Raw genomic sequence first — 49,620 nt, forward strand, 5'->3', positions numbered from 1 at the left:
TCAAAAGGGCGTGGACCTGCTCCTGGAGAAGCTGCCGACGTTCATCGAATCCGGTGGCGCCGTGGTGGTGCTCGGTTCCGGGGACCCCGGCTACGAGTACGCGCTGGGCGAGCTGGCGGCGCGCTATCCGCAATCGGTGGGCTTGCACATCGGCTACGACGAGCCAATGAGCCACCGGTTATATGCCGGCGCGGATTTGGTGCTGGTGCCCTCGCGATTCGAGCCTTGCGGGCTGACCCAGCTCATCGGGCTGCGCTACGGCGCCATCCCCCTGGTGGCCGCCACCGGCGGTCTGCGCGACACCGTGGTGGACGCTACGCCGGAGCATCTGGCGGACGGATCTGCCACGGGCTTCACCTTCAGCGACATTGACGCGGGCGGCTTGGGATTTGCCCTCGGCCGCTCGGTCGACCTGTATGCGGATCGCGAAGCGTGGGAGCGGCTGCGCGCCCAGGCCCTGAATACCCCGGTGGACTGGGGCACGTCGGCGGCCATCTATGCCCAGCTGTTCACGGAGCTCATCTGATGGCCGGAGCCCCGGCGGGGGTGACTTCCGCCGGCCGTCCCTGGCCGCTGGGTGTCACCGTGGATTCTGCCGGGGTGAACGTTGCCGTCTATGCTCCCGCGGCCAGCGCCCTGTACTTTTGCCTGTTCCCGGAAGGGGACCAGCAATCCGAACAGCGCCTAGCCATCCCCTACCGCCAGGACGGCATTTGGCACGCCCATTTTGCCGGCCTGGGCGCTGGGGCCCGCTACGGGCTGCGCGCCGATGGCGAGTTCCGCCCGGCCGATGGCCTGTGCTTCAACGTCAACAAGCTGCTCATCGACCCCTACGCCCGGTCCCTGGACCGCCCGGTGCGCTATCACGAGCTGATGAACGGCACCCAGCGCGCAGACAACGAAGACCCCGGCTCCCAGTTGGATCCGCGCGACAGTGCAGCGGTGGTGCCCAAGGGCATTGTTGCCGGACCGCCGGCAGGGCCGGACCCAGCCAGCAACCGCCCCGGCCACGACCTGCCCGATCTGGTGATCTACGAAACCCACCTGAAAGGGATCTCGGCGGCGCATCCCGAGGTCCCGGCCCAGCTGCGCGGAACCTATGCCGGCATGGGCCATCCGGCGGTCATCGAGCACCTCCGCCGCCTCGGGGTCACCGCGGTAGAGCTTCTGCCGGTACAGGCCTTCTTCGACGACGAGCATATTGTGGAGAAGGATCTGCACAACTACTGGGGCTATCAGCCGGTGGCCTGGTTCGCCCCGGAGCCCCGCTACGCCCAGCACGATGCCGTGGCCGAGCTTCGCCAACTGGTTCATGCCCTCCATGAAGCCGGCATCGAGGTCATCCTCGACGTGGTCTACAACCATAGCGGCGAAGGCGGGGCCGACGGGCCGACCCTGAACCTGCGCGGCCTGGACAACACCGGGTATTACCGCCTGCTCGAGGACAAAGGCCACTATGCCAACGACAGCGGCACGGGCAATACCCTGGCAGTCCATTCCCCCATGGTGCTGCGCCTGGTGCTGGACAGCCTTCGCTATTGGGCACAGACTTTCGGCGTGGATGGCTTCCGCTTTGATTTGGCCACAGCGGTCGCACGCGGCCCGCAGGGCTTCGACGCGCAAGGCGCCTTCCTGCAGGCCATCGCCCAGGATCCGGTGCTCGCCACACTCAAGCTGATCGCCGAACCCTGGGACCTGGGCCCGGGCGGCTACCAGCTGGGGAATTTCCCTGCCCCCTTTGCCCAGTGGAACGACCAGTTCCGCGACGGGGTGCGCCGGGCCTGGCGCGGCGACGTGCTGGGACAAGCCAATTTCGGCGCGTTGCTGCTCGGATCCGCGAACCTCTTCGACCACTCCGGGCGCAGCACCGCAGCAGGGATCAACTTCATCAGCGCCCACGACGGGTTCACCCTGCACGACACGGTCTCCTATTCGCACAAGCACAACGAGGCCAACGGCGAGGACAACCGGGACGGCCACGACGAGAACCACTCCGATAATTTCGGGGTGGAAGGCCCCGCCAACGACCCAGCCATCGCTGAGGCCCGCGGCCTGCGCGTCCGCGGCATGCTCGCCACGCTGCTCCTTGCGCAGGGTGTGCCCATGCTTTTGGCCGGCGATGAACTGGGCAACAGCCAGCGCGGCAACAACAACGCCTATGCCCAGGACAATGAATTGGGCTGGCTCGACTGGTCGGCCCCGGACCGGGAGCTGATGGAGTATGTGCGGCGGCTCGTTGATGTGCGCCGCCGCCTCCCGCTGCTGCGCCAGCGCGGCTTCCTGCATGGACAAGTGCGCGCCAACGGACTGCCCGATGTGCGTTGGCTGTGCCCGGATGGGTCCACCCCCACTGCCGAGCATTGGCAAGACCCGGACTCCCGAGCCCTGGCGCTCCAGCTGCGCGGCGGCGCCCGCGACCCGCGCGGTGAAGCCCTCGACGGTAGCGTCCTGATCATTTTCAACCTCGGCGGGGACTGCGAATTCCAATTGCCCGGCACTGGCGGCGCGGCCCCATGGCAGCTCGAATTGGATAGCGCCGCGCCCGGACAGCCAGCAGGCACCGTATCAGAACGATATGCCGCCAAGGCCCAATCTGTTGTGGTGCTCAGCTGCGGCGGGTAGCGCACAGGATTTGAACTGGATCCGTGTGGGGCATCCCCCTGGCGCAACGCTCCCGGTCATCCCCGCCTGGCCCGGATACGCGTCGCTCAAGACGTGCCCAGATCCGTGAAGCTGCTTGCCATGCCATCCCTGTCCAGCTTGCGGAAACTGGCCAGTTGCGCCGGCCCGGCCGCAAAAGGGCGGGATCGAACGCAAAATGTGCGGGACATCACCATTGACTGGCCCTTGCGTGGGCGTAGTATTTCAATTCGTACTACGCATCCCGCGGTTTCGCGAGACGCTGCTTCTACCATTGCGACGTAAATGCCCTTCACCAAACTTCGGCCCCTGGCTCCGCTGGGCCACAACGCCTCGGCCAAGCCTGCGCGCTTGGTCGCATTCATGTTTGCTGCCGCAATTCTCGTCGGCGGCCTGCTGCTTTCCTCGCCGCTGTCCAGCACCAACGGCGAATTCACCCCGCTGATCGACGGCATCTTCACCGCCACCTCGGCAGTCTGCGTGACCGGGCTGACCGTGCTTGACACCGCTACCGACTTCACGCCCTTTGGCCAGAGCGTCATTCTGCTGCTGATTCAGGTCGGCGGGCTCGGCTTGATGCTGATTGCCTCCTTGCTCAGCATGCTGGTCATGGGGCGCATCGGGTACCTGACCAGGCTCTCAACCCAGCGTGAAAGCAACGCGGTCAGCGGCTCAGACGTCCGTTCCGCCGCCATGGTCATCATCAAGGTATCCCTGATCATCGAGTCGATCGTGGCGGTGCTCCTCGGGGTGAGGTTCTGGGCCGGATACGGCTATGACCCGCTCAAGGCCTTATGGCACGGCGCCTTCCATGCGGTTTCCTCTTTCAACAACGCCGGTTTCGCGCTGTATTCAAATAACCTGATGGATTTTGTTGCGGACCCCTGGCTATGCCTGCCGATCAGCCTGGCCATCATCCTCGGCGGGCTGGGATTCCCGGTGCTCGTCCAGCTCAGGCGCCATTGGAACAACTCCTTGAAGTGGAGCATGAACACCAGGCTGGTGCTGCTGATGACCGTCCTGCTGCTGGTCCTGGGCACCGTGTTCATCACGGCCATGGAATGGAACAACCAGGACACCCTCGGACGGCTCGACCCGCAGGAGCGCATCCTGGCTGGCTTCTTCCAATCCGTGCAGACCCGTACGGCCGGATTCAACTCCATCGACATCGGCGCCATGCACCCTGCCTCATGGCTGGGCATGGATGTCCTGATGTTCATCGGAGGCGGTCCGGCCGGCACCGCCGGCGGCATCAAGATCACCACCGCGGCCGTTCTGCTGTTCATCATCATCACCGAGCTGCGCGGCGAGACAGCCGTGAATGTGCTGGGCAAGAGGCTCTCGCGTTCGGTGCACCGCCAGGCGATCACCGTGGCCCTGATGGGCGTGGCAGCGGTCTTCGCCGGAACCATGGGGCTGCTGCTGCTCACCGGGTACACGCTGGATCGGTGCCTCTTCGAGGCGACCTCCGCTTTCGCCACGGTGGGACTGTCCACCGGAATCACCCCAGACCTGCCCGATGCCGCCAAGGGGATTCTTATCGCCCTGATGTACCTGGGCCGCGTCGGGGTCCTATCGCTCGGGTCGGCCCTGGCCCTGCGCGACCGCAAGGCCCTATTCGAACTACCCAAGGAAAGGCCAGCCATTGGCTAAGCTACTGAATTTTCGCAATGACACCAGAGGACTGGCCAACGCCGATTCCGTGGCGGTGATCGGCTTGGGCCGCTTCGGCGAGTCCCTGGCCTTGGAACTGATGAAATCCGGCACGAACGTGCTGGGCATCGATACGCTGGAACAGAATGTCCAGGCCCTGAACGGGGAGCTGACCCAGGTGGTGCGTGCCGACGCATCCAATCGCGAAACACTGGAGCAGCTGTCCATCCAGGAATTCGACCGCGTGGTGGTAGCCGTGGGCAGCCACCTGCAATCATCCATCCTGTGCTGCTCGCTCTTGGTGAGCATGGGCATTCCGCAGATCTGGGCGAAGGCGCAGGATGACCGGCACGGGTTGATCCTGGAGCAGCTGGGCATCCACCACATCGTGTATCCGGAAAAGGACATGGGCAAGCGGGTGGCCCACCTGGTCCGCGGCTCGCTGATGGATTATCTGGAGGTTGATCCGGGGTACGCCATGGTGAAGATGACCGCGCCCGCGCAGCTGCACGGCGTCAAGCTCAGCGATGCCGGGGTGCGCAACAAGTTCCGGGTGACCATCGCGGCTACCACCAACGCCGCCGGGGAATGGGTCAATACCGACGGCAACACGGTGCTGCATACCGGAGACCGGATCCTGGTGCTCGGTTCCATTGCCGATACCGAGAAGTTCGGCCGCCTTCCCTGAGCCGGGATATGGCAATGGGCGCCTTCCACATCAAGTGGAAGGCGCCCATTGGCCGTTGCTGCTGAAGACCGCGAATCAGCCTTCGGCGCTGAATCTCAGGACCAGGGCCAGGCCGATAATCACGGCGCCCCAGATAAGACCGAGAATAATGGTGATGCGATTCAGGTTGCGCTCGGCAACACCTGAAGAGCCCATTGAGCTGGTCATACCGCCGCCGAACATGTCCGACATACCGCCACCACGACCCTTATGAAGCAGGATCAGGAGGGTGAGCAAGACACTGGTAATGCCCAGCAGTACCTGCAAAATGATCTTGATGATATCCAAGTCGACGGTTCCTTAGCTAGATTCAGTCGGTCACGAGGTGATGCTCGAACCTGACAATATTAGCAAACTCCTCGGCGTCGAGGCTGGCTCCGCCAACCAACACGCCGTCAACGTCACGCTCGCGCATGATCGCTGCCGCGTTTGCTGCCTTAACACTACCGCCATAAAGCAGCTGGGTCTTCTCGGCAATTGCCTCGCCGAAGCGTTCAGCCAATGCACCGCGAATCGCCGAGCACATTTCCTGCGCGTCGGCCGGACCAGCAACTTCACCGGTACCGATAGCCCACACTGGCTCGTAGGCGATGACCAGGTTTTCTGCCTGCTCAGCGCTCACGCCTTCCAGCGATTCAGCCAACTGGTTCAAGGTGAAAGCAACATGCTCGCCAGCCTTGCGAACCTCCAGACCTTCGCCAACGCAAAGCATTGGAGTCAGCTCGTGTCGGTATGCGGCTGCCAGCTTGGCGGCAATCACATCGTTGGTTTCGTTGTGGTACTCGCGGCGTTCCGAGTGGCCGACCAGCACGTAGGAGCAACCCAGCTTGTTCAGGAACTGGCCGGAGATTTCTCCGGTGTAGGCACCCGAATCCTGTGCCGACAAATCCTGGGCGCCGTAAACGACCTCCAGCTTGTCGCCCAGGACCAGGGTCTGAACACCGCGGATGTCCGTGAATGGCGGGAATACTGCCACTTCAGCACGATCGTAGTTGTGCTCGTGGTCCTTGAGGGTCCACGCCAGCTTCTGGACGAGGGTGATGCCCTGGACATGGTCCATGTTCATCTTCCAGTTGCCAGCGATCAGCGGCTGGCGCACGTAGGCGCCGTTCTGCGAAATGGTCATTTTCTAGCCTTCCAATGCGGCAACGCCCGGCAGGGTCTTGCCTTCGAGGTACTCCAATGAAGCGCCGCCACCGGTGGAGATGTGACCGAAGTCCTCCTCCGAGAAGCCCAATGCGCGGACGGCCGCGGCGGAATCGCCACCGCCGACAACGCTGAATGCTTCAGAGTTTGCCAGTGCCTGTGCAACGGTGCGGGTACCTTCGGCGAACGCCGGGATCTCGAAGACGCCCATGGGGCCATTCCAGAACACGGTGTTGGCGCTGGTGATGTAGCTTGCGAACTGCTCGGCCGATTTTGGCCCGATGTCCAGACCCAATCCGGTGGAGCCGAAGCTTGCCTCTTCGATCTTGTCAGCATGCAGGATTTCGTGTGCCGCGTCGGCGCCGAACTTCTCGGCGACAACAACGTCAACAGGAACGATGATCTCGCAGCCCAGCTGCTCGGCGCGCTTGAGGTATTCCTGGCACACGGCAATCTGGTCTTCTTCGAGCAGCGAGCCGCCAATGGCGTAGCCCTGTGCCTTCAGGAAGGTGAATGCCATGCCGCCGCCGATCAGCAGCTGATCGGCCTTGCCCAGCAGGTTGTCGATCACTGCAAGCTTGTCCGATACCTTCGAACCGCCAAGCACCACCACGTACGGGCGCTTTGGAGCTTCGGTCAGGGTCTTGAGGACCTTGACCTCGGTAGCCACCAGGTCACCCTGGTAGCTGGGAAGCAGGCGGGCAATGTCGTAAACGGATGCATGCTTGCGGTGCACAGCGCCAAAGGCGTCGTTCACGTAAGCGCCGTTCCCGCCGGTCAGAGCTGCAAGCTCCTTGGCGAACTCTTCACGCTCTGCGTCGACCTTGGAGGTCTCGCGAGCGTCAAAGCGGACGTTTTCAAGGACAAGAACGGAGCCTTCTGCAATTTCTGCCGCGGCCTTGCGAGCGGATGCGCCCACAACATCCTCGGCGACCGTTACGTCGAAGTCAGCCAGTTCGTTCAGGCGCTGTGCTGCAGGTGCGATCGAGTACTTCGCATCAACCTGCCCCTTGGGGCGGCCCAGGTGCGCCATCACGATGACCTTGGCACCTGCTTCAACCAGCTTGGTAATGACCGGCAAAGATGCGCGTACGCGGCCGTCATCGGTCACAGTTGCACCGTCGAGCGGCACGTTCAGGTCGCTTCGGACCAGAACGTGCCGTCCGCGGACACCGTTGTCAGCGATCAATTCGTCAATAGTGTGAGAAGACATATCTCTAGGTTATCGACTAGAGGCTTGATCCCACGAATCCAACGAGGTCAACAAGTCGCGAGGAGTAGCCCCACTCGTTGTCGTACCACGAAACAACCTTCACGCTGTTGCCCATGACGGTGGTCAGGCCGGAGTCGAAGATCGACGAGTTCGGGTTGGTGACGATGTCCGAGGAAACCAGTGGATCGGTCGAGTACTCCAGAACGTCCTTCAATGGGCCTTCGGAAGCGGCCTTCTCGAATGCAGCGTTGATTTCCTCAGCGGTTGCGGTGCGAGCCAGGTTGACGGTCAGGTCGGTTGCCGAACCGGTTGGAACTGGAACGCGCATGGCGTAGCCGTGCAGCTTGCCCTTGAGCTCTGGCAGTACAACGCCGATTGCCTTGGCGGCACCGGTCGAGGTAGGGATCAGGTTCAGTGCGGCGGCACGAGCACGACGTGGGTCGCTGTGTGGTGCATCCTGCAGGCGCTGGTCAGCGGTGTATGCGTGGATGGTGGTCATCAGGCCGTCAACAATGCCGAATTCGTCGTTCAGCACCTTGGCCAGTGGGGCCAAGCAGTTGGTGGTGCACGAAGCGTTCGAGATGATGTTGTGGTTTGCAGGATCGTACTTGTCCTGGTTCACGCCCATCACGATGGTGATGTCCTCATCGGTGGCCGGAGCCGAGATGATGACCTTCTTTGCACCGGCGGCGATGTGCTTCTTGGCATCTGCTGCCTTGGTGAAGAAGCCGGTCGACTCGATGACGACGTCGACGTTCAATTCTCCCCATGGGAGGTTTGCTGGATCGCGCTCGGAAAGGACCTTGATGCGGCGCTCTCCGACGACGATGGTGTCGCCTTCTACGGAAACTGCCTCGCCGACTGGGCCGAGTACAGAGTCAAACTTCACAAGGTGAGCAAGCGAATCGATTGAACCAAGGTCGTTGACGGCGACAATTTCGATGTCTGCCTTATGGGCCAATACTGCACGCAGGAAGTTGCGTCCGATACGACCGAAACCATTGATTCCAACACGGGTTGTCACGTGACTATCTCCTCTAAACGGGATGATTGCGCCACGTCCGCACGTAGACGGAAGTGGCCTTCTTTGTGAGGACACTCCGTTGTGCCGTGCTTTGCGGATCCCAGTGGATCACTGGGACCCGCAACACACTTGAAACATTCTACGCTATTTTTGCGCTGAATGTGAGCTAACTTACCAGATTAATTATTTGCCTGGAACGATCAGCGATGCTGCGCCGTTGCGGGCAGCTTCAAAACGAGCCTGGACGTCTGCCCAGTTCACGATGTTCCAGAAGGCCTTGACGTAGTCGGCCTTCACATTGACGTAATCCAGGTAGAAAGCGTGCTCCCACATGTCCAGCATCAGCAGCGGGGTGGTTGCCACTGGAATGTTGCCCTGCTGATCGTAGAGCTGCTCGATAACCAGCTGGCCACCGAGTGCGTCGTATGCCAGGACAGCCCAGCCCGAACCCTGCAGGCTCATGGCTGCTGCGGTGAAGTGGCCGCGGAAAGCATCGAAGGAACCGAAGAAATCGTCGATGGCTGCAGCCAGCTCGCCCTCTGGCTTGTCGCCGCCCTCTGGGGACAGGTTGTTCCAGAAGATCGAGTGGTTGGTGTGGCCACCGAGGTGGAATGCCAGGTCCTTGGACAGCTTTGGAATGTTGCCGAACTCGCCCTTTTCGCGAGCGTCAGCCAACTGATCCAGTGCCGAGTTTGCGCCTGCAACGTAGGCTGCGTGGTGCTTGGAGTGGTGCAATTCCATGATGCGAGCCGAGATGCTTGGCTCAAGTGCGGCGTAGTCGTACTGCAGTTCTGGCAGTGAATAAACAGCCATGATTCTCCTCAATCTTCTCAATTGGTTGAATCTCCGCGGGAGGTCTCCCACGGGGACATTTTTAGTGTTCCAGTTCGTCTAATGGAACGCTGGACTCCGTACCTGGTATTCCCAGATCACTGGCTTTTTTGTCCGCCATGGCCAAGAGGCGGCGGATTCGGCCAGCGATGGCGTCCTTGGTCATCGGAGGTTCGGCCATGCGGCCAAGCTCATCCAACGAGGCCTGCTTGTGCTCCAGGCGCAGCAGCCCGGCATAACGCAAATGCTCGGGAACTTCATCACCCAGAATGGAAAGCGCACGCTCAACGCGGGCGCCGGCAGCCACCGCTGCCTGCGCGCTGCGGCGCAAGTTGGCATCATCAAAGTTCGCCAACCGATTGGCCGTAGCGCGTACCTCTTTTCGCATGCGGCGTTCTTCCCAGACCATCAAAGCGTCGTGGGCACCCATGCGGGTCAATAGTTGCGCGATTGCGTCGCCGTCGCGAATGACTACGCGGTCAACACCGCGCACCTCGCGAGCCTTGACAGTCAGGCCCAATCGACGCGCTGCGCCCACCAGAGCCAATGCTGCTTCTGGACCGGGGCAGGTAATTTCAAGCGCTGAGCTGCGGCCAGGCTCGGTCAATGAACCGTGAGACAAGAATGCGCCACGCCAGACGGCTTCGGCATCAGCTGTTGAGCCATTGACAATGACCGAGGGCAGTCCGCGCACCGGCCGCCCGCGCTGGTCGAGAAGTCCCGTCTGCCGAGCTAGAACTTCACCGTCTTTGGCCACGCGGACAATGTATCGGCTGCCCTTGCGGATGCCAGAGCCGGAGACCATGACGATCTCTGCTTCGTGGCCATACAACTCGCCAATGGCAAGCTTCAGGCGGCGGGCCGTCGCAGCCAGATCCACCTCAGCTTCAATGACAATTCGCCCGGAGACAATATGCAGTCCCCCGCTGAAGCGGAGCATCGTCGAAACCTCGGCCTTGCGGACCGATGGCTTGCGAATCTCAACCCGCGACAGCTCGTCTTTGACGGAAGCCGTCAATGCCATGAATCAAACTCCCTTACTTGGATCTTCTTAAGATCCGATCGCGGTAAACACCTCATGATAGGCCGCCGCTAGTCGCAACGGGTCGTGCACTGCACGACCGTCAGATACTCCTACTGTACTAAAAAAGACCCGTGCGCCGAGTTTTTGCGCTGCCAGCTCAAATCTCTGGCGATTGTGAATCTTGGACTCATCGGCAATGATCGCGTCAAAAGTCACATCCGGTGCGTACCGGCCGAGCACCTCCAAGTGAGCGGCCGCATCCATGCCGGTGGTTTCTTCCGTTTCCATCGACAGGTTCATGGTCAGCAGTTTCTTCGCTGTTGTCGATGCAATGGCCTGCCGCATGTCGGGCAAGAGCAAATGGGGCAGTACCGAGGTGTACCAAGAGCCCGGGCCAAGGATGACCCAATCGGCAAGCTCGATGGACTCCAAGGCTTCAGAACAGGCAGGGGCATCCGACGGCTCCAGATGAACATTCGTGACCAGTCCCCCGGAGCCAGCGCGCGCCAATTTTGCCTGGCCGTCGATCCGCCGGCGTACCAGCGAATCGCTTTCGTCGGACTCGAGCACTTCACCATGAATGGACAGCGGGACAGTGCTCATCGGCAGGACCTGGCCGCGAGCACCAAGCAGCGCGCCGGCCCACCGCAGGCCTGCCACCGGGTTGTCCAGCAACTCCCATAAGGCCAGGATCAGCAGGTTGCCCACGGCGTGCCCGTTCAGCGGCTCGTCCTGGTTCGCGTCGGATTCGAAACGATGCTGCATGACGTCGCGCCATGTACGGCCCCAATCGTTGTCATCGCACAACGCGGCTAATGCCATGCGCAAATCCCCTGGGGGCAAGACGTCGAAGGACCCGCGCAAGCGGCCCGAGCTGCCGCCATCATCAGCGACCGTGACCACAGCGGTCAGATCGGTGGTCAACCTTCGCAGCGCGGACAACGAGGCATAGAGGCCATGTCCTCCACCGAGCGCCACCACCGAGGGGTTGCGCTGGTCATTGCCCCGGGATAGTCCCTGTATTGAAATTGGACCTGTCGCAAAGGCCATGGCAGCTACTCGCGTCCCAGGTCGCGATGGCTGATGCTCACGCGAACATTCGGGAACTGCGCAAGGCGCCGTCCCAGTTCGATGGTTGTTGCGACTGAACGGTGCTTGCCACCGGTGCAGCCCACCGCGATGGTGGCGTAGTGCTTGTTTTCCCGGCGGTAGCCTTCGAAGACAGGCTCCAAGGCCTTGAGATAGTTCTCGATGAAGTCCCGGGTGCCTTCCTGGCTGAGCACATACTCCGAAACTTCTTTGTCCTTGCCGGTTTGAGGACGCAGCTCGGGAACCCAGTGCGGGTTGGGGATGAACCTGACGTCAGCCACGTAATTGGCGTCGGTCGGCAGGCCGTATTTGAAGCCGAAGCTCATGACGTTGATGCGAAGAATGATTGGGCCGGATTCGCTGAACAATTCGTTGATCGAGCGCGCCAGGTCGTGAACCGACATCGAGGAGGTGTCCAAGATGATCTCGGCGGCTTCGCGAAGCTGTTCGGTGATGCCGCGTTCGCGGGTAATCCCGTCAACGATGCGCCCGTCACCCTGCAGCGGATGCGGGCGGCGCCCCTGCTCGAAGCGGCGGATCAATACGTCGTCGCTGGCATTGAGGTAGACCAGCCTGAATTTCACGCCGCTGGAGGTCAGGTGCGCCAGGGCATCTCGGATCTCCGGGAACATTTCCTTCGAGCGAACGTCCATGACAACGGCCATCTTTGGAATGGAGCCCTGGGAACGGCTCATCATTTCGGTTAATGGTCCCAGCATGGCCGGTGGCAGATTCTCCACCACATACCAGCCCTGGTCTTCCAGAGCATGGGCGACCGTGGTACGACCGGCACCTGACATGCCAGTTACGATCACTAGTTCAGACTCAGGCGGTTTTACAGCTTCATACTCAGCGCTCATGTTCCAAGGCTAGTCGACAATTTCGCCTGTCGTCATATTCACGCTTGGACGTGAAGCATCCTCAAGGCTTTCTTTGATGACGGTGGCAAGCTTCTCACCGATGCCAGGAACTTGAGTCAGCTCGTCGACGTTCGCAGCACGAATCTTTTTCATTGATCCGAAGTGCTTGCGCAATGCCGCCTGCTTGGCTTTCCCGAGTCCAGGCACCGCGTCCAGCTCGGAGGAAATCATTGACTTCGCCCGCTTCTCGCGATGGAACGTGATGGCAAACCGGTGCGCCTCATCGCGAAGCCGCTGCACAAGGTACAGGGATGCCGAAGCACGTGGAAGGATGACCGGGAAGGGATCATCGGGAAGCCAGAGCTCTTCCAAGCGCTTGGCGAGTCCGACCACTGGAATGTCGTCAATTCCGAGATCGTCCATGGCTTTTTGGGCCGCGGCGACCTGTGGCGGCCCGCCGTCCACGATGACCAATGAGGGCGGATATGAGAACTTCTTCTTTTCGACCTCGCCGATCGACCCATCTTCGACGGCCCCGGTTACGAAGGCCGTTGGATCGACTTTTTCTTTCAAGTACCGACTGAAGCGTCGATATATTACGTCGTACATGCTCGCGGTATCATCGCGTGCCGCATCGCCGGTGATGGAAAACTTCCGATACTCGCTCTTTTTAGGGAGCCCGTCTTCGAATACCACCATGGACGCCACAACGTTCGTGCCTTGCGTATGCGACGCGTCGTAGCATTCAATGCGCAGCAAGGCCTGTTCGGCACCTAGTGCTTCTTGCAGTTCCTGCATGGCCAATGAACGGGTAGTGATGTCCCCAGCCCGCTTGGACTTGTGCAATCGCAATGCCTGTTCGGCGTTTTCCTTCACGGTTCCGGCCAGCGCCGCCTTGTCGCCGCGTTGCGCTACGCGCAGCGAGACCTTGGAGCCGCGCAGGTCCGAAAGCCAGGTGGCCACTTCGTTGATGTCCTCGGGCAGTGTCGGAACCAGGATCTCGCGAGGGATCCGATCGGCGTGATCCGCGTAAATCTGGGTCAGCAGCTGCTCGACGAATTCAGCATCGGAAGCGTCGGATACCTTTTCAACTACCCAGCCTCGTTGCGAGCGAATTCGGCCGTCCCGCACATGGAAAACCTGCACCGCAGCTTCCAATTCGTCCCCATGGACCCCGAAGATATCGGCTTCAGTGCGATCGTCCAAGACAACGGCATTACGTTCGAAAACGCGGTTCAGCGCAGAAATGTCGTCGCGATAGCGAGCGGCTTGTTCGTATTCGAGTTCGGCGACGGCTTCCTGCATTTTTACCGTGAGCGCCTTGGTGAACTTGGTTGCCTCACCACTCATGAAGGTGCACAGGTCGTCAGCCAGTTGACGGTGGTCTTCTTCGCTTATGCGCCCGACGCAGGGTGCCGAGCACTTGTCGATGTAGCCGAGCAAGCATGGGCGCCCGGACGCTTCGGCACGCTTGAAAACGCCGGGGGCGCAGCTGCGGACCGGGAATACGCGTAAAAGGGTGTCCAGGGTTTCTCGAATGGCTTTGGCCGGATAGAAAGGGCCAAAGTACTTGACGCCCTTGCGCTTGTCGCCTCGCATGACAAGAGCACGGGGGTACTTTTCATTCAAGGTCACCGCAAGATACGGATACGTTTTGTCATCGCGGAAAACGATGTTGAATCTCGGGTTGTATTCCTTGATCCATACGAATTCGAGCTGCAGGGCTTCCAACTCGGATCCAACAACGGTCCACTCGACACTGCCCGCGGTGAAGACCATGGCTCGCGTTTTGGGCGTCAGGCGGTCGGGGTTGGCGAAGTACGACGTGAGTCGATTGCGCAAAACCTTGGCTTTGCCAACATAGATCACACGGCCATGCTCGTCGCGGAACCGGTACACGCCGGGCTTCGTTGGAATATCCGAGGTCTTCGGACGGTAACTTGCTGGATCAGCCATAGGTTATTTCGCGTCTGGAGGTAACTGATTATATGAGTCCACGCGCTGCTGGCCAGAAAGCTCAGCAATTGCATCAACGATGCGGTCGGTCGCTTGGCGACGTTGCGGCAGCGGATGCTTTCGGCCCAGCTGGTCAAAGTGCAGTGGTTCACCATAGTGGATATGGAATTTTGCCGGCCTGAAGCCCTTGGAGCCTGCTGGCTGCAGCTTTTCAGTCCCGATGAGGCCAACAGGGACTACAGGTACGCCAGTGGTCAGTGCCAGCCAGCCTACGCCAGTGCGTCCCCGGTAGAGCTTTCCGTCGCGGGAACGGGTTCCTTCGGGATAGATTCCGATTCCGCCGCCCTCCTCAATGATGCCGACCAAGGAATCCAGGGCAGCCACAGAAGCAGCCTGCTCGCCGCGCTGCACTGGAATTGATCCAACGGACTCGAAGAAGGTTTTCATGAGCTTGCCCTTGACACCTGGTGTGGTGAAGTACTCTGCCTTTGCGAAGAAGGCAACGTCACGAGGGGTCAGGGCCTGGATAATCAAGGAGTCGAAGAAGGAGAGGTGATTGGAAGCGACAATGAATCCGCCCACTTTGGGCACATTTTCAAGGCCGGTAACTTCGGCGCGGCATATTCCATTAATTACGCCGCGAATCGAGGCTCGCGTCATGGTGTAGATGCTCATCTATTTCGCACCTTCCTGCATGACGCTTGCTTCAATTTCGAAGGAACGGGCTATCTGCTCCCCCAGGATCGCCTTTGCTAATTCACTGACGTTTTCGACTTGGAGGTCGGCGCTGGCCAGTTCGTCGCCTTGCGCGAATCCCCAAGCCACACCGATAGATGCAACAGAATTTTCACGCGCCGCATCCAGATCGTAGTACCGATCCCCCACGACAACGCTCGAACTCGCCTCAAGATCCCCGTGGGACAACGCTTCAGCAACGATATGCGTCTTGCTCGAACCGGTACTGCCGTGCTCGTCAGCGTTTCCATGGATCGCGTCGAGGTGCTCAGTCAGGCCTTTGCGTTCCAGAAGCAGGCGTGCGATGTTCACCGGTTTTGCGGTGGTCACAGCGACGTAGATGTTCTCGTGGCGCAGCGCCTCAAGAAGCGAGACGATCCCCGGATAAACCAGCGAATCGTCCATGCCCACCTCTTCGTACCGGGCACGGTACGTCGCGATGATGGAGTCGATATTTTCGTCGGTCACCCCGTCAAGGGTGCGCAGCCCAACTTGCAGTGGCGGACCCACCAGCGCTTCAACACGTGCCTCGCCTGGATCCGGGAGACCGTGGGCCACGAGGGCATGACGAATACCCGAGGTAATAGCACCTGCGGGGTCAACGAGGGTCCCGTCAAGATCAAAGAGCACACTTGTTACCGACATATTCACTTAGCTATCTTCCCATGAAGCGGGCGCGGGTCAGGAATCCATGACTGAAATGGCATATTTCCCCGATCCGCTCCACCACTTCTACAGGATTTCGGCCAAGAACCTCCCGGTGTGCGATTCGCCGACCTTGGCGACCTTTTCAGGCGTTCCAGTCGCCAGAATGGTGCCACCGCCGGAACCGCCTTCAGGACCAAGATCAATGACCCAGTCGGCCGACTTAATCACGTCGAGGTTGTGCTCAATGGTCAAGACGGTGTTGCCCTTGTCCACCAGGCCTTGCAAGACCTTCAGAAGCTTGCGGATGTCCTCAAAATGAAGACCTGTCGTTGGCTCATCCAGGACGTAGATGGAACGGCCATTCGAACGCTTCTGCAATTCAGCGGCAAGTTTAACGCGCTGGGCTTCGCCACCAGATAGCGTCGTCGCCGGCTGGCCCAAGCGGACATAGCCCAATCCGACATCGACCAAGGTCCGCAGGTGGCGTGCGATCGGCGTGAAGGCGCTGAAGAATTCAGCTCCCTCGGCAATTGGCATGTTCAAGACATCTGCGATGTTCTTGCCCTTGTAAAGCACCTGCAATGTTTCGCGGTTGTAGCGTGCACCATGGCAAACCTCGCACGGCACGTAGACATCAGGCAGGAAGTTCATCTCGATCTTGAGCGTTCCATCGCCAGAGCACGCCTCGCAACGTCCGCCCTTGACATTGAACGAGAATCGACCCGGCTGGTAGCCGCGCAGCTTGGCTTCGTTGGTCTCGGCAAAGAGCTTGCGAATGTGGTCGAAAACTCCGGTGTACGTGGCAGGATTGGACCGCGGAGTGCGGCCAATCGGCGACTGGTCCACATGTACAACTTTGTCCAGGTGCTCAAGGCCGAGCACTCGGGTATGCCGTCCCGGTACTTGCTTGGCGCCATTGAGCTTGTTGGCCAGCACCTTGTACAGGATGTCGTTGACCAAAGTCGATTTGCCCGAACCCGACACGCCAGTCACTGCGGTAAGCAAGCCCAGCGGGAATTCCACGGAAACATCCTGCAGGTTATTTTCGCTGGCGCCCACTACCTTGAGCTTGCGGTCCTTATCAACCTTGCGGCGCTTCGCTGGGACATCAATCTTCTTGCGGCCCGAGAGGTAGTCTCCGGTCAGCGACTTGGTGTTGGCCTTCAATCCCTCGACTGAGCCCGAGTGCACTACTTCGCCGCCGTGCTCACCGGCGCCTGGCCCAATATCCACGATCCAGTCGGCTTCGGCGATGGTGTCTTCGTCGTGTTCAACAACGATGAGCGTATTGCCCAAGGAGCGCAGATGCAGCAAGGTGTCGATCAAGCGGCGGTTGTCGCGCTGATGCAACCCGATAGATGGTTCGTCAAGGACATACAGGACACCAACCAGACCGGAACCGATCTGAGTTGCCAAGCGAATGCGCTGAGCCTCGCCACCGGACAGGGTGCCGGCAGCGCGCTCCAGGGTGAGGTATTCCAGGCCCACATCCAAGAGGAACTTCATGCGGGCGTCAATTTCCTTCAGCACCTGGGCTGCGATCTTCGCCTCGCGGGACGAGAGCTCAATGGTCGACAGGAAGTTGGCGGCACTGCGCAAATCCATAGCCGACACTTCAGCGATGGAACGCCCGCCGATCAGGACCGACAGCGACGCAGGATTCAGGCGCGCTCCGCCACACGTCGGGCAAGGAATCTGTCGCATGTACTGTTCGTAGCGATCACGGGCATGATCGGACTCTGTTTCTTCATGCTTGCGGTGAACGTAGGAGATGACCCCTTCGAAACCGGTGGAGTACTTGCGCTCACGGCCAAAGCGGTTCTTGTACTGGACCACAACCTTGTGGTCTTTGCCGTTAAGGATCGCTTCGCGGGCCTTGGCAGACAGGTCCTTCCACTGGGTCTCCATGGTGAAGCCGAGCTCGTGGCCCAGGCCTTCGATCAGGCGATTCCAGTATTCAGTGGTTGCCTTGCCCAACGACCATGGGGCGATTGCGCCGTCTGCAAGGGCCACTTCTGGATCGGGCACGATCAGGTGCTCGTCAACTTCCAGCTTGGTGCCGATGCCCGAGCATGCCGAGCATGCGCCGAAAGGATTGTTGAAGGAGAATGTGCGTGGCTCGATTTCATCGATGGCCAGTGGATGCTCATTAGGGCAAGCCAGGTTTTCCGAGAATGCCCGAACTCGTTTCGGGTCATCCTCGGCAAGGTCGACAAAGTCGGCCAGCACACGGCCGTCGGCGATCCCCAGCGCGGTTTCAATCGAATCGGTCAGGCGCTGGCGTGCATCTTCCTTGATGGCCAGGCGGTCAACGACGACCTCAATGGTGTGCTTCACCTGCTTGGCCAATTTCGGCGGATCATTCAACTGAATGATGGTGCCATCAACCCGGGCGCGCGCGAATCCCTTCGAGGACAGCTCGGCGAAGAGGTCGACGAACTCGCCCTTTCGTGCGCGAACCACGGGGGCGAGAATCTGGAAGCGAGTCTTTTCGGGCAGCTCCATGAGCTGGTCCACGATTTGCTGTGGAGTCTGCTTGGAGATCGGCTCATGGCAAATGGGGCAATGCGGGCGTCCGACACGAGCCCACAACAGACGCATGTAGTCGTAGACCTCGGTGATCGTGCCTACTGTTGACCGGGGATTCCGGCTGGTGGACTTTTGGTCAATCGACACCGCCGGAGACAAACCCTCAATGAAGTCAACATCTGGCTTGTCTACCTGCCCGAGGAACATGCGGGCGTACGCAGAAAGCGACTCAACGTAACGCCGCTGGCCTTCAGCGAAGATCGTGTCGAATGCCAGGGAGGACTTGCCGGATCCGGAAAGTCCGGTGAAGACGATCATCGCGTCGCGGGGCAGATCGATGTCCACATTTTTCAGGTTGTGCTCACGCGCTCCCTTAACGACCAGGCGAGTGAGATCTGTTTTCTTGCTCTCTGCAGTAATAGCCACGAAGCCATACTAATCGAAAACTGCTTCGAATAAGTGTACGAATGGACCTATCTCACAGAAATTTTTCTCGAGGCGTATCCGCAGTCCCGGCGAGCGCCAATCCGGGACTAGTCTCCGCTGGCATCGGTCAAGCGATATGCCACCATTCCTCCTAGCTGGCTCAGAACCACGACTTCGTCATCTATGTATCCAGCTCTCCGGAATTCAGCAACTTTGGGGATGGCTTCCATAGGTTTCCATGACCCACGTTTGCAGACGGCCTGGGCATCTGTGAAACGAGTGTCCCCGGAGGCTTTGGTGTCCCACGTGGCTTGGGTACCCAAAGTCACCGAATATATGTAATAGGAATCACGATCAACGGTGCATAGAACGGTGCCTCCTACGACTTCTTCCAGCGGTACAACCGTCCCATCTTCGCTATTGACCGCTTGGTCTCCCCCTTCAAGTGGAAGTATGGACATTGGTTCTTCAGTGACCGGAATACCAGCGCCTTCGAGTCTGTCAAAGTACTTGTATATATCGGTCAGTTTATGACTCCACTTTTTAGTACCAGTTTTCGTATCAATGGCGGCAGCGCTCCATGTAGCTCCCTTTGAATGAGCACTGTAGCGGCCTTCCCCTTCATCGGTTAATATCTGTTTGCCGGAGTTGTAGTAGCACACTACGATCGTGTCGTCCTTAGCCGCGCTTCCTTGCGGTGATACCACTCCGCACAACCTCGAGATACCTGGTTGGCGCCATAGAACCTCTCCGCTGTTCGCGTCGATTGCGACAATTTTGGACAGGCCCACTAATTGATACTGTGCCTTTTTCTTATCTGTTTCGAAGAAGTCATCTTGTGCATGCTTACCGTAGCCCAGCAGGATTTCTTTGTCGTCCCCCACTGTCACCCATGCCCAGCCCGCGCTTGATTCGTACCCTTTACCGAATATTTTTTCGTAGGGACGTTTCCAAAGAGTCTTCGAACCTTTCGAGTAGCTCAACATTTCCAGATCGCCATTCCAGTACGAAATTACTCCGTCGGTCAAGCGCCGCCCTCCTTGCTGGAGACCAAACTCGAGCTCACCTTTTGGCACTTCATTCCAGCGCTTGCGGGTCCAATCAAATTTGAAATGATGATGCCCAAGAAGCTGCCCGTCGCGTACCTTCGCCCCTTCAGCGCAGAAGGTTTTGCCACAAACAAACGGTCGAAAGCCCCAGAAGTCAAAATTGTTTTCAATTCTGACCGGCTTACCGGTAGCAACATCCGCGATCTTCAGGCGTCCGTAGGCCCCTGTTTTGGTTCCGGTGTAGGCGACGTAATTTCTGCCCTTGTACTTGGCTATTTCAATCGTCGGATCAATACCCCGGCTATCTGCCGCCCCAAGCGCTTCATCTTTCCAAAGTTGCTTGCCGTTGTTCAGGTTTCTGGCAATGACTTCCATCTGCGGTCCCTGGCGCCGATAGGCAATGGCTACCTCGCCGAGAACTTTTACGTCAGATACGAGAACTTCTTCGCTTTCCCAGGCAACAGTCGCGGACACGGGCACCTGCTCTTGTGGCGTCTTTGGGCTTGATTCCGCCTTGTTCGCAGTACAGCCTGGCAACCCAAGAACGAGAATTACCGCTCCTGCAGCGATCACCGCGAAACTCGCGTAGTGCGTGCGACCATTCCTATTCGAGTTCACGGTGGTTTCCTGCCTCCGGGAACGTTAATTAGTTCCAGAGTCTAAACCGGGATCTCGATCTTCCAGGAGAGTTATCCACAAATCTTTCAATCACTAATTCGTGGGCTCAAATGCCTAGTCGTCTAGCGAGGCAAGGAGCTGAAGGCAGCGCGCAGGTACTTTACGGCAGTGGCTTCATCGACTGACCACAGCTGCGCAATCCGGGCCAAATCTGCTGCCGCATCGCTAACTTCTTGTTCGGCTCGGTTCTCTGCAGCCTGTACTACTGTTCCGTGGCGCCCTCGCGTTACAACTGCGCCCTGCAGCTCAAGTTCTTTGTATACCTTGGCGACAGTATTTACTGCCAGGTTCAGTGTGCCCGACAGCGCCCGCACCGAGGGAAGCTTGCTTCCTGGCGCTAATTTGCCTTTGGCTATCGCGGAAAGAATTTGTTCACGGACCTGCTGGTACGGCGCCACGGTGGACTTGGGGTCGATCTTGATGAAACCTAGTTCACTCATGCTTTGCTCCATTCTCCAGGACTATGACTTCTGCTGTCCCGAGCCTATCGCGTTGAGCATATATTCCAACGTAGTGTGATGGTATGAACGAACTATTGCTAGATGATGTGACCATCCGCTGGATTTCGGTTTCCGACATGTCGAACAATGTCTATCTCATTACCAACCGCCGGTCTGGCGAACAGCTGCTCGTTGATGCCGCAGATGATGCAACGGCTATCGCGAGGCTGATCGATGAGGCAAGGAACGACGCGGATCATCCGCGGATTGCAGGAATCGCGACAACGCACCAGCACTGGGACCACGTGCGCGCCTTGGCCGAGCTTGTCGAGCAATACCCGGTGACGACCTACGCAGGCGCCGACGATATGGAAGGCATCAAGAAAGAATCAGGCGTCCAGGTCACGAATGGTTTGAATCATGGCGACCAGCTCAAGCTGGGCGATGTCATCATCGAAGTCATCCACCTGCGCGGGCATACTCCCGGTTCCCTCGGCTATGCGCTGGTGGACTCCTCCGGTCAGCCAGTCGTCCTCAGCGGCGACAGCTTGTTCCCCGGTGGCGTGGGAAACACCTGGAAAGATCCGCAGCGCTTCCTTTCGTTGATCACTGACGTATCGGAACGAATCTTCGACCGCTTCCCGGATGAAACCAAGGTGCTGCCGGGACATGGCGACTCGACCACTCTGGGAGCCGAGCGTCCGCATCTGGACGAGTGGCGTGAACGCGGTTGGTAACCCTCGGCTAAGGGCATGCGGCCACACCGCATCCCGGGCCGTATAATCACCACTCGTGAATTCTAGTTCTCCTCGACGCTATGCCATCCGGCCTTCTCGGCCAGCCATCTTCATTGCGGCCCTGGCACTGATTGCGGTCGTGTCCTACCCGTTGCGCGATGTCCTGTATCTGGGCCTTTCAGGATCCGTGAGGGACTCCGCGGTGTTGTCCGCGGCGGCTGTCTTCTGCTCGGAAACCCTGCTCAAGTTCTTGATGCTCGGAGCCATCCTGCTCACGGTGGCTCTCTGGTTCCGGGACCGCAACGCCTTCTGGCGTCTGATCTGCGGTGCCCTCGGGGCGGTGCTGGCCTACGCACTGAGCGAACTGCTCAAGGCGCTGGTCACCGAGGAACGCCCCTGTCGAACCCTTGAAGCGGTCACGGCGATGGCCTGCCCGCAGCCCGGGGATTGGTCCTGGCCCTCGAACCATTCGGTGGTGGCAGCGGCCATCGCCACAACCTGCTTGCTGGTTCGGCCCGCGCTGGCCGCCGTGGCCATTCCTGCTGCCCTGCTGGTTGCCCTGGCCCGCGTGGGCGTGGGAGCGCACTATGTCCACGATGTGTTCTCCGGCCTGGCGCTCGGCGCGCTGATCGTGCTGGTCTGCATCCATGTGCTGCCCGGGCTGCCGCGCAGAATCCGTCCTTCGGCTGTTCGCTGACTTCAGCCGAGCTTATGGCCGATCATGAAAATGCGGCGGAAGGGGAAATTCGTCAGTCTGGTGCCATCGCGGGTTTCAAAAAACGGGTAATGCTCGGAGATCTGGGCCCGGTAATCGTCTTCAAAGCGGAGGTAGTCCTGCTCGTCCAGTGCGTGGCGCACCGGGAGCAGGGCCGTGCCGCGGACCCAATCCAGAATCGGGTCGTCGCCCAGCAGCAACTGCTGGAAAGCCGTCTCCCACACATTTGCCTGGAACCCTGCGTCGAGCAAGAGGCGCTGATAGTCCTCCGGCTCCCCCACAACATGGCCGTCGCGCAGAACGCTGCCGAGCTTGCCAGCCCACTTCGCGCTTTCAGCAACCTGCCGCATGAGCGCATGTGAAGGCGAACCGAAGTTGCCCGGCACCTGGATCGCTACATACGAGCCGGTTTTCATCTTCCCAAGCCAGGCAGCCAGCAAGTCACGATGATCCGGCAACCACTGCAGCATTGCATTGGAGAACAGCAGATCCAGATCCTCTTCTGGTTGCCATTGTCTGGCATCTGCCAACGCAAAATCCAGATTCGCTTCATGCTCGGACGATTCGGCCTTGGCGATCATATCCTGCGAGGAATCCAGCCCCGTCACCTGCGCTTGCGGCCATCTTTGGGCGATGAGCCGAGTCATATTGCCCGGACCGCAGCCCAGATCCACAACCTTCTTCGGCTCTAGGTCGACTAGCTGGCCGAGCAAATCCTTGTAAGGGCGCCCACGGTAATCAGAGAATTCGGTGTACTTTGCTGGATCCCATTTCATGCCCTAAGCCTAAACCTTTGAACCGCACCCCGATCAGGCGCTCAGTCACACTTCTCAACCGATAGGCTAGTAGCATCATGTTGCTCACCGAATATTTGCCAGCAGACAGCAAAAACGTATCCGACGACGAAATCTACGAGTCGTTCGGCCAATGGGTCGCAACCCGCGGCATCACTCTCTACCCCGCACAGGATGAAGCGTCGATGGCGCTGGCTGGCGGCAACAACGTCATCTTGGCCACCCCCACAGGCTCAGGCAAGTCCATGGTGGCCATTGCCGCGCATTTCTACGCCATGGCCCGCGACCAGATCAGTTTCTACACCGCGCCGATCAAGGCGCTGGTATCGGAGAAGTTCTTCGACCTGTGCAAGATCTTCGGTGCCGAGAATGTCGGCATGGTCACCGGCGATTCCTCGGTGAATGCGGACGCTCCGATCATCTGCTGCACCGCGGAGATCCTGGCGAATATCGCGCTGCGCGAAGGCTCAAAGGCCGATGTCGGCTGCGTCATCATGGATGAGTTCCACTTCTACGCCGACCCGCAGCGCGGCTGGGCCTGGCAGGTGCCACTCATTGAGCTTCCCCAGGCGCAGTTCCTGCTGATGAGCGCCACCCTCGGCGATGTCACCCGCTTCGAGAAGGAACTCGAAGAGCGCACCGGCACCCCGACGGTCACCGTGGCTCATGCCGAGCGCCCGATCCCGCTGCACTTCTACTACTCCATGGAGCCGGTGCAGGAAGCGGTGGAGGAGTTGATCAAGACCAAGCAGGTCCCGATCTACATCGTCCACTTCTCCCAGCTCGACGCGATCGACCGCGCTACCGGGCTGATGAGCGTGAATGTGGCCACCCGCGAGGAGAAGGAAAAGATCTCGGAGATGATCGGCGGCTTCCGTTTTGCCGCTGGCTTCGGCAAGACCTTGAACCGCCTGGTGCGCCACGGCATCGGCATCCACCACGCGGGCATGCTGCCCAAGTACCGCCGCCTGGTCGAGCAACTGGCCCAGGCCGGCCTGCTCAAGGTCATCTGCGGCACCGACACGCTGGGCGTGGGCATCAACGTGCCGATCCGCACCGTGGTCATCACCGCGCTGTCCAAGTTCGATGGCACTCGTACCCGTATCGTGAACGCCCGCGAGTTCCACCAGATCGCCGGCCGTGCCGGCCGTGCGGGCTTCGATACCGCAGGCACCGTGCTGGTCCAGGCCCCCGAGCATGCGATCGAGAACCACAAGGCCATGGAAAAGGCGCTGAAGAAGCATGGCGAGGGTTCGTCGAAGCTCAAGCAGATCCCGAAGAAGAAGCCGCCGCAGAACTTCGTGACCTGGGGCGAGAAGACCTTCGAGAAGATCGTCGAGGCCTCCCCCGAGACGCTGAAGTCCTCCTTCCAGGTCTCGCACTCGATGCTGCTGAACCTGCTCGAGCGCGAAGACAATGCCTTCGAAGCCGCCCAGCGCCTGCTCTCCGAGAACCATGAGACCCCGGCTTCGCAGCGCAAGCTGAAGCTGCGCGCCCTGGGCATCCTGCGAGAGCTGATCGCCACCGAGGTTGTGGTGCGCCGCGAAGAGCCCGACGAGTATGGCAACTACTACGAGCTGACCGTGCACCTGCAGCAGAACTTCGCGTTGAACCAGCCACTCTCCCCCTTCGCCCTGGCCGCCTTGGACCTGCTGGATCCGGATTCCGCCAGCTACGCGCTGGATGTGGTCTCGGTGATCGAAGCGACCCTGGAAAAGCCGCGCCAGGTGCTCTCGGGCCAGGAGAAGAAGGCCCGCGGCGAAGCCATTGCCGCGATGAAGGCCGAAGGCATGGACTACAACGACCGGATGAACGCGCTGGACGAAATCACCTATGCGATGCCGCTGGCCGAGAAGCTGGAATCCGCGTTCGAGCAGTACCGCTCCGGCGCCCCCTGGCTTTCGGACTTCGAGCTGGCGCCGAAGTCCATCGTGCGCGACATGTACGAACGCGCCATGGGCTTCTCCGATTTTGTCCAGTACTACCAGCTGGCCCGCTCCGAGGGCGTGTTGCTGCGCTATCTGACCGATGCCTACAAGGCGCTGCGCCAGACCGTCCCGCAGGACGCCCTGCGCGAGGACCTTGAAGACCTGATCGAATGGCTCGGCGAGATGATCCGCCAGATCGACTCGTCGCTGCTGGACGAGTGGGAGGAGCTCTCCCGCGGCGAGCTGAGCGAAGAGACCGAAACGGCCCCGCCTCCGGCACCGGAAAAGCTGACCAGCAACAAGCGCGCATTCCGCGTGATGGTGCGCAATGAGATGTTCCGCCGCGTCAAGCTTTTTGCCGACGAACAGGATCAGGCTCTGGCCGAGCTCGATGGACATAACGGCTTTGACGCCGATACGTGGGCCGATGCGATGGATGGCTACTTCGACGAGCATGAGGACATCGACGATGGCCCGACCGGGCGCAGCTCGAAGCTGTTCATTGTCAATGAGCTGCCCAGCCGCGTATGGGAAGTCCGCCAGATCTTCGCCGACCCTTCCGAGCACCACGACTGGGGTATCAGCGCAACGATCTCCCTTGACGACTCAGATGAAGTAGGCGCACCAGTGGTGACCGTGACTTCCGTGGGGCGCATGGACTAGCCCGATGACCGCCATCAGCTACGTGGTGCTCCGCCGGGGCAACGAGGTGTTGTTGCAACTTCGGCAGAGCACCGGCTTCATGGACGGCTGCTGGGGTATTGCTGCTGCTGGACACGTCGAGCCTGGCGAATCAAGCGAGGCCGCGGCGATCCGGGAAGCTCGGGAAGAATTGGGCGTGAGCATTGCTCTGGCCGATCTTCGGGCGCTGGCCACTGTGCCGCGGCAGCAACCGGTGGCAGGCGCCGATGGCATGACCGATCATTTTTATCTGGCCACCGCTTGGGCTGGAACGCCTCGCATCATGGAACCGGATAAGGCCGCGGATTTACGCTGGTTCCGGGATGATCTGCTTCCCGAAAATCTGGTACCCCATGAGAAAGCAGCGCTCTCAGGGATTCTTCGACGATAGAGGCCAAAGCGCCCGGCTGCCCGATCAAGGCAGCTTCGCCTCAATATCCGGTTTGATCTCTCAAGGATACTGCCCGTTGCAGGGTTATCGATAAATCGATAGCCAGGCAGCGGGCAGTGTCGTAGGGTATGGCCATGAACGGATTACAGCTGCGCCTGGCAGGTGCTTGCGTCATACTGTTTGTCCTGATCGTCCTGCTCAGCGGCTGGTCGGCACTTTTTGCCGCCGAAGCGCTGCTCTCCACCTTGCTCCAGGCTGGGCTTGTGGTGCTCGGGCTGGCATTGGTCTATCAAGGCGAAAATACGTCGCTAGAGAGCTAGCCGTCAGGCAACAATGAGCGCGATGCCGACGTAGGTCGTCAACAAGGTAGCGAAAAGCCACTCCGCCGTGGATCCCGTCTCTGCAAGGACAGGAACAGCCACGCGGCCGTTGGCTTTCCAGCAACCGCCAACCAGCGGCAGCTTGCGGAACCAGCGTGGCGAACCAATCTTGATCGGCCAAATGAGATTGCAGCCGCCGACGGTCAGCATGTCCCCGAGCACATGCACGATGACTCCCAAGGCCACTGCCAGCAGGAACCAGGTGTTTTCTTCGGGAGCATTCACCCCGACAAAGGCTCCGGTGGCCAAGGCTATGACCCAGCACAGCACCGGCGGCATGAATTTCACGGACTTCACGGCAAAGGAGATCAGCAGCACCGCGAAGAGGGCCGATCCTGGATAAACCGTGCCCAGCGCCGCGGTATGAACGTCCCAGCCATTTGCAAGCCACGCGACAAGGATAAAAAAGGCCATGCCCAAAATTGAATGCGTGCCGTTGCGGTGTCCCCCGGAAACTTCACCGATGACTCGGGCAAAAATACTGGAAAAGGGCGGCAGGGCGCGGGCGATGGTTGCACCGTGATGATCTGCATCGGGAAGCAATGCTGCACCAGCGCAAACGATCGCCCCAGCGAGCGTCTCCCAGCGGTCCATCTGGAAGGTACCCAGCCCCAGGTCAACCGAGCCCACGGTGACCGGAGTAGTAATTGCCAACCATGCGGCTGCGCCGCTCACCGCGTGGTGTCCACCCATCATGCATTCAACCTTAGGACTGGTCACCGACGTTTTAGCGATATGACAGCGGTAAGCTAGGACACATGAGTATTGTGCGTGAAGCTGTCATCGATGATTGCCCTCAAATTCTGGAATTGATCCAGGAACTCGCGGACTATGAGAAGGAGCCAGACGCGGTGCGCAACACTGTTGAGGACCTTGAGCAGCATCTGTTTGGCAACAGCCCCCAGGCGTTCGCTCATGTGGCTGAGGACGAATCCGGAGTCGTCGGCATAGCCATTTGGTATCTGACCTATTCCACGTGGGAAGGCCGCCACGGAATTCACCTGGAGGACTTGTACGTTCGAGCAAACCAGCGCGGCTTGGGCACCGGAAGTGCCTTGTTGCGCACGCTGGCGAAGATCTGCGTTGAACGAGGATACAAGCGCCTGGAATGGCAAGTTCTCGACTGGAACGAACCGGCCATCAAATTTTATGACGCAATCGGCGCCGGCGCGTTGGACGGATGGACCACCCGGCGCCTGGACGGCGACGCGCTACAGGCCCTCGGAACGCAAGGAGCAAAGTAATGGCGCATTACCGCGGCATGGACGTCACCGACCACCGGATCGAGGTCCCGCTGGATCACTCGCATCCAGAGGGCGAAAAAATCTCGGTGTTCGCCCGAGAAGTCAGCACCGATTCAACGAAGCCCTGGCTGTTATTCCTGCAGGGCGGTCCGGGAGGAAAATCGCCAAGGCCCGGTTCGTTGTCGGGCTGGCTGGCAGAAGCAGTAAAGCACTTCCGTGTTCTCTTGCTTGATCAGCGTGGCACCGGCCTGTCAACACCGGCCAACCGAAAAACCTTGCCGCTGCGCGGAGACTCAGCGGCCCAGGCACGCTATCTGGAGCACTTCCGTGCTGACTCGATCGTGCGTGATGCAGAGGCCTTCCGTGAATATCTGGGCATCGATCAGTGGAGCACCCTGGGACAAAGCTACGGCGGGTTCTGCACCCTGACCTATCTCTCGCTCTTCCCGCAGTCCCTCACCCGCTGCCTGGTCACCGGAGGCCTGGCATCGCTGGATCAAGATGCGAAGACCGTATACCGGGCCACCTACCAGCGCATGGCCGAACGCAACCGCGAATACTTTTCCTGGTATCCGCAGGACTTCGAAACCCTGCACCGGATCTACGAGCATGTGCGCGAGAACCGCGACGAGCGATTGCCCAACGGCCAGCAGGTCACCGTCCCGCTGGTGCAGATGCTCGGCATGTACTTGGGCGGCAATACCCGGGCGCACCTGCTGCACCACATTTTCGAGGAAGCCTTCAATCAAACGCCAGGCGGGCCGCGGCTTTCGGATGTCTTCCTCGATGCGTTGCAGGCTCAATCATCATTCGCTTCAAACCCGCTCTACGCGCTGATGCATGAAACGATCTATGCCCAGGGCGAGGCAACAAACTTCGCCGCCGAACAGGTACTGCCGGAATTCCCCGATTTCACCGTGCATGCGGCCACGCCGCTGTTGACCGGTGAAATGATCTTCCGATGGCATTTTGCCGAGGATCCGGCCCTGCGCCCGTTGGAAGATGTGGCCCGGATTCTGGCCGAGCACGAGCATTTTGCTCCGCTCTACGATCTGGACACGCTCGCAAGGAACACCGTGCCGGTGGCCGCAGCTGTGTACCACGATGATGTCTATGTCGACCGCGAGCTGTCATTGCGCACCGCATCCCAGGTCGCCGGGCTACAGGCCTGGGTTACGGACGAATACCATCACGATGGCATCGGTGACGAAGGACCGGCGATCTTCCGCCGGCTTTTGGCCATGGCCAACGGCGAGGATCCCGAGGCCGCTGCCAAGGATCAGTAGGGTTCAACAGCAAAGTCGCGCCGCTCCTTTCAGGGAGCGGCGCGACTTTTTAAAATCCAGAACCTAGCCGTCCAAGTCGGCGGCGATCCGTTCGTTGATTCGCAGCATCAGTGGAACCACGCGGGCCAGGGCCTGCTGCTCTGCATCGCTGAACTCGTCCATGCCGCCGAGCAACACGTTGATAGCCCGCTGTCGGTAGCCGTGGATTTCTTCACGGCCAGTCCCGGTCAAGCTGACCAGGCTTGCCCGCCCGTCCTTTGGGTCAGGTTCGCGCTGCACCATGTGGTCGTTTTCGAGACGGATAATCAGTCCGGTCATCGTCGGCTGGGCGACACGCTGTTCAATTGCCAGGTCGCCCACGCGCTGGGCTCCCAACCGGTCCAGCGACGAAAGCACCCGCCAAGCGGTGACAGAGCGCCCCTGCCCGGCGGCCTGCCCCAACAGGCGGGACATGGTTCCTGAAGCCAGAGCCAGATCGGTGGCTACGGCTCCTGCATCAAGCGGTGCATCACTCATTTGCTATCCCCCACGAGAAGTTCCATGATATAGAAGCTGGCCAGAGAAAACCCGCCGTCCGGCCCAAAGGGGCCAGCCGGCGGGCTGACATCAGCTAGCTACTTTTCGTTTGAGTTTGCGGCCTTTTCAGACGCCTTGGTGACTTCTTCAGCCTCGGCGTTGGCTGCCGCGCGTTTGCCCCATGGGGTCCACAGCGACATGACGGTGGCAACAACGATGGCACCCAGGATCACCAGCAGGGATAGTCCCACGGAGATGTCCAGCCATGCGTAGTGCAGTGGCTCGCCGCCGTTAATGAACGGGAGGTTGTTTTCATGCAGTGCGTGGAAGACCAGCTTGACGCCGATGAAGGCCAGGATGAAGCTCAGTGCGTGCTTCAGGAAGACCAGTCGGTTCATCAGGCCGCCGAGCAGGAAGTACAGCTGGCGCAGGCCCATCAGGGCGAAGATATTCGCGGTGAAGACGATGAAGGCCGACTTGGTCAGGCCGAAGATTGCAGGAATCGAGTCGAAGGCGAACAGCAAGTCGGTCATGCCGATGGTCACGAAGACCAGGACCATCGGGGTGAACAGCTTCTTGCCGTCGATCACGGTGCGCAGCTTGGCGCCATCGAAGTCCTTGGAGATAGGCAGCTTGCTGGTCAGCTTCTTGACCAGGCCGCTCTCTTCGTCCTCGTCTTCGTCCTTGAGCTGGTTCCAGGCCGTCCACAGCAGGAAGGCGCCGAAGATGTAGAAGACCCACGACCACTGCTCGATGATGGCAGCGCCGAGCACAATGAAGATCGCGCGCAGGATCAGCGCGATGATAATGCCGAACATCAGCACTTCCTGCTGGTACTTCCGTGGTACCGAGAAGCGCGCCATGATGATGATGAAGACGAACAGGTTGTCAACGGACAACGCGTATTCGGTGATCCAGCCGGCGTAGAACTCCTGGCCGATCTGCGGTCCGGCCTGGGTCCAGATGACCGCGCCAAAAATCAGTGCCAAGCTGATGTAGATGCCGACAAAGATGCCAGCTTCCTTCATGGAAGGGATGTGCGGACGCTTGGTGACGTACAACAAGTCTGCAATGAGAACCGCGCACAGAACGATCAGCGCGATGATCTCGAATTGAATGGTTAACCCATGAGTGCCCACGGACGAGCGACCTTTCGTTGGAGGGTATGGAAAATCGCCGCAAGTCTCTCCGCCGTCGCCGCGGCCTTCGAATCACTTCAAAAGCCTGCTTGGCGATCGGCTGCTGCGCCCGGCGAATCGCCATTGATTCGCGTGTTGACGTTCACAGCATTGGGATACTCCCCTACGTCCAAGCATTAAGTGTAGCGCACAGCATCTGCACAGGCTTCCCCCGAAGCAGGCCTCTGGCCCTCTGCCCCGCCGCTAAGCGTGCCCGGCGGCCTTCATCTGGCGTAGTTCCTTCTTCAATTCGGACACCTCGTCGCGGATGCGGGCGGCCAATTCAAACTGCAATTCGGCGGCCGCAGCGTGCATCTGCTCGGTCATCTCCTCGATCTGCGAGAGCAGGTCCTCGGCAGGCGCCGCGGCCAGCCCGTCCTTGCGCACGCTCGACGAGGCCTTGGTCCGCTTCGCGTCCTTGGCCAGCCGGTTGTTGTTCAGCAATTCCTGCGTGTCGGCATCCTCGCGCGCCAGCTGGTCGGTGATATCGGCGATCTTCTTGCGCAACGGCATCGGGTCGATCCCGTGCTCCTTGTTGTGCGCCTCCTGGATCGCCCGTCGGCGATTGGTCTCCTCGATGGCCTGGTCCATGGCATCGGTGATCTTATCCGCATACATGATCACCTGGCCGGACACGTTGCGGGCGGCACGGCCGATGGTCTGGATCAGCGAGGTCGCCGAACGCAAGAAGCCCTGCTTATCGGCGTCGAGGATCGCCACCAGCGACACCTCCGGCAGGTCCAGCCCCTCGCGCAGCAGGTTGATGCCCACCAGCACATCAAAGGAGCCCATGCGCAGTTCGCGCAGCAGCTCCACGCGCCGGATGGTGTCCACATCCGAGTGCAGGTATTGCACCCGCACCTGGTGCTCGGTCAGGTAGTCGGTCAGGTCCTCGGCCATGCGCTTGGTCAGCGTGGTGACCAGCACGCGCTCGTCGCGGTCCACGCGGGTGCGGATCTCATCGAGCAGGTCGTCGATCTGCCCCTTGGTGGGCTTGACGATGATCTCCGGGTCGATCAGGCCGGTCGGGCGGATGATCTGCTCGACGAACCCGTCGGACTTGCCCAGCTCGTACTTGCCCGGGGTGGCCGAAAGGTAGACGGTCTGCCCGATGCGCTCCAGGAACTCGTCCCACTTCAGCGGGCGGTTGTCCATCGCGGAGGGCAGGCGGAAACCGTGCTCCACCAGGGTGCGCTTGCGCGACATGTCGCCCTCGTACATGGCGCCGATCTGCGGCACGGTCACGTGCGACTCGTCGATGACCAGCAGGAAGTCATCGGGGAAGTAGTCGATCAGGCAGTGCGGGGCGCTGCCTGCCTCGCGGCCGTCGATATGCCGCGAGTAGTTCTCGATGCCGTTGCAGAAGCCCATCTGCTCCATCATTTCCAGGTCATAGGTGGTGCGCATGCGCAACCGCTGGGCCTCGACCAGCTTGTTCTGCGATTCGAGCTCCTTCAGCCGCACCGCCAGCTCGTCCTCGATCCGCTTGATCGCCTTGCCCATGCGCTCGGCACCGGCGACGTAGTGGCTGGCCGGGAAGATGTACATCTCGGTTTCCTCGCGGATCACCTCTCCGGTGACCGGGTGCAGGGTGTAGATCGCCTCGACTTCGTCGCCGAAGAACTCGATGCGCACCGCCTGCTCCTCGTACATCGGGATGATTTCCACGGTATCCCCGCGAACCCGGAAGGTGCCGCGGTGGAAGTCCATGTCATTGCGGGTATACTGCATGGCGACGAACTGGCGCAGCATGGCGTCGCGATTCAGCTCCTCGCCGGTGCGCACGGTGACCATGCCGGCCACGTACTCCTCCGGGGTGCCCAAGCCGTAGATGCAGGACACCGTGGCGACCACGATGGTATCGCGCCGGGTCAGCAGCGAGTTGGTCGCAGAGTGGCGCAGCCGCTCGACCTCCTCGTTGATCGAGGAGTCCTTCTCGATGAAGGTATCGGTCTGCGGGACGTAGGCCTCGGGCTGGTAGTAGTCGTAGTAGGAGACGAAGTACTCCACCGCGTTATTGGGCAACAGCTCGCGGAATTCATTGGCCAGCTGGGCGGCCAGGGTCTTGTTCTGCACCAGCACCAAGGTCGGGCGCTGCACCTGTTCCACCAGCCAGGCGGTGGTCGCGGACTTGCCGGTACCGGTGGCACCGAGCAGCACGATGTCCTTTTCGCCGTTGTTGATGCGCTCGGTCAGCTCCTTGATGGCCTGCGGCTGGTCGCCGGCGGGCTCATATTCGCTGATGACTTCGAAGGGGGCAACAACACGCTTAATCGGCTGGGCAAGACTCATGCATCCAGCATATCCACTTGGCCCGACCGTTTGGGCCTTGCCGTGGCCAGCTTTCAGCTTAAAGCGGCGAGCTGCTACTTGCGCATGCCATAGCGGATCGCATTGCGCTTGACCGTGCGCCCGATGGCGTTGCCGAAAAAGGCCACGGTCATGATGGTCGCGGCGATCAGCCCGAGCAGGGCCAGCCACCCGGAAATGTAGACCACCGGCGAATACGGCCCGGATTCCCGGGCAACGAATTCAGCGCGTCCGCCAAATCCCAGCCACAGCACCAGCGCGAGGGCGAAAGCGATTAGGGTGGTCCACTTGCAGATCCGGTACATTCCTACTCCTGTGCTGGCGCCAGTTGGCGGTAAAGGGCAGCAACCTGCGCCTCGAGTTCTTCCAGGGTCCCCGAATTCTCCAGCAGGTAATCGGCCACGGCCGCCCGCTGCTCATCGCTGGCCTGCGCGGCCATCCGGGATTCGGCGTCCTGCCTGGTCCACCCGCGATCCTGGACCATGCGGCGGATGCGTTCTGCCGGCGGGGACTGCACGACGATCACCGCATCGAATTTTCCTGCCTGCCCGGATTCGACCAGCAGCGGGATGTCCTCCACCACCAGGGCTCCGTGCGGGGCTTGCTCGCGCGCCACGGCGGCCGCCTGGCGCACCAAGGGGTGGACGATCGCGTTCAGCTTCTGGCGGGCCTGCTCATCGGCGAAGACGATCGCGCCCAAGGCCTTGCGATCCAGGGAGCCGTCGGGCTGCATAATTTCCGGCCCGAAACAGTCCTTGATCGCAGCCAGTCCGTCGGTGCCGGGGGCGACCACCTTGCGCGCCAGCGCGTCGGCGTCGATCACCACCGCTCCGAGCTCAGCCAATTTAGCCGCAACCGCAGATTTTCCGGAGGCTACTCCCCCGGTCAGTCCCACATGCTTCATGCTTCCACCCTATAAACTATTAGCGATGAACACCAACGAATCGGCCGCGACCAGCTACACCACGCTGCGCGGCGACAGCGTGCACGAGCTGGAAATCAAGCGCTCGCGCTTCATCACCTATCTCTACCGGGTAGAAACCGAAGCCGAGGCCCGCAACCGCATCGCCGGCCTGCGCAAAACCCACTTTGATGCGCGGCACCATTGCACCGCCTTCATCCTCGGCCCCGATCGGATGACCCAGCGCTCCAACGACGACGGGGAACCCTCGGGCACCGCCGGCATCCCGATGCTTGATGCCCTGGCCAAGCGCGACCTGCCCGATCAGAGCCATCTCTCGGACACGCTGGCGGTCGTCGTCCGCTACTTCGGCGGGATCAAGCTGGGGGCCGGCGGGCTGGTGCGCGCCTATTCGGAAGCGGTCTCCTCGGGCCTTGACCACGCGAGCCTGCTGCGCCGCCAGCGCCTGCGGATTTTCACCCTGCCGGCATCCCACGCCTTGGCAGCACGCTATGAGAACGAGCTGCGCGCCGCCGGCTACCAGATCGAGCCCACGCACTGGGAGGCAGACGCCGCACTGGTGCACATCGGCATTCCCGACACCCCCGAAGCCGCCGAAGAATTGCGTGTCCACGTCGCCGCACTGACCGCCGGGGCCGGAGAACTGGCCACCGCAACTACCCGATGGGTTGATCTGATTTGACTACCTCTCCCGGCCCTGCCGCCGATCTTGAAGCCCTGCTCAGCCAGCTGGGCCGCTGGCCAGATGTCCAGGCGCCGAACCTTTTCGCCGCCGACGCCGCCGACCGGCTCATCTTGGACACCGCGGCCCGCGAATTGGCGAACACCGGCTGGCCCTCCACCATGGCCATCGTCGGCGACCACTACGGCGCGCTCGCTGCCGGGGCGCTGGCCCTGGGCAGCACGTCGGTGCGCGTGCACACCGACTCGCTGACCGCCCGCCGCGCCATCGAGGCCAATGTCCGCCAGCTGCTCCCGGACGCCGCCGATCTGCTCCGCTTCTTCCCGCTGGCCCAGGTCGCCGAACAGGCCAGCACCATTCTCCTCGCCCTGCCCCGCGGCCTGGATGTCTTGGACGAACAGGCCGCTGCCCTCGCCGCCGTCGCCGCGCCCGAGGCCCGGTTATTTGCCGGTGGCCGCATCAAGCACATGAGCCGGTCAATGAACCAGGTGCTCGCCGCCCGATTCGCCCGGGTCGATGTCTCCCTGGCACGGCAAAAGTCCCGTGTCCTGATCGCCAGCGATCCCCTGCCCAAGCAACCAGCCAGCAGCTTCCCCGCCACCGCCACCCACCATGTGAACGGAACCGATTTCACCTTGCATGCCGGGGCGGGCACCTTCGGCGCGGCCCGCTTGGATCCAGGCACCCGGCTGCTTTTGGAGCACCTGCCCGATCTTTCCGCGCATGCCGCCCTCGTGGATCTCGCCTGCGGAAATGGCTCCATCGGCGTCTATGCGGCGCTCACCCACCCTCGCTTGCAGGTTATCGCTTCCGACCATTCGGCCTCCGCGGTTGCCTCAACCTTGGCCGCCGCTGCCCGCAACGGGCTATCAGACCGCATGACCGCGACCCAGGATGACGCGCTCAGCCGCCTGCCGGCGAACTCGGCCACGCTCATCACGCTCAATCCGCCCTTCCATATCGGCAACACGGTGACCGCCGACATCGCCTTCAAGCTCATCGACGATGCGGCCCGCGTCCTGGCACCCGGCGGCGTCCTGCTTTGCGTATTCAATTCGCATTTGCGCTACCGCAGCGAATTAGCCCGCCGCATCGGTCCCACGGCGCAATTGGCACGCGACAAGACCTTCACGGTTACCTCCTCCATCAAGGAGTCCTGAAGCTTTTCCACAGCTCGCCCTTTTTGCGTTGCGCCGCGGCACCTGCAGCGCATTCTTGGCCTATGAGCGAAACCGTTGGCCAGGCAATTGCCAGCCTCACCCAAGCGATCAAGGACTCCTCGTGCCTCACCGCCGAAGATGCCTTGGGCCTCGCCACGCTCATCCCGGCCCTGCACCAGCGCCTCGCCCCGGATTCTGAGGCAGGGCCGGAACCCCAATCCGCCTACCAGCAGGATCCGCGCTTTGCGCTGGCGCTGGCCACCTCGGCCGAATTTGCCGCCCACCAGGCGCTGCGCACCCAGATTTACGCGGCTCATCTCATCGAATCCACGGCGGCCAACACCCTCGCCGAAGGCGAACTGGACGCCGTGCGGGCAGGAACTGTCGATTTCACCCGCCCCGCGCAGCGCACCGGCCAGCGCCCGCCCTTCCCCAACTGCACCGACTTGCTCGCCTCGTGGGTAGACCTGGGGCATTTCGAGGCCAGGCGGCGCATGGACAGCGCGCATCATGTTCTTGCCCAGTTCGATTACCAGCATCAGCGCTATCCTGCACAGTTCCCCCTGCTGGCCCAGCGTTTTCGCGATAGCTCCCGTCCTCCAGCGGAGGCACTATCTGTGGCCCGGCGGCTGGGCACCCTGGAACCGGAACGAGACGAGTTCGCCCCTCCGACAACCTCCACCGTGCGCGATGACCATGGCCGGCTGCTGGAATCCGTGCTGGATGCGGAAATGGATGAACCGGATGCTGGAACCCGTCGCAAGGCGATCAACCTGGTCCTCAAAACGGCACGTGATCAACAGTCGGAAGAACAACCCGAAGCCCAGGAAGGAATCTTCCGCAAGGGCTTGCGCCGTGGCTTGATCTGGTACGAGCTGGGGCTGCGCCCAATCCGGGCCGATCTCTTCGAATCCGGGCTCGCCCAAGCCGATAACCCGCGCTCCGGTGCTGGCCAGGCAGCCCTTGAGGCGTTCACCGACGAGCAGGGCGATGCCGAAAAGGCCTCTGGCGATCATCCGGATTTTGTCACCGATGAGGAAGCCGCAACCGCCGAAGCACCGGAGGCACCGCCGATCGCTCCGGCCGCTCGCCGGCTCAATGCCATGATGCTGTTGCTCGAACTCAACGCCAAGCGCTTAAAGCGCCTGCTCGATGCAACCCTGAATCGGGCCGCGGATCCGGGCTCTTCCCCACCGGATGCTGCGGATCTGGATTTGCCCGTGATCAACCCCCGGGTGGTGGTCATGCTGACGCTGGCAGAGCTGGAAGGCCGAGCAGAAACCCATGGAATGACGGCCCATGGCTTTAAGCTCAGCGCCACGGACCTGCGGCAAACTCTGGCCAAAGCAAGAATCATTCCCATGGTTTTGGGCGGCAAGGGCGAAATATTGGATATCGGCCGCAGCCAGCGCAAGCATCCAGGCTATATGCGGCTTGGCGTAGCGGTGCGCGATCGCGGCTGTATCGTCCCGGGATGCACCATGGATCCTGAGCGGTGCAATATCCACCACATCTGGTTCTGGTCCGAGGGCGGTGTCACCTCGGTCTACTGGAGTGCCATGCTCTGCGATGGGCACCACCACGACGTGCATGCCGGATTGATCAAAGTCATCCCCGATGGTGGAGTCCCCAAGGTCATTCTCCCAAGTTTTATCGATCCGACGCAGGCTCCTGTGCGCAATCGCTACCACTTGATACAGGCTGCCTAGCCGGGCCGGGGCTGCCTTGAACCCGCAATGCGGTCAAGGCACCACGATGGCTTTTTCGCTCAGGCAAGGAAGGGGCGCGCCCCCTGGACGCGCACTGCTTCCGCGTCAATCCCCACGGATCGCAGACTTATCCGGTCGATTTCTTCTCGGGTATTCTCCTGGAGGGACTCTGCGGCAAGCGTGTTGTCGGCCGGATCGATGACTTTCAGAACGCGCTTGGAGCGATTCAGCGGTTCACGCGCAGCAAGAGGCGCATAGTAGTCGCTGGCCTGTTCTCCACCGCCGTACAACCATGGCGATCGCACCGCCACCGGGCGCGAACCCCAACCGGTGAGTCCCACAATGTTCATGCGTTGCCGGGTCCCGTAGAGAATCTTGCCGGTGAGGTTCCTGCCATAGACCCACGGCTGCTGGGCTATTTGCAAGAATTCGGAATGGCTGAGCTTGTTGACAGCCTCAATGCCGTGCACCTGGCAGAAGTCGGAGGCAAAAATAAACCGGGGGTCCACAAATGGTTTTTTGCTCTCGTTTTTCTCAGAGTCGCGGCAGCCGCATATCCACGTTTCTTGTTCGATCAGGATCGCCTGACCCAACACGCGCAACGGGGTGGGACCGATTTGCGCATCGACAGGTATTTCCAGCGCGAAGATCCCAACGGATCGGCTTCCAATCCAGCGCAGAATGCTGAGCAGGCAGCAAACGGCTAGCAGAGCCATGGCGGCCAGCAGGTCAAAACGGAACCCGGCGTCGAGGTCGGATAGCGAGCTGGTCTCGGTGCTGAAGTATTCCCATGCGAGTCGCACCGCCGGATACGCTAGTGCCCCCAAGGCCAGATTCCAGGCAACAGGCGACAGGTATTTAGTGACGCCAAAGCAGCGGCGCTCGGCCGAAGCCAAGGTAAGGCTGCCGGTCGCCTCTCTTCGCCAGCTTCTCAACAGGCTCTTGAATCGCGCGTCGCTGGCAGCCACAAGGATCGACAGCAACCCGTAGTATCCCAGCGCAACCACCATGAAGGTTTGAATTGTGCTGTGGTGCGGCTGGAAGTAATAGATGATGCCCGTGATCCCGAGCCCCAACCATGGTGCCTGTCTGCCGCTGCCGAAAATCAGCGCAATTGCAAAGGCGATCATGGACAGGGACACCAGGCCCCACAGCCCGTCGGCCACCAGGGCGAGCGCACTGAGCTGATCGTGGATGAGAAACAAGTTAATCCCCATGGGAATCCATGTGCCGGCGGCAACCCAGAAATTGGGAATGGTCCGGGGCACGGCCGCCCACTCTTCGCGCGTTACCTGCTTCAGGACAATCTGCTTGCCTGCTTTCGGACTCAGCGCAGTACTGCCTGGCCCGCTCTTTTCGGTCTCCATGTGTACCTCACCACCGCCTGCTAATGGACCTCATTGGTGCCGTTTTAGTCTATCGTTGGCAGGTTTTAGCCCGAGTCCTCCTTGTGGGCTATTCCGGAACCGGCGGCATCAGCAGAATTGGTGACAACCCAATCGCGGCAAAACCCAAGGCCTCGGGGTTAAAGCACGAAGGCCCAACCCTTTCGGGTTGGACCTTCGCGCATCAGCTCAAGCTAATGACGTTTCCTGCACAAGGCAGAAGCCGAAATTAGTTGCCGGTCAGCTTCTCGCGCAGTGCAGCAAGAGCTTCGTCGGAAGCCAGGGTACCTGCATCGGTGGCTGGAGCCTCCGAGGAGTACGAAGCTGGAGCTGGCTCGGAGCTGCCTGCAGCAGCAGGTTCTGCTTCTGCGTCAGCTACGATTGCGGCTGCAACCTGCTTCTTGTGTGCTTCCCAACGCTCCTGGGCAGCAGCGTACTGTGCTTCCCATGCAGCGCGCTGGGTGTCGAAGCCCTCGAGCCATTCGTTCGACTCTGGGTCGAAGCCCTCTGGGTACTTGTAGTTGCCGGCCTCGTCGTACTCTGCAGCCATGCCGTAGAGTGCTGGGTCGAACTCGGTACCCTCTGGGTCAACACCTTCGTTAGCCTGCTTGAGCGACAGCGAGATGCGGCGGCGCTCGAGGTCGATGTCGATGACCTTGACGAACAGCTCGTCGCCAACGGAGACAACCTGCTCGGCCAGCTCAACGTGGCGCACTGCCAGCTCGGAGATGTGAACCAGGCCTTCGATGCCGTCTTCGACGCGTACGAACGCACCGAATGGAACCAGCTTGGTAACCTTGCCCGGTACAACCTGACCCAGTGCGTGGGTGCGGGCGAAGGTCTGCCAAGGATCTTCCTGGGTAGCCTTCAGCGACAGGGAAACGCGCTCGCGGTCCAGATCGACTTCGAGTACCTCGACGGTGACTTCCTGGCCAACTTCGACAACCTCGGATGGGTGGTCGATGTGCTTCCAGGACAGCTCGGAAACGTGTACCAGGCCGTCTACGCCGCCCAGGTCCACGAATGCACCGAAGTTGACGATGGAGGAAACAACGCCCGGACGAACCTGGCCCTTTTCCAGCTTGTTGAGGAAGGTCGAGCGAACCTCGGACTGGGTCTGCTCGAGCCATGCACGGCGGGAAAGCACAACGTTGTTGCGGTTCTTGTCCAGCTCGATGATCTTGGCTTCGATTTCCTGGCCGATGTATGGAGCCAGATCGCGCACACGGCGCATCTCGACCAGCGATGCTGGCAGGAAGCCACGCAGGCCGATGTCCAGGATGAGGCCACCCTTGACAACCTCGATGACGGTACCGGTAACGACGCCGTCCTCTTCCTTGATCTTTTCGATGTCGCCCCAAGCACGCTCGTACTGAGCACGCTTCTTGGACAGGATCAGGCGGCCTTCCTTGTCTTCCTTGGTCAGAACCAAGGCTTCAACGCTGTCGCCAACGGTGACAACTTCACCTGGGTCAACGTCGTGCTTGATGGAAAGCTCGCGGGAAGGGATGACACCTTCGGTCTTGTAACCGATGTCGAGCAGAACTTCGTCGTGGTCAACCTTGACGACGGTGCCTTCGACGAGGTCACCATCGTTGAAGTACTTGATGGTGGCGTCGACTGCGGCCAAGAAGTCCTCAGCAGATCCAATGTCGTTGATTGCGACGACTGGTGCGCTGTTGTTCTCGTTCGAGGTGATGGTCATGTAGTAGGGACTCCGATGTGGATAGATTTGATCAGTCGAAACCCCGGAAGTCCCGGAATTTCGAGCGGGTAAAACTTGCTTGCGGCCACAACTAGCGCCATGGCACGCTGTACAAGTCTACGCGTATACCAGAGTGCGGGTCAAAGCGTAACCCACTAACATCCACGTCAGCATTTTGTGAACTTCGTCATAACAGGCGGTTGATGCGGCCCCTGCCGCTAGAAGCCGTGCGGCGTGAATCCCTCGCGGGGCGCGTTGAACAAGTCCATCCAGTTTCCCGGCTGTCCCCCGCTTTCCAGAACGGCGCGGCCCGAATCCAGCAATTGCCCCAATTGCACGGACCCCAGGTACAGCCCCGCAAGTTCGCGCTCCGACAGGGACACCCGGGGCAGGCCGGCTGGAGCATGCCCTTCTTCGATTCGGCTGACCGCGGCATGGGAATCGGACACGTCGAAGAGGTAGCTTCCGGAAATCATCTCCAGCCGATCGCTCACGCTCAACACCAGTTGCGCCTCTTGCTGGTAGCCGCGCGCTTCGAAGGCGGCAACAACGTCGAGAACGCGCAGCCACAGGACATCGTCTATGGAACGCACGTGGTAGTCGCGAACGTTTTCCAGCACATGGCGCAGCGGGTCCCCCACCGGGCCTTGGCCGTGCACTTCCTCCACCAGGTCATGGTTGCCCAGGTACTCGAAGAGCTTGATGCGGGCGGCCTCGCTGGTAGCCACCAGCTTTTGCACGACCAGTTTTGCCTTGGGCTCATCCCATCCGCCGAACTTGTACGTGGCGAAGCCGCCGAGCTGGCCGTCGCCATCGTAGTAGGCGGCAAAGCGCAGGTTCTTCGGCTTGCCCAGGCTCTCCCAGGTATCCCAGCGTCCCAAGGCGAAGCCGTCATCGTACTCGGTGCTGTCCACGGAGCCGAAGGTCTGCTGCAGCGCATTCACTGACAGGGCCGCGTACTGGGCCGCGAACTGCTTCGGATCGATATCGATCACCTGGCCGGGCACCTGCACGCGCAGCTTGACCCCCTGGGCGCACTTGAGCGTGAACCGGGTTTGGTAGGTGGCCGGCTCGAAGCCGAACCGCCCGTAAATGGTCGCCTCCGACGCGGTCAACGCCGCCATCGGGAATCCTGCCTGCTGGGCGTAGGCGAGGTCGGCGGTAATCTGCTTGGACAGGATGCCGCGCCGCCGATAGCTCGGAGCGACCGTGACGGCAGAAATCTTGTGCGTTGGAACGGGCGCCTTGCCCCCGGCGTTGATCAACCCCGGGAACGCCCCATAGGTGTGCACCGGGTCGGCGCCATGGCGCGAGTGCGGTTCCGCGGCGGTGTCGAACACCAGTGAAAAGCGCATCTTTTGGGCATAGGTCAAGTCCAAGTAGTTCGACCACTGTTTCTCTTCCGGCAGCGGCTCATAGAAGCCGATCCCGGTGGCCTGGTGGAAGATCTTGATCGCTTCGTCGATTTCGGGGCTGCGTTCGGTGGCCTGGTACGTCCGGGTTTCCAGTTTCGGCTCGCGCTCTGGTCTCATCATGCTCCTTGGCAGGGGAATCGGCTGCTCACAGTCTATGTGCAGCTTCGCGCTGCGCAAGGGGCGCAGTCACCAGGCTTCGGAGAGGGTGATGAACCGGAGCCCGGACTCCAGGGCCGGCCCCAGCCCGAGCGCCATGCCTTTGGCCGTGCCGGAAGCCGGCTGGTTGAAGTGCCCGATGCCTACGTCCCCGGCACCCAGCTGGCGGACCTGGGCGGCCACGGTCTGCGCGCCGAAGGTCGCTCCGGCATCCAGATTGACGGTGAAATTCATCGGAACCACGCCCAGCTCCCGGCACATCGCCGCACCGGCTTCGTCCATGTGCGCGGTACCGGAACGGAAGAATTTCGCGACGATGCCGAACTTGTCGGCCAGGTACCGCTGGTTTCCCATCACCTCGTCGTAGGCCTGGCCAATCGAACCCGTACCGCCGATGCCGTAGGCTGACTGCCCCAAGGTGGCCAGCGGGGCATGGCTGGTTCCGTGGTTGGCGATCTCGAACAGCTTCTCGTCGACCAGCTCAGCCAGCAGACGCGCATTGGCGCGAGCCCAGCGTTGGTTGACGAACAATGTCGCGGGCACTTTCCTGGCACGCAATGCGTCCAGCAGCGCTTCATCCACCCCGGAGCCCTTCGGTCCCCCACAGGCATCGAAGGTCAACGCCGCGGCGCCATCGGCCCGAGGCAATCGAAGCTCGATGCCTGGGATGTCCAGCCCGAACTGGCCCGCCGGAACGCCTTCGAACTTCGCCACGGCCTGGCTCCGGCTCAGGTACACCGCTTGGGGGCTGGCCGAAGCCAGAGGCGGTGCAGCCGTGGCGGGCACGGGGCTGGCCGGTGCCGGCCCTGCCGCTGAGCCGGCTCCGCCCGCCGGGTCGCCCGCGCTGCAACCGGCGATCAGCCCGGCCGCCAGCGCCCCAGGCCCAGGCTGCCGGCTTTCAGCACCCGACGGCGCGTGTAGTGCTCCATGTTCTTTTCTTTCATCCAACCCGCGTGATCATGCGGCAAGGGCAGGATCACCTCTCGATGTTCCTGCCCTTGCCGATTGCTGTGCCTAGTGCGCGGCGTCGTGCCAGGTCCGGCCGATGCCCGGCTGGACATCCAGTGGAACCAGCAGGTCCGCGGCCTGGCCCATTTCGCGGGTCACCAATTCCTGCACCTGCTCCAGTTCACCGGCGGCAACTTCCAGAATCAATTCGTCATGGACCTGCAACAGCATCCGCGACTTGAACTGTCCCGCAGCCAGCCCCTCGGCAATCTTGAGCATGGCCACCTTGACCAGATCCGCCGCAGAGCCCTGGATCGGGGCGTTCAATGCGGCACGCTCGGCAATATCGCGAAGCCGGCGATCCGAGCTGTTCAGCTCCGGCAGGTAGCGGCGGCGTCCGAAGATCGTCTCGGTGTAGCCGTCCTTGCGGGCCTGGTCCACCACCGAGCGCAGGTAGGTGCGCACGGCGCCGAAGCGGTCGAAGTAGTCCTTCATCAGCTTGCGGGCTTCGTCAACACCGATCTTCAGCTGCTTCGACAGGCCAAAGCTGCTCAGGCCATAGGCCAAGCCATAGCTCATCGCCTTCACCTTGGAACGCATTTCCGAGGTGACTTCTTCCGGCGCCACGTTGAACACGCGCGAGCCGACGTAGCGGTGCAGGTCCTCGCCGTTCTGGTAGGCCTCGATCAGGCCCTCGTCTTCGGACAGGTGCGCCATGATGCGCATTTCGATCTGCGAGTAGTCAACGGTCAGCAGGCTCTCGTAGCCCTCGCCCACCATGAACACGTCGCGGATCCGCCGGCCTTCTTCCGAACGCACCGGGATGTTCTGCAGGTTCGGGTTCAGGCTCGAAAGCCGGCCGGTGGCCGCCACCGTCTGCGCATAGGTCGTGTGGATGCGGCCGTCGCCGTGGGTTGCCTTGAGCAAGCCGTCGACGGTTTGGCGCAGCTTGATCGCGTCGCGGTATGCCATCAGCGCCACCAGGAAGGGGTGCCCGGTTTTGACCAGGAGATCTTGCAGCGACTCGGCATCGGTGGTGAAGCCGGTCTTGATCTTCTTGGTGCGCGGCAGGTCCAGTTCCTCGAACAATACGACCTGCAGCTGCTTGGGGCTTGAAAGATTCACCTCGTGGCCGATCGCGGCGAACGCATCGTTGGTCGCCTGATCCACCTGGGTGGTGAAATGCGCGCGCAACTCATTCAGCCGGTCCACGTCCACTGCCACGCCGGCGCGTTCCATCTCGAAGAGCACCGGAATCAGCGGCAGCTCCATTTCCGCAGCCAGCACATCCGCGTGCTTTTCGGCCAGCTTGGTGGCCAGATAGGCGGAGAGGTCATGAATCGCCTGCGCCTGGGCCAAGGCCGGTTCGGCAAGGTCCGAGGTGAGCCCCAGGTCCAGTTCGCCCTTTTTCGCTTCATGCACCGGCACCGCGTACTTCAGGTGGTACTGCACCACATCCACCAGATCGTGGCTTCGGCGATCCGGCTGGATCAGGTAGGCGCTAATCAGCGTGTCGTCCCGAATGCCGGCAACTTCCAGACCGCGTTCGATCAGCAGGTGCATGGCCGCTTTGGCGTCGTGGAAGATCTTCGGAGCGTTCTCATCGGCCAGGAACTGCGCCAGCACGCCTTCTGCGGCTTCATCCAGCTGAGCCAAGTCCAGCCAAGCGGCCTGGTCACCGCGGTAGAGCGCAAGCCCCACTGCTTCCCCATCAACCACCGCCGGCTGCAGGGCGATTGGTGCGCCCTTGCCGGCGTCGATGAAGCCACGCAGGCCTTCGGCGTTGTCGGTGACCACCCGGGTGAAGGCCGCAACCTCCGGCGCCACCTCTTCTTCCTGGGCAGCGAAGAGGTCAAAAAGCCGCTTGCGCAGGGTATTGAATTCCAGCGCGTCGAACAGGTTCTCGATCTCTTCGCGGTTCGGCGCCGACAGTTTCATCTCTTCCAGGGTCACGGGAAGATCCAGATCGTGCTTGAGCTGGTTCAGGCGGCGGTTGCGCGTCACTTTGTCCACGTGCTCGCGCAGCGACTCGCCCACCTTGCCCTTGATCGCATCAATGTTCTCCAGGATGCCTGCCAGATCGCCATACTGGTTGATCCATTTGGCTGCCGTCTTCGGGCCAACCCCCGGCACGCCGGGCAGGTTGTCGGCGGTTTCGCCTACCAGCGCGGCAAGGTCCGAGTAGCGTTCGGGGCGAACGAAATATTTCGCTTCCACGGCGGCAGCGTCCATCGGCGGAATGTCGCTGATGCCCTTCTTCGGGTACAGCACCAGGGTCTTTTCGGTGATCAGCTGGAAGGCGTCTCGGTCGCCGGACACCACCAGCACATCGAATCCGGCATCTTCGCCCTTGGTAGCCAGCGTGGCAAGGATGTCGTCAGCTTCGAAGCTTTCCAGGGTGATCGACGGTATATTCATCGCCTTCATCACTTCCTGGATGAGGTCGATCTGCCCGTAGAACTCTTCGGGGGTCTTATTCCGGCCGCCCTTGTATTCGGTGTACTCCAACGAGCGGAAAGTCGGGGTATCCAAGTCGAAGGCCACGGCAACGTGCGTAGGCTTCTGCTGCCGGATCATCGTCAGCAGCATCGACACGAATCCGTGCACCGCGTTGGTGTGCTGTCCGGTGCTTGTTGCGAAGTTCTCCGCGGGCAACGCGTAGAACGCGCGGAACGCCATGGAATGTCCGTCAATAATCAGCAGTCTCTTGTCCGACGAGGGTGTCGGTTTGGTAGTTTCGCTCACACCTGAAAGCCTAGTGGCCATGAACGAGAATTTCACTCCGCAACCCACGCAATCTTCGGCACATCCCTTCGCCGACCAGCTGGCCCGGCATGGGGTTCCGGAATCCATCTGGCCCTACCTCACCCACAATGGCGTCGGCGAACTCGTTGAGAAGCTGCAGATCGTCTTCACCGAGTTCAGCCCTCAAAGGCTGGGCGCCACCATGCCGGTGGCCGGAAACACGCAGGTCTACGGGATCCTGCACGGCGGGGCCTCGGCAGCACTGGCGGAAACGCTCGGCTCGATGGCCGCGGCGCTGCATGGGGCCGGAACCTCCCAGCCGGTGGGCGTTGATCTGAACATCACGCATCACAAGGCGGGGCGCTCCGGGGTGGTCACTGCCCAGTGCACGCCGGTGCATTTGGGCGCGCGCAGCACATGCCATGAGATCATCATCAGCAACGATGCGGGCCAGCGGATCGCCACGGCGCGCATCACCAACATGCTCCTGCCGCTCGACCGCTAATTGCCGAGCCAGCCGGGCCGCTAGTCGACCGAGTAGCGAGATAGGAAGATGTCGCCGCCCAGATCGGTGACGCTCAGCGACGAGAGCTGGGTGCTGATGCCGCGCCCGAAAATGCTGGTCCCTTCCCCGAGCACCACCGGCACGGTCACCACGATCAGTTCATCGAGAATTTTCGCTTCGACGAAACCGCCGGCCACATCCGCCCCGCCGACGATCCACACGTCACCGGCGCCAGCGCTGCGCGCAATATCCCGGCTCCAGAAGCCGAATTCGCCGCGAATGAAGGTCAGATCGGTATCGGGAAGGGTCGGCAGTTCGTGGTGGGTGAAGACCCAAACAGGCTTATCCCCGAACTTCCACTCCATCCGGCCCTCGGCGACTTCGCGGGCGATATCGGCGTAGGTTTTCCCGCCGATCACGACCGCCCCGACGCTTTCGAAGAACTGGTCAAAATGCTTTTTCACACCCGGTTGCTGGGCGAACGTGGTGAACCAGTGCGCATCTTTGCTGCCATCTGCGATAAAACCATCAACGGAGGCACCCACGTAGTACTTGAAGCTTGTCATGGCTCCAGTCTAGGGGTGCCTCCGTTGAAGGCAATATCAAGTTGTTCTTACCAGCCGAACGCCCGAAGGCGGACGACCGGTTTTTGCGCTAGTGGCTTGAGGAGAAACCCAGAATGGCTTCGCTCAGCTGCGGCACGATCAGCACGACGCCGAAGGCGACGATCAGGCCGGCAACAATGAAGCAGGCATACGCTGCGCTCTTGCTCAGGCTCGTGCTCCGCCCTTCGTCCTTGGCCACGGCCAAAAGGCGCACCCCGAACGAATATGCGGCGACGATCAGCATTGCCGAAATCCACGTGACAATGGCAACGATCCCAAAGGAGGCCCAGTCGATCATGAGTTATCAGCTTCCTTCTGCACTGCAGCAAGCTTGGCCTGCTGCGCTTCCGCTTTGGCCTTGGCACGACGCTGCTTCTTGGTCAAGATGTTCACCGCTGCGCCGGAGTTGTCAATGTCGGACATGGTCGTCTCGGCACCGTGAGGCTGCTTGCGGGACACGAACCAGATGGTCAGCATTGCCGCCAAGCCCAGGATCGCGACGATCACCACGCCCGGGGTGCCCAGATGGGTGATCCATGCGGCCAGGCCGCCGACGATCGCTGCAGCCGGCAAGGTGAAGAGCCAGCCAAGGGCAATGCGCCCGGCAGTCCCCCAGCGAACCTCGCCGCCCTTGCGGCCCAATCCGGAACCGATGACAGAACCGGAAGCCACCTGGGTGGTCGACAATGCGAAGCCCAGGTGCGAGGAAGCCAAGATGGCTGAAGCGGTGGAAACCTCCGCGGCGAAACCCTGTGCAGGCTTCACATCGGTCAGGCCCGAACCCATGGTCTGGATGATGCGCCAGCCACCGGTGTAGGTACCCAGGGCGATCGCAAAAGCACAAGCGGCCACAACCCACAGGTGCACGCCGGAGTCGGATTCCTGCAGCCCCGAGGCAACCAGGGTCAGGGTGATGATGCCCATGGTCTTCTGCGCATCGTTGGTGCCGTGCGAGAGTGCCACCAGAGAGGAGGAGAAAATCTGTCCATAGCGGAAGCCGCCTCGCTTAGGCGAGGCGCCGCTTTGCCGCTTGGTGATGGCGTAGGCCAGCTTGGTGCATAGGTAGGCGGAGACGCCAGCGATAATCGGCGCGCAAATGGCCGGGAGCAAGACCTTGGAGAGCAGCACGCCGTAGTTCACTGAGGCCAGGCCGGCACCGACAATAGCTGCACCGACCAGGCCTCCGAACAGTGCGTGGGAGGAGCTCGATGGCAGGCCCAGCAGCCAGGTCAGAAGATTCCAGATCACCGCGCCCATCAGGCCCGCGAAGATCATGGCCGGGCCGATGGCCACGCCGGTGGCGGGGTCTTCGTTGATGATGCCGCCAGAGATGGTCTTTGCTACCTCGGTGGAGAGGAAAGCGCCGACCAGGTTCAAAATTGCGGCGAGGGCAACTGCCTTCTTGGGGGAAATTGCACCGGTTGCGATCGGGGTGGCCATCGCATTGGCCGTGTCATGAAAACCGTTGGTGAAGTCGAAAAACAACGCCAAGGCGATGACCAGGACGACGATTAGCGTCAAATCCATTTAGTACCAGCCTGAAGGGTCGAACGGCAAGGGAAAGTGTGCGGGCTTCGAATTAAGATCCCCTGCGAAAATCAGTGTCGTGCAGGACTTGGTTCCAAGCGCAGTTTCAATCTTAGGCGTACTGGGCTGTTCGTCAATCCAGGCCGTCAACCAGCATCTGGCAAAATTTGGATTAACTTTGAACATCACAGCAGGGGCTGCAGCCCTGTGACCGCTGCGCCACACTGGGGTGACATGGAAAATGTGCGTCAAAACATAGGGTGTCATAACGCACATCTTCAGCAGCGGCACGAGCCGTTGTTGCCTACTTGACCTGATCGACCACGGTTTCGGCTACCTGTCGCATGCTCAGGCGGCGGTCCATGGAGGTCTTCTGGATCCAGCGGAACGCTTCTGGCTCGGTCAGCCCCATCTTCGTGATCAACAGGCTCTTGGCACGATCAACCAGCTTGCGGGTTTCGAACTGCTCAGCCAGGTTGCTGACTTCTTCTTCCAGGGCACGCAACTCGTCATTGCGCGAGATGGCGATCTCGATGGCCGGAGTCAGATCGCCCGGGGTGAAAGGCTTCACCACGTACGCCATGGCGCCGGCTTCGCGGGCACGTTCCACCAGTTCCTTCTGGCTGAACGCGGTCAGCAGCACCACCGGGGCAATGCGCTCCTTGACAATCGCCTCGGCAGCGGTTATGCCATCCATCACCGGCATCTTCACGTCCATGAGCACCAAATCCGGCTTGAGCTCGCGGGCCTTGTCCAAAGCGGCCTGCCCGTTATCGACCTCGGCGACAACTTCATAGCCTTCGGATCGCAGGATTTCGACAATATCCAGTCGGATCAGGGTTTCATCCTCGGCAACGAGAACACGACGCGGGGTGGACTGCACCTCGGATGGAATTCGGGTGATTTCGGGTAGTTCGCTCATTGGCGTCTTCCTCCATGGTCAAAAATCCTGTCCGTGCGAGGGACAGCAAATAGATGGTTTCCGATAGCGAAGCCACGTTGCCTCGGTTTCACATACAAGCCTACTTGCATGTACTCTGGTTCAGGCGAAGACGCGAGGATCCTGATTAGGAATTCTGGAAAACCTCTAGTAAAGTAGTCAAAGTGCCAGCCCAAGTGGCGGAATCGGTAGACGCGCCGCACTCAAAATGCGGTATCGAAAGATGTGTGGGTTCGAGTCCCACCTTGGGCACAGCGAAGCAACCGCTGGACCGGAGATTTTCTCCGGTCCAGCGGTTTTTTTGCGCCCAAAATCGATGCGGCTGTGACCGAGTGCACACCAGTGGATTTCAGTCCCAGACAAGCAAAAAGTTCCGCTGCCCGGCGCC

General features: G+C 60.9%; 45 protein-coding genes and 1 tRNA gene (1 of these 46 cut by a window edge). 16 read left to right on the forward strand and 30 right to left on the reverse strand.

All coding sequences use genetic code 11. The features are described from left to right. From glgA to H6F58_RS16160, 4 genes are all read left to right on the forward strand, one after another. A protein-coding gene (glgA, locus tag H6F58_RS16145; RefSeq protein WP_060701841.1) for a glycogen synthase GlgA crosses the window boundary here: on the forward strand, window positions 1-526 show its 3' portion. It extends 920 nt beyond the left edge of the window; 526 of the gene's 1,446 nt are visible here — the last part of the coding sequence; its start codon lies off the left edge, out of view; it ends in the stop codon at window positions 524-526. Next, window positions 526-2,622, forward strand: a complete 2,097-nt coding sequence (gene glgX, locus H6F58_RS16150; RefSeq protein ID WP_195182148.1) for a glycogen debranching protein GlgX — start codon at window positions 526-528, stop codon at window positions 2,620-2,622. The genes glgA and glgX overlap by 1 nt, the downstream gene beginning before the upstream one ends. 303 nt (window positions 2,623-2,925) lie before the next feature. Further along, window positions 2,926-4,293, forward strand: coding sequence for a potassium transporter TrkG (locus tag H6F58_RS16155; RefSeq protein ID WP_195182149.1), 1,368 nt, complete (start codon window positions 2,926-2,928; stop codon window positions 4,291-4,293). Next, complete coding sequence (locus H6F58_RS16160; protein WP_206693762.1) at window positions 4,286-4,981, forward strand: TrkA family potassium uptake protein; 696 nt, start codon at window positions 4,286-4,288, stop codon at window positions 4,979-4,981. The genes H6F58_RS16155 and H6F58_RS16160 overlap by 8 nt, the downstream gene beginning before the upstream one ends. A gap of 75 nt (window positions 4,982-5,056) precedes the next feature. On the opposite strand, the gene secG is transcribed toward H6F58_RS16160, so the two are convergent. From secG to H6F58_RS16230, 14 genes are all read right to left on the reverse strand, one after another. After that, a complete protein-coding gene (gene secG / locus H6F58_RS16165) occupies window positions 5,057-5,308 on the reverse strand; it encodes a preprotein translocase subunit SecG (protein WP_013349244.1) in 252 nt (83 codons plus the stop codon). Between the two features lie 22 nt (window positions 5,309-5,330). Continuing rightward, a complete protein-coding gene (gene tpiA / locus H6F58_RS16170) occupies window positions 5,331-6,146 on the reverse strand; it encodes a triose-phosphate isomerase (RefSeq protein ID WP_146275300.1) in 816 nt (271 codons plus the stop codon). 3 nt (window positions 6,147-6,149) lie between these two features. Continuing rightward, entirely contained in the window at window positions 6,150-7,379 is a 1,230-nt protein-coding gene (locus H6F58_RS16175; RefSeq protein WP_195182150.1) for a phosphoglycerate kinase, read from the reverse strand. A gap of 16 nt (window positions 7,380-7,395) precedes the next feature. After that, window positions 7,396-8,403 carry a type I glyceraldehyde-3-phosphate dehydrogenase gene (gap, locus tag H6F58_RS16180; RefSeq protein ID WP_060701847.1) on the reverse strand — a complete coding sequence of 336 codons (1,008 nt, stop codon included), beginning with the start codon at window positions 8,401-8,403 and terminating at the stop codon, window positions 7,396-7,398. 183 nt (window positions 8,404-8,586) lie between these two features. Continuing rightward, a complete protein-coding gene (locus H6F58_RS16185) occupies window positions 8,587-9,216 on the reverse strand; it encodes a superoxide dismutase (RefSeq protein ID WP_195182151.1) in 630 nt (209 codons plus the stop codon). Window positions 9,217-9,277: 61 nt separating this feature from the next. Then, on the reverse strand, window positions 9,278-10,258 hold the full coding sequence (whiA, locus tag H6F58_RS16190) for a DNA-binding protein WhiA (protein WP_146275303.1): 981 nt from the start codon (window positions 10,256-10,258) through the stop codon (window positions 9,278-9,280). Between the two features lie 27 nt (window positions 10,259-10,285). Further along, window positions 10,286-11,308, reverse strand: a complete 1,023-nt coding sequence (gene yvcK / locus H6F58_RS16195; RefSeq protein WP_060701850.1) for a uridine diphosphate-N-acetylglucosamine-binding protein YvcK — start codon at window positions 11,306-11,308, stop codon at window positions 10,286-10,288. Window positions 11,309-11,313: 5 nt separating this feature from the next. Then, complete coding sequence (rapZ, locus tag H6F58_RS16200; RefSeq protein WP_060701851.1) at window positions 11,314-12,207, reverse strand: RNase adapter RapZ; 894 nt, start codon at window positions 12,205-12,207, stop codon at window positions 11,314-11,316. Between the two features lie 9 nt (window positions 12,208-12,216). After that, window positions 12,217-14,163 (reverse strand): excinuclease ABC subunit UvrC, encoded by a 1,947-nt coding sequence (gene uvrC, locus H6F58_RS16205; protein WP_060701852.1) that lies wholly within the window; start codon window positions 14,161-14,163, stop codon window positions 12,217-12,219. A gap of 3 nt (window positions 14,164-14,166) precedes the next feature. Continuing rightward, complete coding sequence (locus tag H6F58_RS16210; RefSeq protein ID WP_195182152.1) at window positions 14,167-14,838, reverse strand: lysophospholipid acyltransferase family protein; 672 nt, start codon at window positions 14,836-14,838, stop codon at window positions 14,167-14,169. After that, complete coding sequence (locus H6F58_RS16215) at window positions 14,839-15,543, reverse strand: HAD hydrolase-like protein (protein WP_206693763.1); 705 nt, start codon at window positions 15,541-15,543, stop codon at window positions 14,839-14,841. Between the two features lie 87 nt (window positions 15,544-15,630). Beyond that, window positions 15,631-18,501, reverse strand: coding sequence for an excinuclease ABC subunit UvrA (uvrA, locus tag H6F58_RS16220; protein WP_195182153.1), 2,871 nt, complete (start codon window positions 18,499-18,501; stop codon window positions 15,631-15,633). A 107-nt stretch (window positions 18,502-18,608) separates the two neighbouring features. Further along, window positions 18,609-20,168 (reverse strand): hypothetical protein, encoded by a 1,560-nt coding sequence (locus H6F58_RS16225; protein WP_195182154.1) that lies wholly within the window; start codon window positions 20,166-20,168, stop codon window positions 18,609-18,611. 122 nt (window positions 20,169-20,290) lie between these two features. Next, on the reverse strand, window positions 20,291-20,668 hold the full coding sequence (locus tag H6F58_RS16230; protein WP_146275308.1) for a GntR family transcriptional regulator: 378 nt from the start codon (window positions 20,666-20,668) through the stop codon (window positions 20,291-20,293). A gap of 83 nt (window positions 20,669-20,751) precedes the next feature. Here H6F58_RS16230 and H6F58_RS16235 point away from each other — a divergent pair, with 83 nt between their 5' ends. Together H6F58_RS16235 and H6F58_RS16240 are read left to right on the forward strand one after the other, a co-directional pair. Then, complete coding sequence (locus tag H6F58_RS16235) at window positions 20,752-21,405, forward strand: MBL fold metallo-hydrolase (protein WP_195182155.1); 654 nt, start codon at window positions 20,752-20,754, stop codon at window positions 21,403-21,405. Window positions 21,406-21,460: 55 nt separating this feature from the next. Beyond that, a complete protein-coding gene (locus tag H6F58_RS16240) occupies window positions 21,461-22,102 on the forward strand; it encodes a phosphatase PAP2 family protein (protein WP_195182156.1) in 642 nt (213 codons plus the stop codon). A 2-nt stretch (window positions 22,103-22,104) separates the two neighbouring features. Here the strand turns inward: H6F58_RS16240 and H6F58_RS16245 are convergent, their stop codons facing one another. Further along, window positions 22,105-22,896, reverse strand: coding sequence for a trans-aconitate 2-methyltransferase (locus H6F58_RS16245; RefSeq protein WP_195182157.1), 792 nt, complete (start codon window positions 22,894-22,896; stop codon window positions 22,105-22,107). A gap of 77 nt (window positions 22,897-22,973) precedes the next feature. On the opposite strand from H6F58_RS16245, the gene H6F58_RS16250 reads away from it, so the two are divergent. The 3 genes from H6F58_RS16250 (at window position 22,974) to H6F58_RS16260 (ending at window position 26,234) form a co-directional block, all read left to right on the forward strand. Continuing rightward, on the forward strand, window positions 22,974-25,505 hold the full coding sequence (locus H6F58_RS16250; RefSeq protein WP_171919688.1) for a DEAD/DEAH box helicase: 2,532 nt from the start codon (window positions 22,974-22,976) through the stop codon (window positions 25,503-25,505). A 4-nt stretch (window positions 25,506-25,509) separates the two neighbouring features. Beyond that, window positions 25,510-25,914: an NUDIX domain-containing protein gene (locus H6F58_RS16255; protein WP_195182158.1), complete on the forward strand. Its 405-nt coding sequence runs from the start codon at window positions 25,510-25,512 to the stop codon at window positions 25,912-25,914. A gap of 134 nt (window positions 25,915-26,048) precedes the next feature. After that, a complete protein-coding gene (locus tag H6F58_RS16260) occupies window positions 26,049-26,234 on the forward strand; it encodes a hypothetical protein (RefSeq protein ID WP_195182159.1) in 186 nt (61 codons plus the stop codon). Between the two features lie 3 nt (window positions 26,235-26,237). On the opposite strand, the gene H6F58_RS16265 is transcribed toward H6F58_RS16260, so the two are convergent. After that, a complete protein-coding gene (locus tag H6F58_RS16265; RefSeq protein WP_195182160.1) occupies window positions 26,238-26,990 on the reverse strand; it encodes a metal-dependent hydrolase in 753 nt (250 codons plus the stop codon). A gap of 62 nt (window positions 26,991-27,052) precedes the next feature. Between H6F58_RS16265 and H6F58_RS16270 the strand changes: the two genes are divergently transcribed. Both H6F58_RS16270 and H6F58_RS16275 read left to right on the forward strand, forming a co-directional pair. Further along, window positions 27,053-27,538, forward strand: a complete 486-nt coding sequence (locus H6F58_RS16270) for a GNAT family N-acetyltransferase (RefSeq protein ID WP_206693764.1) — start codon at window positions 27,053-27,055, stop codon at window positions 27,536-27,538. Next, window positions 27,538-28,824, forward strand: coding sequence for an alpha/beta fold hydrolase (locus H6F58_RS16275; RefSeq protein ID WP_195182161.1), 1,287 nt, complete (start codon window positions 27,538-27,540; stop codon window positions 28,822-28,824). The genes H6F58_RS16270 and H6F58_RS16275 overlap by 1 nt, the downstream gene beginning before the upstream one ends. 63 nt (window positions 28,825-28,887) lie before the next feature. Here H6F58_RS16275 and H6F58_RS16280 read toward each other — a convergent pair whose 3' ends face one another. From H6F58_RS16280 to coaE, 5 genes are all read right to left on the reverse strand, one after another. Next, the gene (locus H6F58_RS16280; protein ID WP_195182162.1) at window positions 28,888-29,340 is read right to left on the reverse strand and encodes a MarR family transcriptional regulator; all 453 of its coding nucleotides are present in this window, start codon (window positions 29,338-29,340) and stop codon (window positions 28,888-28,890) included. Window positions 29,341-29,438: 98 nt separating this feature from the next. Continuing rightward, window positions 29,439-30,479, reverse strand: coding sequence for a TerC/Alx family metal homeostasis membrane protein (locus H6F58_RS16285; protein ID WP_195182163.1), 1,041 nt, complete (start codon window positions 30,477-30,479; stop codon window positions 29,439-29,441). Window positions 30,480-30,722: 243 nt separating this feature from the next. Next, a complete protein-coding gene (uvrB, locus tag H6F58_RS16290; protein ID WP_195182164.1) occupies window positions 30,723-32,810 on the reverse strand; it encodes an excinuclease ABC subunit UvrB in 2,088 nt (695 codons plus the stop codon). A 74-nt stretch (window positions 32,811-32,884) separates the two neighbouring features. After that, entirely contained in the window at window positions 32,885-33,133 is a 249-nt protein-coding gene (locus H6F58_RS16295; RefSeq protein ID WP_060701870.1) for a hypothetical protein, read from the reverse strand. A gap of 2 nt (window positions 33,134-33,135) precedes the next feature. After that, window positions 33,136-33,732, reverse strand: a complete 597-nt coding sequence (gene coaE / locus H6F58_RS16300; protein WP_171920057.1) for a dephospho-CoA kinase — start codon at window positions 33,730-33,732, stop codon at window positions 33,136-33,138. A gap of 25 nt (window positions 33,733-33,757) precedes the next feature. On the opposite strand from coaE, the gene H6F58_RS16305 reads away from it, so the two are divergent. From H6F58_RS16305 to H6F58_RS16315, 3 genes are all read left to right on the forward strand, one after another. Next, complete coding sequence (locus H6F58_RS16305) at window positions 33,758-34,432, forward strand: YigZ family protein (protein WP_060701872.1); 675 nt, start codon at window positions 33,758-33,760, stop codon at window positions 34,430-34,432. Further along, window positions 34,429-35,592, forward strand: a complete 1,164-nt coding sequence (locus H6F58_RS16310; RefSeq protein WP_244652643.1) for a methyltransferase — start codon at window positions 34,429-34,431, stop codon at window positions 35,590-35,592. The genes H6F58_RS16305 and H6F58_RS16310 overlap by 4 nt, the downstream gene beginning before the upstream one ends. Before the next feature lie 62 nt (window positions 35,593-35,654). Then, entirely contained in the window at window positions 35,655-37,301 is a 1,647-nt protein-coding gene (locus H6F58_RS16315; protein WP_171920086.1) for an HNH endonuclease signature motif containing protein, read from the forward strand. 59 nt (window positions 37,302-37,360) lie between these two features. Here H6F58_RS16315 and H6F58_RS16320 read toward each other — a convergent pair whose 3' ends face one another. The 5 genes from H6F58_RS16320 to polA form a co-directional block, all read right to left on the reverse strand. Beyond that, on the reverse strand, window positions 37,361-38,668 hold the full coding sequence (locus tag H6F58_RS16320) for a hypothetical protein (RefSeq protein WP_146275319.1): 1,308 nt from the start codon (window positions 38,666-38,668) through the stop codon (window positions 37,361-37,363). A gap of 247 nt (window positions 38,669-38,915) precedes the next feature. Then, window positions 38,916-40,391 carry a 30S ribosomal protein S1 gene (gene rpsA / locus H6F58_RS16325; RefSeq protein WP_058254564.1) on the reverse strand — a complete coding sequence of 492 codons (1,476 nt, stop codon included), beginning with the start codon at window positions 40,389-40,391 and terminating at the stop codon, window positions 38,916-38,918. A gap of 218 nt (window positions 40,392-40,609) precedes the next feature. After that, the gene (locus H6F58_RS16330; RefSeq protein ID WP_084793211.1) at window positions 40,610-41,926 is read right to left on the reverse strand and encodes a GNAT family N-acetyltransferase; all 1,317 of its coding nucleotides are present in this window, start codon (window positions 41,924-41,926) and stop codon (window positions 40,610-40,612) included. Between the two features lie 66 nt (window positions 41,927-41,992). Further along, the gene (locus H6F58_RS16335) at window positions 41,993-42,910 is read right to left on the reverse strand and encodes a polysaccharide deacetylase family protein (protein ID WP_244652644.1); all 918 of its coding nucleotides are present in this window, start codon (window positions 42,908-42,910) and stop codon (window positions 41,993-41,995) included. 66 nt (window positions 42,911-42,976) lie between these two features. After that, complete coding sequence (polA, locus tag H6F58_RS16340; RefSeq protein WP_244652650.1) at window positions 42,977-45,589, reverse strand: DNA polymerase I; 2,613 nt, start codon at window positions 45,587-45,589, stop codon at window positions 42,977-42,979. A gap of 85 nt (window positions 45,590-45,674) precedes the next feature. On the opposite strand from polA, the gene H6F58_RS16345 reads away from it, so the two are divergent. Continuing rightward, window positions 45,675-46,160, forward strand: a complete 486-nt coding sequence (locus H6F58_RS16345) for a hotdog fold thioesterase (RefSeq protein ID WP_171919936.1) — start codon at window positions 45,675-45,677, stop codon at window positions 46,158-46,160. A 20-nt stretch (window positions 46,161-46,180) separates the two neighbouring features. Here H6F58_RS16345 and H6F58_RS16350 read toward each other — a convergent pair whose 3' ends face one another. The 4 genes from H6F58_RS16350 to H6F58_RS16365 form a co-directional block, all read right to left on the reverse strand. Then, window positions 46,181-46,726, reverse strand: a complete 546-nt coding sequence (locus tag H6F58_RS16350; RefSeq protein ID WP_060701877.1) for a dihydrofolate reductase family protein — start codon at window positions 46,724-46,726, stop codon at window positions 46,181-46,183. Between the two features lie 88 nt (window positions 46,727-46,814). Further along, window positions 46,815-47,063 (reverse strand): hypothetical protein, encoded by a 249-nt coding sequence (locus tag H6F58_RS16355; protein ID WP_146275323.1) that lies wholly within the window; start codon window positions 47,061-47,063, stop codon window positions 46,815-46,817. Beyond that, on the reverse strand, window positions 47,060-48,292 hold the full coding sequence (locus H6F58_RS16360) for an inorganic phosphate transporter (RefSeq protein WP_146275324.1): 1,233 nt from the start codon (window positions 48,290-48,292) through the stop codon (window positions 47,060-47,062). Before H6F58_RS16360 ends, H6F58_RS16355 begins: the two co-directional genes overlap by 4 nt. Before the next feature lie 304 nt (window positions 48,293-48,596). After that, window positions 48,597-49,214 (reverse strand): response regulator, encoded by a 618-nt coding sequence (locus H6F58_RS16365; protein ID WP_171919937.1) that lies wholly within the window; start codon window positions 49,212-49,214, stop codon window positions 48,597-48,599. Window positions 49,215-49,402: 188 nt separating this feature from the next. On the opposite strand from H6F58_RS16365, the gene H6F58_RS16370 reads away from it, so the two are divergent. Beyond that, a tRNA-Leu gene (locus tag H6F58_RS16370) sits at window positions 49,403-49,484 on the forward strand. Window positions 49,485-49,620 lie beyond the last annotated feature (136 nt).

The sequence above is a fragment of the Glutamicibacter sp. FBE19 genome, assembly GCF_015524875.1.
Classification (GTDB): Bacteria; Actinomycetota; Actinomycetes; order Actinomycetales; family Micrococcaceae; genus Glutamicibacter; species Glutamicibacter halophytocola.

Bases quoted from the DNA above. Each gene is read 5' to 3' on its own strand.
- glgX (WP_195182148.1), top strand. From the start codon at position 526: ATGGCCGGAGCCCCGGCGGGGGTGACTTCCGCCGGCCGTCCCTGGCCG.
- H6F58_RS16155 (WP_195182149.1), top strand. From the start codon at position 2,926: ATGCCCTTCACCAAACTTCGGCCCCTGGCTCCGCTGGGCCACAACGCC.
- tpiA (WP_146275300.1), bottom strand. From the start codon at position 6,146: ATGACCATTTCGCAGAACGGCGCCTACGTGCGCCAGCCGCTGATCGCT.
- H6F58_RS16175 (WP_195182150.1), bottom strand. From the start codon at position 7,379: ATGTCTTCTCACACTATTGACGAATTGATCGCTGACAACGGTGTCCGC.
- H6F58_RS16185 (WP_195182151.1), bottom strand. From the start codon at position 9,216: ATGGCTGTTTATTCACTGCCAGAACTGCAGTACGACTACGCCGCACTT.
- whiA (WP_146275303.1), bottom strand. From the start codon at position 10,258: ATGGCATTGACGGCTTCCGTCAAAGACGAGCTGTCGCGGGTTGAGATT.
- yvcK (WP_060701850.1), bottom strand. From the start codon at position 11,308: ATGGCCTTTGCGACAGGTCCAATTTCAATACAGGGACTATCCCGGGGC.
- rapZ (WP_060701851.1), bottom strand. From the start codon at position 12,207: ATGAGCGCTGAGTATGAAGCTGTAAAACCGCCTGAGTCTGAACTAGTG.
- uvrC (WP_060701852.1), bottom strand. From the start codon at position 14,163: ATGGCTGATCCAGCAAGTTACCGTCCGAAGACCTCGGATATTCCAACG.
- H6F58_RS16210 (WP_195182152.1), bottom strand. From the start codon at position 14,838: ATGAGCATCTACACCATGACGCGAGCCTCGATTCGCGGCGTAATTAAT.
- H6F58_RS16215 (WP_206693763.1), bottom strand. From the start codon at position 15,543: ATGTCGGTAACAAGTGTGCTCTTTGATCTTGACGGGACCCTCGTTGAC.
- H6F58_RS16230 (WP_146275308.1), bottom strand. From the start codon at position 20,668: ATGAGTGAACTAGGTTTCATCAAGATCGACCCCAAGTCCACCGTGGCG.
- H6F58_RS16235 (WP_195182155.1), top strand. From the start codon at position 20,752: ATGAACGAACTATTGCTAGATGATGTGACCATCCGCTGGATTTCGGTT.
- H6F58_RS16245 (WP_195182157.1), bottom strand. From the start codon at position 22,896: ATGAAATGGGATCCAGCAAAGTACACCGAATTCTCTGATTACCGTGGG.
- H6F58_RS16250 (WP_171919688.1), top strand. From the start codon at position 22,974: ATGTTGCTCACCGAATATTTGCCAGCAGACAGCAAAAACGTATCCGAC.
- H6F58_RS16255 (WP_195182158.1), top strand. From the start codon at position 25,510: ATGACCGCCATCAGCTACGTGGTGCTCCGCCGGGGCAACGAGGTGTTG.
- H6F58_RS16260 (WP_195182159.1), top strand. From the start codon at position 26,049: ATGAACGGATTACAGCTGCGCCTGGCAGGTGCTTGCGTCATACTGTTT.
- H6F58_RS16265 (WP_195182160.1), bottom strand. From the start codon at position 26,990: ATGATGGGTGGACACCACGCGGTGAGCGGCGCAGCCGCATGGTTGGCA.
- H6F58_RS16270 (WP_206693764.1), top strand. From the start codon at position 27,053: ATGAGTATTGTGCGTGAAGCTGTCATCGATGATTGCCCTCAAATTCTG.
- H6F58_RS16275 (WP_195182161.1), top strand. From the start codon at position 27,538: ATGGCGCATTACCGCGGCATGGACGTCACCGACCACCGGATCGAGGTC.
- H6F58_RS16280 (WP_195182162.1), bottom strand. From the start codon at position 29,340: ATGAGTGATGCACCGCTTGATGCAGGAGCCGTAGCCACCGATCTGGCT.
- uvrB (WP_195182164.1), bottom strand. From the start codon at position 32,810: ATGAGTCTTGCCCAGCCGATTAAGCGTGTTGTTGCCCCCTTCGAAGTC.
- H6F58_RS16295 (WP_060701870.1), bottom strand. From the start codon at position 33,133: ATGTACCGGATCTGCAAGTGGACCACCCTAATCGCTTTCGCCCTCGCG.
- coaE (WP_171920057.1), bottom strand. From the start codon at position 33,732: ATGAAGCATGTGGGACTGACCGGGGGAGTAGCCTCCGGAAAATCTGCG.
- H6F58_RS16305 (WP_060701872.1), top strand. From the start codon at position 33,758: ATGAACACCAACGAATCGGCCGCGACCAGCTACACCACGCTGCGCGGC.
- H6F58_RS16315 (WP_171920086.1), top strand. From the start codon at position 35,655: ATGAGCGAAACCGTTGGCCAGGCAATTGCCAGCCTCACCCAAGCGATC.
- H6F58_RS16320 (WP_146275319.1), bottom strand. From the start codon at position 38,668: ATGGAGACCGAAAAGAGCGGGCCAGGCAGTACTGCGCTGAGTCCGAAA.
- rpsA (WP_058254564.1), bottom strand. From the start codon at position 40,391: ATGACCATCACCTCGAACGAGAACAACAGCGCACCAGTCGTCGCAATC.
- H6F58_RS16330 (WP_084793211.1), bottom strand. From the start codon at position 41,926: ATGATGAGACCAGAGCGCGAGCCGAAACTGGAAACCCGGACGTACCAG.
- polA (WP_244652650.1), bottom strand. From the start codon at position 45,589: ATGGCGTTCCGCGCGTTCTACGCGTTGCCCGCGGAGAACTTCGCAACA.
- H6F58_RS16345 (WP_171919936.1), top strand. From the start codon at position 45,675: ATGAACGAGAATTTCACTCCGCAACCCACGCAATCTTCGGCACATCCC.
- H6F58_RS16350 (WP_060701877.1), bottom strand. From the start codon at position 46,726: ATGACAAGCTTCAAGTACTACGTGGGTGCCTCCGTTGATGGTTTTATC.
- H6F58_RS16355 (WP_146275323.1), bottom strand. From the start codon at position 47,063: ATGATCGACTGGGCCTCCTTTGGGATCGTTGCCATTGTCACGTGGATT.
- H6F58_RS16360 (WP_146275324.1), bottom strand. From the start codon at position 48,292: ATGGATTTGACGCTAATCGTCGTCCTGGTCATCGCCTTGGCGTTGTTT.
- H6F58_RS16365 (WP_171919937.1), bottom strand. From the start codon at position 49,214: ATGAGCGAACTACCCGAAATCACCCGAATTCCATCCGAGGTGCAGTCC.